The sequence below is a fragment of the Halobacteroides halobius DSM 5150 genome, from assembly GCF_000328625.1.
Lineage (GTDB): Bacteria > Bacillota > Halanaerobiia > Halobacteroidales > Halobacteroidaceae > Halobacteroides > Halobacteroides halobius.
In genome coordinates this window covers 519,044-576,597 of record NC_019978.1, presented here as the reverse complement: position 1 = coordinate 576,597, position 57,554 = coordinate 519,044, and the positions used below count along the sequence as shown (strand labels likewise).

68 protein-coding genes and 1 pseudogene (2 of these 69 running past the window's edge) are annotated in these 57,554 nt (G+C 32.5%); 3 read left to right on the top strand and 66 right to left on the bottom strand.

Annotation, left to right across the window (positions count from 1 at the left end):
• From HALHA_RS02900 to HALHA_RS02880, 6 genes are all read right to left on the bottom strand, one after another.
• Window positions 1–256: the beginning of a stage V sporulation protein AA gene (locus HALHA_RS02900; RefSeq protein ID WP_245547382.1), read on the bottom strand. It extends 389 nt beyond the left edge of the window; only the first 256 of its 645 coding nucleotides appear in the window; the start codon lies at window positions 254–256; the stop codon falls past the left edge of the window.
• Window positions 249–413: a hypothetical protein gene (locus HALHA_RS13435; protein WP_015326289.1), complete on the bottom strand. Its 165-nt coding sequence runs from the start codon at window positions 411–413 to the stop codon at window positions 249–251. The genes HALHA_RS02900 and HALHA_RS13435 overlap by 8 nt, the downstream gene beginning before the upstream one ends.
• A gap of 91 nt (window positions 414–504) precedes the next feature.
• On the bottom strand, window positions 505–1,269 hold the full coding sequence (locus HALHA_RS02895; protein ID WP_015326288.1) for a SigB/SigF/SigG family RNA polymerase sigma factor: 765 nt from the start codon (window positions 1,267–1,269) through the stop codon (window positions 505–507).
• 10 nt (window positions 1,270–1,279) lie between these two features.
• The gene (gene spoIIAB / locus HALHA_RS02890) at window positions 1,280–1,708 is read right to left on the bottom strand and encodes an anti-sigma F factor (RefSeq protein ID WP_015326287.1); all 429 of its coding nucleotides are present in this window, start codon (window positions 1,706–1,708) and stop codon (window positions 1,280–1,282) included.
• Window positions 1,709–1,720: 12 nt separating this feature from the next.
• The gene (locus tag HALHA_RS02885; RefSeq protein ID WP_015326286.1) at window positions 1,721–2,059 is read right to left on the bottom strand and encodes an STAS domain-containing protein; all 339 of its coding nucleotides are present in this window, start codon (window positions 2,057–2,059) and stop codon (window positions 1,721–1,723) included.
• An 89-nt stretch (window positions 2,060–2,148) separates the two neighbouring features.
• Window positions 2,149–3,321 carry a D-alanyl-D-alanine carboxypeptidase family protein gene (locus HALHA_RS02880; RefSeq protein WP_015326285.1) on the bottom strand — a complete coding sequence of 391 codons (1,173 nt, stop codon included), beginning with the start codon at window positions 3,319–3,321 and terminating at the stop codon, window positions 2,149–2,151.
• Window positions 3,322–3,467: 146 nt separating this feature from the next.
• Here HALHA_RS02880 and HALHA_RS02875 point away from each other — a divergent pair, with 146 nt between their 5' ends.
• Both HALHA_RS02875 and HALHA_RS02870 read left to right on the top strand, forming a co-directional pair.
• Window positions 3,468–3,929, top strand: a complete 462-nt coding sequence (locus tag HALHA_RS02875) for a chemotaxis protein CheX (protein ID WP_015326284.1) — start codon at window positions 3,468–3,470, stop codon at window positions 3,927–3,929.
• A gap of 139 nt (window positions 3,930–4,068) precedes the next feature.
• On the top strand, window positions 4,069–4,620 hold the full coding sequence (locus tag HALHA_RS02870) for a hypothetical protein (RefSeq protein WP_015326283.1): 552 nt from the start codon (window positions 4,069–4,071) through the stop codon (window positions 4,618–4,620).
• A 27-nt stretch (window positions 4,621–4,647) separates the two neighbouring features.
• Here the strand turns inward: HALHA_RS02870 and HALHA_RS02865 are convergent, their stop codons facing one another.
• The 24 genes from HALHA_RS02865 to HALHA_RS02760 form a co-directional block, all read right to left on the bottom strand.
• Window positions 4,648–5,472 carry a purine-nucleoside phosphorylase gene (locus HALHA_RS02865; RefSeq protein ID WP_015326282.1) on the bottom strand — a complete coding sequence of 275 codons (825 nt, stop codon included), beginning with the start codon at window positions 5,470–5,472 and terminating at the stop codon, window positions 4,648–4,650.
• Window positions 5,473–5,486: 14 nt separating this feature from the next.
• The gene (locus HALHA_RS02860; RefSeq protein ID WP_015326281.1) at window positions 5,487–6,665 is read right to left on the bottom strand and encodes a phosphopentomutase; all 1,179 of its coding nucleotides are present in this window, start codon (window positions 6,663–6,665) and stop codon (window positions 5,487–5,489) included.
• A gap of 77 nt (window positions 6,666–6,742) precedes the next feature.
• Complete coding sequence (gene spoIIM, locus HALHA_RS02855; protein ID WP_015326280.1) at window positions 6,743–7,396, bottom strand: stage II sporulation protein M; 654 nt, start codon at window positions 7,394–7,396, stop codon at window positions 6,743–6,745.
• A 40-nt stretch (window positions 7,397–7,436) separates the two neighbouring features.
• The gene (locus HALHA_RS02850; RefSeq protein ID WP_015326279.1) at window positions 7,437–8,159 is read right to left on the bottom strand and encodes a hypothetical protein; all 723 of its coding nucleotides are present in this window, start codon (window positions 8,157–8,159) and stop codon (window positions 7,437–7,439) included.
• 14 nt (window positions 8,160–8,173) lie between these two features.
• Complete coding sequence (locus HALHA_RS02845) at window positions 8,174–8,719, bottom strand: NUDIX hydrolase (protein ID WP_015326278.1); 546 nt, start codon at window positions 8,717–8,719, stop codon at window positions 8,174–8,176.
• Window positions 8,712–9,800 carry a DUF3866 family protein gene (locus HALHA_RS02840; RefSeq protein WP_015326277.1) on the bottom strand — a complete coding sequence of 363 codons (1,089 nt, stop codon included), beginning with the start codon at window positions 9,798–9,800 and terminating at the stop codon, window positions 8,712–8,714. Before HALHA_RS02840 ends, HALHA_RS02845 begins: the two co-directional genes overlap by 8 nt.
• Window positions 9,801–9,905: 105 nt before the next feature.
• A complete protein-coding gene (locus tag HALHA_RS13245) occupies window positions 9,906–10,079 on the bottom strand; it encodes an aspartyl-phosphate phosphatase Spo0E family protein (protein WP_015326276.1) in 174 nt (57 codons plus the stop codon).
• Window positions 10,080–10,170: 91 nt separating this feature from the next.
• Window positions 10,171–11,283: a M20/M25/M40 family metallo-hydrolase gene (locus HALHA_RS02835; RefSeq protein ID WP_015326275.1), complete on the bottom strand. Its 1,113-nt coding sequence runs from the start codon at window positions 11,281–11,283 to the stop codon at window positions 10,171–10,173.
• Window positions 11,284–11,379: 96 nt separating this feature from the next.
• Entirely contained in the window at window positions 11,380–11,475 is a 96-nt protein-coding gene (locus tag HALHA_RS13430) for a MetS family NSS transporter small subunit (protein WP_015326274.1), read from the bottom strand.
• Window positions 11,476–12,987, bottom strand: coding sequence for a sodium-dependent transporter (locus tag HALHA_RS02830; protein WP_015326273.1), 1,512 nt, complete (start codon window positions 12,985–12,987; stop codon window positions 11,476–11,478).
• Window positions 12,988–13,096: 109 nt separating this feature from the next.
• Window positions 13,097–13,912: an MraY family glycosyltransferase gene (locus HALHA_RS02825; protein WP_015326272.1), complete on the bottom strand. Its 816-nt coding sequence runs from the start codon at window positions 13,910–13,912 to the stop codon at window positions 13,097–13,099.
• Between the two features lie 4 nt (window positions 13,913–13,916).
• Window positions 13,917–14,588: a glycosyltransferase family 2 protein gene (locus tag HALHA_RS02820; protein WP_015326271.1), complete on the bottom strand. Its 672-nt coding sequence runs from the start codon at window positions 14,586–14,588 to the stop codon at window positions 13,917–13,919.
• A complete protein-coding gene (locus HALHA_RS02815) occupies window positions 14,581–15,174 on the bottom strand; it encodes a copper transporter (protein ID WP_015326270.1) in 594 nt (197 codons plus the stop codon). Before HALHA_RS02815 ends, HALHA_RS02820 begins: the two co-directional genes overlap by 8 nt.
• Before the next feature lie 10 nt (window positions 15,175–15,184).
• Window positions 15,185–16,303, bottom strand: coding sequence for a putative cytokinetic ring protein SteA (gene steA / locus HALHA_RS02810; protein ID WP_015326269.1), 1,119 nt, complete (start codon window positions 16,301–16,303; stop codon window positions 15,185–15,187).
• 151 nt (window positions 16,304–16,454) lie between these two features.
• Window positions 16,455–17,246 (bottom strand): sporulation transcription factor Spo0A, encoded by a 792-nt coding sequence (spo0A, locus tag HALHA_RS02805; RefSeq protein WP_015326268.1) that lies wholly within the window; start codon window positions 17,244–17,246, stop codon window positions 16,455–16,457.
• Between the two features lie 97 nt (window positions 17,247–17,343).
• Window positions 17,344–18,672 carry a SpoIVB peptidase gene (gene spoIVB / locus HALHA_RS02800; protein WP_015326267.1) on the bottom strand — a complete coding sequence of 443 codons (1,329 nt, stop codon included), beginning with the start codon at window positions 18,670–18,672 and terminating at the stop codon, window positions 17,344–17,346.
• 148 nt (window positions 18,673–18,820) lie between these two features.
• Complete coding sequence (gene recN / locus HALHA_RS02795; protein WP_015326266.1) at window positions 18,821–20,497, bottom strand: DNA repair protein RecN; 1,677 nt, start codon at window positions 20,495–20,497, stop codon at window positions 18,821–18,823.
• Window positions 20,498–20,513: 16 nt separating this feature from the next.
• Window positions 20,514–20,969 (bottom strand): arginine repressor, encoded by a 456-nt coding sequence (argR, locus tag HALHA_RS02790; protein ID WP_015326265.1) that lies wholly within the window; start codon window positions 20,967–20,969, stop codon window positions 20,514–20,516.
• An 11-nt stretch (window positions 20,970–20,980) separates the two neighbouring features.
• Window positions 20,981–21,838 carry an NAD(+)/NADH kinase gene (locus HALHA_RS02785; protein WP_015326264.1) on the bottom strand — a complete coding sequence of 286 codons (858 nt, stop codon included), beginning with the start codon at window positions 21,836–21,838 and terminating at the stop codon, window positions 20,981–20,983.
• Between the two features lie 14 nt (window positions 21,839–21,852).
• On the bottom strand, window positions 21,853–22,662 hold the full coding sequence (locus tag HALHA_RS02780; RefSeq protein ID WP_015326263.1) for a TlyA family RNA methyltransferase: 810 nt from the start codon (window positions 22,660–22,662) through the stop codon (window positions 21,853–21,855).
• Window positions 22,663–22,665: 3 nt separating this feature from the next.
• Window positions 22,666–24,534 (bottom strand): 1-deoxy-D-xylulose-5-phosphate synthase, encoded by a 1,869-nt coding sequence (gene dxs / locus HALHA_RS02775; protein ID WP_015326262.1) that lies wholly within the window; start codon window positions 24,532–24,534, stop codon window positions 22,666–22,668.
• Between the two features lie 33 nt (window positions 24,535–24,567).
• Window positions 24,568–25,449, bottom strand: coding sequence for a polyprenyl synthetase family protein (locus HALHA_RS02770; RefSeq protein ID WP_015326261.1), 882 nt, complete (start codon window positions 25,447–25,449; stop codon window positions 24,568–24,570).
• Window positions 25,439–25,684, bottom strand: coding sequence for an exodeoxyribonuclease VII small subunit (xseB, locus tag HALHA_RS02765; RefSeq protein ID WP_015326260.1), 246 nt, complete (start codon window positions 25,682–25,684; stop codon window positions 25,439–25,441). The genes HALHA_RS02770 and xseB overlap by 11 nt, the downstream gene beginning before the upstream one ends.
• 177 nt (window positions 25,685–25,861) lie before the next feature.
• On the bottom strand, window positions 25,862–26,137 hold the full coding sequence (locus HALHA_RS02760; RefSeq protein ID WP_015326259.1) for a hypothetical protein: 276 nt from the start codon (window positions 26,135–26,137) through the stop codon (window positions 25,862–25,864).
• 109 nt (window positions 26,138–26,246) lie between these two features.
• Between HALHA_RS02760 and HALHA_RS02755 the strand changes: the two genes are divergently transcribed.
• Window positions 26,247–26,768 (top strand): hypothetical protein, encoded by a 522-nt coding sequence (locus HALHA_RS02755; RefSeq protein ID WP_015326258.1) that lies wholly within the window; start codon window positions 26,247–26,249, stop codon window positions 26,766–26,768.
• 32 nt (window positions 26,769–26,800) lie between these two features.
• On the opposite strand, the gene HALHA_RS02750 is transcribed toward HALHA_RS02755, so the two are convergent.
• From HALHA_RS02750 to pilM, 36 genes and pseudogenes are all read right to left on the bottom strand, one after another.
• A complete protein-coding gene (locus HALHA_RS02750; protein WP_156801204.1) occupies window positions 26,801–27,160 on the bottom strand; it encodes a hypothetical protein in 360 nt (119 codons plus the stop codon).
• 12 nt (window positions 27,161–27,172) lie between these two features.
• Window positions 27,173–28,381 carry a ParM/StbA family protein gene (locus tag HALHA_RS02745; RefSeq protein ID WP_015326256.1) on the bottom strand — a complete coding sequence of 403 codons (1,209 nt, stop codon included), beginning with the start codon at window positions 28,379–28,381 and terminating at the stop codon, window positions 27,173–27,175.
• Window positions 28,371–28,676, bottom strand: coding sequence for a hypothetical protein (locus HALHA_RS02740; protein WP_015326255.1), 306 nt, complete (start codon window positions 28,674–28,676; stop codon window positions 28,371–28,373). The genes HALHA_RS02745 and HALHA_RS02740 overlap by 11 nt, the downstream gene beginning before the upstream one ends.
• Before the next feature lie 267 nt (window positions 28,677–28,943).
• A pseudogene (ltrA, locus tag HALHA_RS02735) lies at window positions 28,944–30,094 on the bottom strand (group II intron reverse transcriptase/maturase).
• An 843-nt stretch (window positions 30,095–30,937) separates the two neighbouring features.
• Window positions 30,938–31,126, bottom strand: a complete 189-nt coding sequence (locus HALHA_RS02730) for a helix-turn-helix domain-containing protein (RefSeq protein ID WP_015326253.1) — start codon at window positions 31,124–31,126, stop codon at window positions 30,938–30,940.
• A gap of 216 nt (window positions 31,127–31,342) precedes the next feature.
• A complete protein-coding gene (gene xseA / locus HALHA_RS02725; protein WP_015326252.1) occupies window positions 31,343–32,545 on the bottom strand; it encodes an exodeoxyribonuclease VII large subunit in 1,203 nt (400 codons plus the stop codon).
• Between the two features lies 1 nt (window position 32,546).
• Complete coding sequence (folD, locus tag HALHA_RS02720; protein WP_015326251.1) at window positions 32,547–33,404, bottom strand: bifunctional methylenetetrahydrofolate dehydrogenase/methenyltetrahydrofolate cyclohydrolase FolD; 858 nt, start codon at window positions 33,402–33,404, stop codon at window positions 32,547–32,549.
• A gap of 92 nt (window positions 33,405–33,496) precedes the next feature.
• Window positions 33,497–34,879 carry an NADPH-dependent glutamate synthase gene (gene gltA, locus HALHA_RS02715; protein ID WP_015326250.1) on the bottom strand — a complete coding sequence of 461 codons (1,383 nt, stop codon included), beginning with the start codon at window positions 34,877–34,879 and terminating at the stop codon, window positions 33,497–33,499.
• Window positions 34,861–35,712, bottom strand: a complete 852-nt coding sequence (locus HALHA_RS02710) for a sulfide/dihydroorotate dehydrogenase-like FAD/NAD-binding protein (protein ID WP_015326249.1) — start codon at window positions 35,710–35,712, stop codon at window positions 34,861–34,863. The genes gltA and HALHA_RS02710 overlap by 19 nt, the downstream gene beginning before the upstream one ends.
• Window positions 35,713–36,275: 563 nt before the next feature.
• A complete protein-coding gene (locus HALHA_RS02705) occupies window positions 36,276–37,433 on the bottom strand; it encodes an iron-containing alcohol dehydrogenase (protein WP_015326248.1) in 1,158 nt (385 codons plus the stop codon).
• Window positions 37,434–37,592: 159 nt separating this feature from the next.
• Window positions 37,593–38,528, bottom strand: a complete 936-nt coding sequence (locus HALHA_RS02700) for a Kae1-like domain-containing protein (protein ID WP_015326247.1) — start codon at window positions 38,526–38,528, stop codon at window positions 37,593–37,595.
• Between the two features lie 6 nt (window positions 38,529–38,534).
• A complete protein-coding gene (gene nusB / locus HALHA_RS02695; protein WP_015326246.1) occupies window positions 38,535–38,963 on the bottom strand; it encodes a transcription antitermination factor NusB in 429 nt (142 codons plus the stop codon).
• Between the two features lie 74 nt (window positions 38,964–39,037).
• Window positions 39,038–39,271: a DUF2273 domain-containing protein gene (locus HALHA_RS02690; RefSeq protein WP_015326245.1), complete on the bottom strand. Its 234-nt coding sequence runs from the start codon at window positions 39,269–39,271 to the stop codon at window positions 39,038–39,040.
• Between the two features lie 16 nt (window positions 39,272–39,287).
• Window positions 39,288–39,824 carry an alkaline shock response membrane anchor protein AmaP gene (gene amaP, locus HALHA_RS02685; protein WP_015326244.1) on the bottom strand — a complete coding sequence of 179 codons (537 nt, stop codon included), beginning with the start codon at window positions 39,822–39,824 and terminating at the stop codon, window positions 39,288–39,290.
• A gap of 155 nt (window positions 39,825–39,979) precedes the next feature.
• Window positions 39,980–40,408 carry an Asp23/Gls24 family envelope stress response protein gene (locus tag HALHA_RS02680; RefSeq protein ID WP_015326243.1) on the bottom strand — a complete coding sequence of 143 codons (429 nt, stop codon included), beginning with the start codon at window positions 40,406–40,408 and terminating at the stop codon, window positions 39,980–39,982.
• Window positions 40,409–40,430: 22 nt separating this feature from the next.
• Window positions 40,431–41,780 (bottom strand): acetyl-CoA carboxylase biotin carboxylase subunit, encoded by a 1,350-nt coding sequence (accC, locus tag HALHA_RS02675; RefSeq protein ID WP_015326242.1) that lies wholly within the window; start codon window positions 41,778–41,780, stop codon window positions 40,431–40,433.
• A gap of 58 nt (window positions 41,781–41,838) precedes the next feature.
• Window positions 41,839–43,749 (bottom strand): acetyl-CoA carboxylase biotin carboxyl carrier protein, encoded by a 1,911-nt coding sequence (gene accB, locus HALHA_RS02670; RefSeq protein WP_015326241.1) that lies wholly within the window; start codon window positions 43,747–43,749, stop codon window positions 41,839–41,841.
• 230 nt (window positions 43,750–43,979) lie between these two features.
• Window positions 43,980–44,618: a SpoIIIAH-like family protein gene (locus HALHA_RS02665; protein WP_015326240.1), complete on the bottom strand. Its 639-nt coding sequence runs from the start codon at window positions 44,616–44,618 to the stop codon at window positions 43,980–43,982.
• 8 nt (window positions 44,619–44,626) lie between these two features.
• Window positions 44,627–45,205 carry a hypothetical protein gene (locus HALHA_RS02660; RefSeq protein WP_015326239.1) on the bottom strand — a complete coding sequence of 193 codons (579 nt, stop codon included), beginning with the start codon at window positions 45,203–45,205 and terminating at the stop codon, window positions 44,627–44,629.
• A 14-nt stretch (window positions 45,206–45,219) separates the two neighbouring features.
• Window positions 45,220–45,783 (bottom strand): stage III sporulation protein AF, encoded by a 564-nt coding sequence (spoIIIAF, locus tag HALHA_RS02655; RefSeq protein ID WP_015326238.1) that lies wholly within the window; start codon window positions 45,781–45,783, stop codon window positions 45,220–45,222.
• On the bottom strand, window positions 45,780–46,955 hold the full coding sequence (spoIIIAE, locus tag HALHA_RS02650; RefSeq protein ID WP_015326237.1) for a stage III sporulation protein AE: 1,176 nt from the start codon (window positions 46,953–46,955) through the stop codon (window positions 45,780–45,782). The genes spoIIIAF and spoIIIAE overlap by 4 nt, the downstream gene beginning before the upstream one ends.
• A gap of 12 nt (window positions 46,956–46,967) precedes the next feature.
• Complete coding sequence (gene spoIIIAD, locus HALHA_RS02645) at window positions 46,968–47,357, bottom strand: stage III sporulation protein AD (protein ID WP_015326236.1); 390 nt, start codon at window positions 47,355–47,357, stop codon at window positions 46,968–46,970.
• 12 nt (window positions 47,358–47,369) lie between these two features.
• Window positions 47,370–47,564 (bottom strand): stage III sporulation protein AC, encoded by a 195-nt coding sequence (spoIIIAC, locus tag HALHA_RS02640; RefSeq protein ID WP_041607958.1) that lies wholly within the window; start codon window positions 47,562–47,564, stop codon window positions 47,370–47,372.
• Window positions 47,565–47,626: 62 nt separating this feature from the next.
• The gene (spoIIIAB, locus tag HALHA_RS02635; protein ID WP_015326234.1) at window positions 47,627–48,136 is read right to left on the bottom strand and encodes a stage III sporulation protein SpoIIIAB; all 510 of its coding nucleotides are present in this window, start codon (window positions 48,134–48,136) and stop codon (window positions 47,627–47,629) included.
• 10 nt (window positions 48,137–48,146) lie between these two features.
• Window positions 48,147–49,100 (bottom strand): stage III sporulation protein AA, encoded by a 954-nt coding sequence (gene spoIIIAA / locus HALHA_RS02630; RefSeq protein WP_015326233.1) that lies wholly within the window; start codon window positions 49,098–49,100, stop codon window positions 48,147–48,149.
• Window positions 49,101–49,200: 100 nt separating this feature from the next.
• Window positions 49,201–50,067, bottom strand: coding sequence for a sigma-70 family RNA polymerase sigma factor (locus tag HALHA_RS02625; RefSeq protein ID WP_015326232.1), 867 nt, complete (start codon window positions 50,065–50,067; stop codon window positions 49,201–49,203).
• 144 nt (window positions 50,068–50,211) lie between these two features.
• Window positions 50,212–50,769 (bottom strand): elongation factor P, encoded by a 558-nt coding sequence (gene efp, locus HALHA_RS02620; RefSeq protein WP_015326231.1) that lies wholly within the window; start codon window positions 50,767–50,769, stop codon window positions 50,212–50,214.
• 42 nt (window positions 50,770–50,811) lie between these two features.
• Entirely contained in the window at window positions 50,812–51,888 is a 1,077-nt protein-coding gene (locus tag HALHA_RS02615) for a M24 family metallopeptidase (protein ID WP_015326230.1), read from the bottom strand.
• A 45-nt stretch (window positions 51,889–51,933) separates the two neighbouring features.
• Window positions 51,934–52,365, bottom strand: coding sequence for a type II 3-dehydroquinate dehydratase (gene aroQ, locus HALHA_RS02610; protein WP_015326229.1), 432 nt, complete (start codon window positions 52,363–52,365; stop codon window positions 51,934–51,936).
• Window positions 52,366–52,367: 2 nt separating this feature from the next.
• The gene (gene aroB / locus HALHA_RS02605) at window positions 52,368–53,453 is read right to left on the bottom strand and encodes a 3-dehydroquinate synthase (RefSeq protein ID WP_015326228.1); all 1,086 of its coding nucleotides are present in this window, start codon (window positions 53,451–53,453) and stop codon (window positions 52,368–52,370) included.
• Between the two features lie 58 nt (window positions 53,454–53,511).
• The gene (locus tag HALHA_RS02600; RefSeq protein ID WP_015326227.1) at window positions 53,512–54,024 is read right to left on the bottom strand and encodes a shikimate kinase; all 513 of its coding nucleotides are present in this window, start codon (window positions 54,022–54,024) and stop codon (window positions 53,512–53,514) included.
• 5 nt (window positions 54,025–54,029) lie between these two features.
• On the bottom strand, window positions 54,030–55,226 hold the full coding sequence (gene aroC, locus HALHA_RS02595) for a chorismate synthase (RefSeq protein WP_015326226.1): 1,197 nt from the start codon (window positions 55,224–55,226) through the stop codon (window positions 54,030–54,032).
• An 81-nt stretch (window positions 55,227–55,307) separates the two neighbouring features.
• On the bottom strand, window positions 55,308–55,835 hold the full coding sequence (locus tag HALHA_RS02590; RefSeq protein WP_015326225.1) for a hypothetical protein: 528 nt from the start codon (window positions 55,833–55,835) through the stop codon (window positions 55,308–55,310).
• Window positions 55,828–56,337 (bottom strand): type 4a pilus biogenesis protein PilO, encoded by a 510-nt coding sequence (gene pilO, locus HALHA_RS02585; protein WP_015326224.1) that lies wholly within the window; start codon window positions 56,335–56,337, stop codon window positions 55,828–55,830. Before pilO ends, HALHA_RS02590 begins: the two co-directional genes overlap by 8 nt.
• The gene (locus tag HALHA_RS02580; RefSeq protein ID WP_015326223.1) at window positions 56,324–56,833 is read right to left on the bottom strand and encodes a PilN domain-containing protein; all 510 of its coding nucleotides are present in this window, start codon (window positions 56,831–56,833) and stop codon (window positions 56,324–56,326) included. Before HALHA_RS02580 ends, pilO begins: the two co-directional genes overlap by 14 nt.
• Window positions 56,805–57,554, bottom strand: partial view of a type IV pilus assembly protein PilM gene (pilM, locus tag HALHA_RS02575; RefSeq protein WP_015326222.1) — the 3' portion only. Its footprint extends 258 nt past the window's final position; the window shows 750 of its 1,008 coding nt (coding positions 259–1,008); the start codon falls outside the window, past its right edge; the stop codon is at window positions 56,805–56,807. Before pilM ends, HALHA_RS02580 begins: the two co-directional genes overlap by 29 nt.

The following is a 57,554-nucleotide window of genomic DNA, read 5'->3' as shown; positions in this document are numbered from 1 at the left end:
CTGCTTCCCCTAAATGATTTATTTTAGCCTCTGGAAACTTTCTTTTAATTGCTTGAATAATTTCCAAAGCAGTAATAATCATTGATTGTCCAGTATCTTTATTTACTTTCTTTACTTTAATTTCTTCTATTTGTTGTTGAATATCATCATCTGCTACAACATCAGCTAAATGTCTTAATAATAATTGTTGCTTTGGTTTGGCTATCACTTCTCTCTTAACTTTTAAGAATAAATCTTTTTTTATTTTATTAGTCACTTTTATCACATCTTAGCTCAACTTTAGAAGGGGAGAATACTTTCTTAGCTCTAGAAGAGATTTCATCTTCTTTAAAGAAAACATCATTCTTAACTAACCAAACACTTAATACTATTAATCCTATTGCAACTACAAGAATAATATTTTTTACTTTCATTAGATAATCCCCTTTCTTTTAGCTCTTTTAAAGCTATTATGTGTAAAAATAATCCCTTTAATACAAAAAGCACAGGTACAATACCTGTGCTCTACTCTAATTTGTTACGAATTAAATTTAATATTTTATTTTCTAATCTTGAAACATGAGCCTGTGACACTCCAATCAATTTGGCTACTTTAGTTTGGGACTTATCAGCAAAGTAACGTAACTTAATTATTCTTTGCGATCTTTGGTCTAATTCTTCTATAATTTGTTTTAAAACTAAATGATTTAAAGAAATATCATACTGCTCATCTAATCTTCCTAGTTGATCAATTAATTCCAAACCATTATCTTGGCTTTTATTAACTCTATTATAAATTGAAGTAGGATTTTGAACTGCTTCTAAAGCATTAACTATCTCTTCTCGAGATAAATTTACCCTTTCACTTAGCTCTTGAATAGTCGGTTCTCTATTAAGTTCTTTAGTTAACTTCTCTTTTATCTTTCTTATCTTTTGAGCTTTTTCCTTTAGACTTCTACTTACCTTAACGGGATGATCATCCCGTAAAAACATTTTAATCTCACCAAGAATTAATGGTACAGCATAAGTTGAAAATTTAACTTCACGTTCTATATCAAATCTTTCTATAGCCTTGATTAACCCAATAGTACCTACTTGAAAAACATCCTCTAAAGAATACTGACTATTTTTAAATCGATGGGCCATCTTTAAAACTAGCCGTAGATTACACCTGATTAATTTATCCTTAGCTTCTCCATCTCCAGCTTTAGTCTTAATTAATAGATTTTTTATTTTAGCTGGAGATAAAGTATCAGCTTTTTCAATTATTGAATGTGGTATTCCTTCCATTATCATCCACCTAATTAACCTGCTGTTGTTCTCGAGTAGGAATCTTAATCATTCTTAGCTGAGTTCCTTGGTCTACTTCTGATTCAATCTCAAATTGATCCATAAAAGAATCTATAAATGTTAATCCTAATCCCATTCTACCTTCAGTAGTATAAGAAGGTTGTAAAGCCGTGTCTATATCTTCAATCCCACTACCTTGATCTATTATAATTACTTCTAATTGGCCCCCATACACCCTCATTTTAATCTTTACTTGGCCTTCCTCTTCACCATAACCATGAATGATAGAATTAGAAACTGCTTCTGAAATAGCTACTTTGAGCTCCTCTAGTTCCGATATGGTAAAATCTAATTGAGAAGCAAAAGAAGCTACTGTCACTCTAGCTAATCCGATATTATCAGATACCCCATCAATCACCAATTCAGCTTTATTTTCCATTCTTCTACCTCCTTAAATATTATCTAGTGCTTCTTTTTGAGATGAATAAATATCTATTATACGAAGAATTCCTGATACCTCAAAAATTCGTTTTACTTGCGGTGTGACATTAGTTACTATTAATTTCCCATTCATTTTATCTAGTTTTTTATACTTGCTTAAAATAGCTCCTAAACCTGAACTATCAATAAATTCAACCCCTCCTAAGTCTAATATTATTCTTGTATTTCCAGCAGCTATTTTATTCCCTACTCTTTTTTTAAACTTTTCTGCTGTATGTAAATCAAATTCTCCATCTAAAGTAATGACTAAAGCCTTATCTAGCTTTTGAAAAGATAATTTCAACTCCATCACTCCTCCCTCTTCTAAACTATATTTTCAACATAAGTAATTTTTTTCCTTCCTATTCATAAAAAAAGATATCCCTCGAGGGATATCTTTTAAAACATCGTGCCAATAAACCTTTTTAACAGTTGAACCGTTATTTTAAATATATTTGCTTTTTCAACTCCTTCTTGTGCTACTAAATCTACCCTTTCTAATACTTGGTCTCCTTGTAAAATTACAATTTCTCCTACTTTATCCCCCTTTTTTATTGGGGCCACTATCTCCTTATTAACTCTAATCTGCTTAGTAAGATTTTCTCCTTCACCTTTTTTAATTATAACATTTACATCTTCTTTAGCTTCTATAGCTATGTTCTGTTTTTGGCCTTTAAATACATTGACTTGCTCAATCTTTTCCCCTTTTTTAGCAATTAAAAGTGACTTATGAATACTAAACGCATAAGATAATAATTTCTTTGCCTCAGCAAACCTAACTTTAGAATTAGGTGCCTTCATTACTACAGCAATAAAACGCATTCCTTCTTTTTGAGCTGTAGCAGACAAACAAAAGCCAGCCTCACTAGTATAACCAGTCTTTAAACCATCAGCTCCATTATAGAATCTAACTAAATTATTTGTGTTTCGCAAAAACGATTCTCCATCGCGTAAATGATCAATCCAAGTAGAAGTATACTTTAAAACTTGTGGGTATTGCAACAAAGCGCGTGACATCAATGCCACATCATAGGCTGTAGTATAATTCCCTTTACTTTCAGAATCTTCTATAGGTAATCCATTAGTATTATAAAAGTAAGTATTCTTCATCCCCAATTCTTTAGCTTTTTTATTCATTGCCTCTACAAATTTTTCTTCTGTACCATATAAATGCTCAGCTATTGCCACACATGCATCATTAGCTGAAACAATTGCTACTGCCTTTAATAGTTGCTCTAAAGTCATTTTTTCACCAGGTTCTAACCAAATTTGAGAGCCACCCATTTTTGAAGCATGTTCACTAGCTGTAATTTCATCAGTTAAACTAACTTCTCCTTCATCTAAAGCCTCCATAGTTAATAACATAGTCATTATTTTTGTAATACTAGCTGGAGGCAATTTCTCATTTGCATTCTTACTATAGATTATTTCACCGGATTGAGCATCCATTAAAACAGCTGACTTAGATTCAAGGTCAAACCCAGAATTTTTTTGAGCCACAGAAGGCATTAGCGAGGAAAATAAAATAATTAAAACCAGACCCATAATCATAATTATCCTAGAGTTTTTCATTTGATTCACCTCAGCTTCTAACTAATATTTATTTAATCTATTAAAAAGATATGATAAAAATATAATTATATTTTTATCATATACAGGATTTTAAATATAATTGCTGAAATACTTTAATTAAAGAAATAATAAGGAGGATACATCTAATGAAAAAAGAATATATTAATCCTATCTTAAAGAGTACTAAAAGTGTTTTAGAGAATATGATACAACTTAACCCTACAGAAGGAGAGAGAAAGACGGAAAGCAAACACTTTACTGCTCAAGGAATTAATGCTTCTATTGGCGTAACAGGTAGTCTAGAAGGATTTATTTATTTTAGTATGGAGGAAGATACTGCTTTAAATATTGTTACTAAGATGTCTGGCATGGAAATAAATGAATTTGATGATTTAAGTCGATCTGCAATTGGGGAGCTAGCCAATATTATTACGGGAAATTCAACAACTAAATTATCAGATCTGGGCTACCAGTGTGATATAACCCCTCCTTCAATTGCTATAGGAGATAATATGGAAATATCTCCAGCTAAGGGCGAATCTTTAATTATTCCTTTACATACTAAAATTGGGGATATAAAAATCAACATATCATTAAAATCAAGTTAATAAAAACAGAGGGATTTCCTTTCCCTCTGTTTTTATTGTTTAAATTCACCCTTAGTATGCTATTAACTACCATTGCATCTTTAGCTTAAAATTATATAATTAAAATATCTTCGTTTACTTTTAAGAAAGGAGTATTTTTATGAAGAATTTCCTTAAAACTTTTACTACCTTAGCAATCACTGGATTATTGATGGATACAGGAATTAAAGCATTTACACAACCTAAAGTAGTAAAAACTAATTCTAAACAATTTAACATTGCACTGTTAGGAGAAATAAATGATTTGAAATTTCCTAATTTAAATATTACAGAACAGAGTCTTTCTAAATTAAAAGAGTCTAACCCTAAAAATTATACAGCACTTTGGATTAATAAATCTAGAAAAGATATACTAAATTCATCTACAGGACTATCTATCATCAAAGACTATTTAAATAATAAAAAAGTCGTGATGTTTATTAATAATTCTTTATTAACTATGTTAAAATCAGATCAAGAAAAACCAATAACTAATAAAAGTAACCAAATCTATAAAATAGGTTATTATTTATGGCAGGATAATGAATCTAATTTTAAATTAGGTAGCATTAAAATAGATAAGAAGGCTAACTTAAACGAGGTATATGAAACATTACTTCAAAAAACTATTCAGTATTCTAATAATACTAAATTTAGACACAAAAATAAATAAAACGAAGGGCCTTGGCCCTTCGTTTTGTTATAATTCTTTAATTATTCCTCGGACTAAATTAATAAACTTAGGTTTAACTCGTTGAGTAGTTTCAATTACTTCATCATGGGATAATGGTTCTGGTAAAATACCCGCTGCCATATTAGTAATACAGGAAATTCCTAATACTTTCATACCTAAGTGATTAGCAGCAATAACTTCTGGTACAGTAGACATCCCTACTGCATCACCACCAAGCTTATTAATCATCCTTACTTCAGCTGGGGTTTCATATGTTGGGCCTGTCATACCTACATAAACCCCTTTTCTTAATCCCAAACCTTGTTCATCAGCTACTTTTTCAGCTAATTCAATTAATTCTTGATTATAAGCCTCTGACATATCAGGAAATCTCGGGCCAAGCTCCGCTTCGTTAGGGCCAACCAACGGATTTGTCCCCATAAAATTAATATGGTCATTGATCAACATTAAATCTCCTACATTAAAATTCCTATTTGCCCCTCCAGCAGAATTAGTCACCACTAATTTATTTGGCCCTAATAGATTCATTACCTGGACTGGAAAACCTATTAAAGACATGTCATATCCTTCATAGTAATGAAATCTTCCTTGCATAGCAACTACTTCTATACCTTCTAAAGTTCCTAATACTAACTGCCCAGCATGTCCTTCTACTGTGGAAACAGGAAAATTAGGAATTTCATCATAAGTAATCTCAACTTTATCTTCAATTTCGCCAGCTAAAACTCCTAACCCTGAACCTAGAATTAATGCTACTTTAGGTTTAATATCTATTTCTTCCTTAATATAGTCTGCGCTCTCCTGTAACTGCTTAATTAATTCTTGTGACATAATTTTCTCCCCCTCTACTCAAAAATTTCTTGTTTGAAACTTGTTCCATATCCTGTTTCTTCTACTTTAAAGATACTAGTAATAGTTGCTGCTAAATCACTAAAACTTTCTCTAATTCCTAAATCTACCCCGGCTTGTACATTTGCTCCATACACTAATAAAGGAACATATTCTCTAGTGTGGTCCGTTCCTTTATAAGTTGGGTCACAACCATGGTCAGCAGTAATAATCAATAAATCGTCTGCTTCTAATTGTTCAATAATTTCTGGTAGTCGATCATCAAAATTCTTTAATGCTTTAGCATAACCTTCTGGATCTCTACGATGTCCATACTTTTGATCAAAATCTACTAGATTAGTAAAGATCAATCCAGAGTTATCTTCTTTTAAATAATCAATTGTCTTATCTACCCCATCCATATTATTATCAGTATGAAGATCAGAAGTAATACCTTGACCTGAAAAGATATTTTTAATCTTTCCTACAGCCATGACTTCTTGACCTGCATCCTTTAAATGATCTAGCATAGTCTTTTTAGGCGGCTTCAAAGAAAAATCTTTTCTTCTTGCTGTTCTAGTAAAATCACCAAGTTCTCCTACAAATGGACGTGCGATTACTCTTGCCACTGCATGTTCTCCAGTTAACATCTTTCTTGCTTTCCGACACATTTTATATAGTTCTTCAACTGGTATTATTTCTTCGTGGGCAGCAATCTGGAATACACTATCAGCAGATGTATAAACTATTGGTTTCCCAGTTTCAAAATGTTCTTCACCTAACTCTTCAATAATTACAGTCCCTGAAGCAGGTTTATTACCTAAACTTCCTTTACCAATTGCCTCATGAAATTTATCCATTATCTCATCTGGAAACCCATTAGGATAAGTTGGAAAAGGATTTTGAGAGACTAAACCAGCTAACTCCCAATGGCCAGTTGTAGTATCTTTTCCATTAGACTGCTCTGCCATCTTTCCAATAGCCCCTTTGGGCTTATCTACTTTACTTAGACCTTCAACTTCTACAATATTACCTAGGCCTAGTTTTTCTAAATTTGGTAAATCTAATCCTCCAACTTCCTTAGCTAAATGAGGCAAAGTAGCTGCTCCTTCAGATTCAAATTCTTTAGCATCTGGTAAAGCACCAATGCCTACGCTATCTAATACAATTATAGTTGCTCTGTTGATTGAGTTCATAAAATCCCTCCTAGTTATTGTCAGACATCAGACGACTCTAATTTCATTATTCTAGATTCAATCCAAATCTCCTTTAACTAATTTATTAAATTGCTTGCTACTAATTCAACTAAATTAGGTGTTAAGTAGGCTTCTATCAATCCAGCTAAAAATAAACACCCTGCTAAAATTAACATTAATACAGAATATTTTAAGACTGCCTGACTAAAATTATATCTTCTTTTTTTGCGACTAAAGATCCACGCCATACCAATTCTAGTAGAATAAATTAATGAGAATAAACACCCTAATAGTAAACTAGGAATAATTATTAAATTCTGCGGTAGAATAGATACTATAGCTAATAACAAGCCTTGTAAAAATAACTCTTTAATTAAAAAAGATATTGTAAACCCAATAATAAAACCTTTTAAACAGATTATTATTGGTGCGATTATAGCTCCTACAATCGTTAATCCCAATAACCACAAAATAAAAATAAATTTCAGATTAGAAAATATTATCTTTTTCAACATTATATGTTGTTGATTATTTAACAGTTGATTTACCTGCACAATAAACTGGTCAAGATAGCTAACTAAGCTTTCTTTTTGTTGATAATCGAGTGTGTTTACAGCTATTGAACCTGCAATTAATCCTATAGCGAAAAAAACAAGTACAATTAGTACCAAAAAAATATGATTTGTGATATAGTAACTAAATTGTTTTGATCGCCACTTATGATTAAGCATTCTTCACCTCCTTAAATTCTATCCTTATAAAATTAGTATGTTAATAGTCAGATAATATATTACCATCACTACTTAAAAAACCTGTATTAATAATCATTTTAGCAATTTGTTCTGCTGCTAATATATCTTCATAAGAATTAGAACTAGCAGCTACTAAAGTAATCCCTGTATTATACTTTAGGGCCAATCTAACAGCTCTAGCTGCTGATTCTTGAGCTGGTTTAATTCCTTTTTTAGCTAATGTTCGTACGACAGTACCTGTTGTTACTGCTGGAGCACCATAATTATAAGCTGCATCAAAAGCAACTCCTCCAGTTTGCGTTACTAATAATACTACTTTTTCAGAAAAATCAGCTAACTTTACTACCTCTGTACCTAAATTAGGGATGATATCTAATACATCCACTCCAGCCCGTCTAACTCCAGACAATGCCTGTTGTATATTCTTTCTTTGTTCTTCCTTATCCTCTAACCGAGGTTCTGTTACTATTAGCAACTCACTACTATGCTTTAAAGCAGTCTTTCCAGCAAAATAACCAATTTTTTCTGGATTAACTTTAACTGGGGCCAAAATATTATCTGGGCTAGCTGCAAAAATATCTACTGCACCTGCATCCAAAGCAGCCTCAGCACTAGTTGACATATCAATAATATCAACTATTACTACTACATTACCATCTCTAGCCGCTCTCACAGCCCCTGAAGCATTAGAAGTAATATTTAAAGTTTTTATATGATCATTATTACCAATTTTATGCTCCATATTACCCCTCTTTTCTAAGCTTGATTATTCTCTAACCACTGTAATAAGTATTGTAAGCCAATAATTGTCTTAGCATCTTTAAATTTACCTGCTTTAATCCTATTCTTCACTTCGTCTATAGTTAATTTTCGTAAAGCAAGAAATTCATCTGCCTCAGTCTGTTGCTTATATTTAGATAAATTTGTAGCTAAATAGAGGGTAATCTCTTCATTACTAAAACCTGGACTGGTATAAAACTGAACTAACTTTCTAAAAGAACCAGCTCGAAAGCCTGTTTCTTCTTCTAATTCTCTTCTAGCACACTTTAGTACTTCTTCATTAATCTCTATCTTTCCAGCCGGGATCTCTAATACCACTTCTTTAGTAGCAGCTCTAAACTGCTCTACTAAGGTTACCTTATTATCTTGATAAGGAATTATAGCTACACTACCATCATGTTCAACTATCTCTCTGCTAGATTTATTACCATTTGGTAATCTTACCTCATCTAACTTTAATGTTACTATTCTACCTTCATATAACTTAGTACTTTTAATGATTTCTTCTACTAACTCATCCATCAAGCAACTCCCCCTTTATTTTTTCAGTAGCAATTATACCTGCTATTCCTGTAGTCATAAAGTATTCTTTAGCTTCATTAATTCCTCGCCCCATAGTTGTAACTTTAAAATCTAATTTCTCTAGTTCAGTTATAACTTCTTTCCCTGAGCGATAAATAACTTGATGTCGATTAGTTATACCAGAAGTTATTAATTGCTTATTAATAACCTCATTTTTATCTTTTACTAAGTTTGGAATTCCTAATAATGATTTTACTAAAGTTAACTTTCCTAAATTAGTTAAACTATGATGACTTAAACCATAATGCCTCCTTCTTGGGTCAGCAAAATTAATTCTAGGAACAGCAATAGGGATTCCTTTTAATACCTTAACTGCATGTAAAATATCAGCCTGCTCTGTACCACTAAATCCATATTTGGTTCCTGTTCCTACAATACCTGGTCCCATTGTAACTACTACCAAATCTGCTTTTGCTATTTTATAAGCTCCAATCAAGCCCGAATAAATATTAACTGCTTCTAAATCACCACCAAATGCATGACCAATTGTAATAGTAGTATCAATCAAATCCATTTGTTTTAAATAACTAACTAATTTGCTAAAATGGATGGGTAACGCTGCTCCATCAGTCATAATATATACAATATTTAAATCAGAAATAATAGTTTTTGCCATTACTGCAATAGCAGGTAACATACTATGTAGTGTACCTACCACTACTGGGGTAGAAGCTAATGACTCAAATTCTTTCACTAAGTTATGATTAGCATTTTCTTGTTCTGCTAAACTACAAGTTTGTAATTGATAAGGGCTATAGCGTAATTTCATAATATGACCTGTATCCTGCAATTCAGTCTCTTGGCCCTTAACTTTTAAAATAAAATCATATCCTCCAGTCCCTAAATTCAAACTAGTAGCTGTTGTATTAACTAATACCTTATCCCCTTCTGTAATTGGCCCAGTTAATTGATTATAATTAATCCCTCTACTTTGTTGCCCATTAATTAATAACATTACTTCAGTTACTTTAGAATCCTTTACTAAAACTTCACTAACCTCTCCTTCTTTAATCTCTATCATCAATCAGCCCCCATAAAAACCATATGTTACTGATTAAGGAATATTACTAAAATTTAACTTCTCATATGTAGTATTTGTAATTATAAATAAAAAATACCCTAGTCTTTATTGACTAGGGCCAAATTCAATCGCTATTTGCCTTTTGGTAGCTTCTACAATCAATTCATCTAACTTTTGACTTAATTCTACTAACTCCTGTTTATTATCTGGGGACAACTTATATTGATTGAGCTCTTTTTTTAGTTTACTTATTTTCTTATATAGCTTATTGTCTTTCATAATACCTGCCTCCTGATACAAAAACTATAATACGTCTGACAAATGTTTGTTATATAATTATAATATAATATTTTTTTACCAAAATCAACATTTATTTAGCAGCTTGTTGTAGCAAAGTTACAGAGTACTTCACAGCATCTACTAAATCATTAACTTTAATCTTCTCTTCTGTAGAATGAACTTTCTCCATTCCCACCCCTAGATTAATAGTTGGAATTTCTTGATTATTAAAGATATTAGCATCACTTCCTCCACCAGTAGCTTGTAATTTAGGTTTAATATTAATAGCATGAGCAGCCTTGATTGCTATATCCACAATTTTACTATTTCTTTGCAGTTCAAAAGCTGAGTACATCCGGGGGTGACTAATCTCTATTTGGGCCTGATACTTTCTCGCAGCACGTTTAAATAAATCTATCATATGTTCTGTTTGTTTTTCTAACTTTCTTTCATTCCTACTTCTAACTTCTCCTTCTAACTCAACTAAGTCTGGTACAATATTTGTTGCTTGACCACCTTTAATTACTCCAATATTAGCTGTTGTCTCCTCATCAATCTGACCTAAATTCATATTAGAAATGGCTAAACTAGCTACTTTAATAGCATTAATTCCTAAAGAAGGATTCATTCCTGCATGAGCTGACTTTCCTTCTACTTTAACTTCAAGCTTATTTTGAGCAGGAGCTTGAGTTATAATAGTCCCTACTTGACCACTTGAATCATATGTAACCCCAAAATCAGCTGACAATAAGTTATAGTCTAAATTCTTGGCCCCTAATAACCCAATCTCTTCTCCAACAGTAAATACTATCTCTAAATCCCCATGCTCCAAATCTCCTTCTTTAATAATCCGCAAAGCCTCTACAATTGCAGTAATACCAGCTTTATCATCTGCTCCTAGAATAGTTTCTCCTTGACTATAGATAACCCCATCTTTAACAACAGGTTTTACTCCTTTACCAGGAGTTACTGTATCCAGATGGGCACTTAATAATAATGTAGGTTTAGATGAATCTCCAGATAATTTAGCTATAATATTTCCCGTCTCTCCAGCTACTCTTTTATTTGTATCATCTACGGTAACATCCAAACCTAATTCAGTTAATAATTCAACTAAATAATCAGCTATAGCCCCTTCTTCTTTTGAAATACTATCTATTTGCACCAATTCCTTAAATCTTTTAACGATCTGCTCTTCATTCATTATATCTCTCTCCTTTATAATAAATATTATATCATATTATATCAATTTAATACAAAAACTCTAGCTTAGATAATTCTAAGCTAGAGTTTGCTCACCCTATTGATTTTTCATAGCAACACTTAAACAATAACTTAACCCACCAAATAGAGTAGTTACACCAAATATTAACATAATCCATGCTCCTATACTCATTTACATTTCCTCCTTCAAAACATCTACTTTAATTTCTTGATTCCAGCTTATATTTTTCGTAACATAGGCAAGAATAACTAATCCAAATACTGTTCCCCAACCTAAAGTTATAATAGCACTTAATGGATAACCATTATATAGTGATGCTAATTCATTCTTAAGTTTCATAACTGACATAACACCTAATATAATAGCAGTTACATATTTAATTGCTATAATCCACCAATTGCCAACTTTAAAATCAGAAACTTGGTTAACATGGTCTTTAATTTCAGATAAATCCCAAAAATAACCAAGGATTATACTCTCAATTAAACCAACTATAACTAGGCCATAATTAAGAATAAAATGATCTACTACATCTAAAACTACTAATCCCATACCAGTCGCAAAGATTGTACTAGCTAAAAAACCTAATCCACAGACCAAAGCAATTGCTTGCTTTCTCTTAATTTGGAATTTATCAATTACTGAAGAAGAAAATGACTCTACTAAAGACATGGTTGATGATATCCCGGCAATTGTTAAACAAAGGAAAAATAAGAAACCAAAAAATCCTTGCATACCTGGTAACATGTTAATTGCTTTTGGAAAAGCAATAAATGCTAAACCAATACCATCAGTAGCAACTTCCTTAAAAGGAATCCCTTTAGCCTGTGCCATGTAACCTAAAACACCAAAGATACCTAATCCAGCTAAAAAACTAAAACCACTATTAGCAAAAGCTGTAATAAATGCATTATTAACAACATCTTCTTTTTTGGGCAAATAACTAGCATAAGCTATCATAATTCCAAAGCCTAAACTTAAAGTAAAGAATACCTGTCCATAAGCACTAACCCATACATTAGGATTTAATAACACAGAAAAATCTGGTTTTAAAAAGTGATTTAGTCCATTAATAGCTCCAGGTAAAGTAACTCCTCTAATTGTAATTAAAACGACCAGTAAAGCTAAAATAGGCATAAATATCTTAGCAGCCTTCTCGATTCCTTCCTTAATTCCATTATATAGGATGAAACCATTTAACCCCCAGACCAAAGCTAAACCAGCCAAGATATTAAATCTAATTCCACCAATATTCCAAAAACTCGTCATCTGTAAATATTCCTTAAAAAAGAACTTATTTGGAGTAGCTCCCCAAACCTGATTAAATGAATAAGACATAAAGTTAATAGCCCAAGCAACAATTACTGAGTAATAAACTGTAACTACAAAAGTAATTAATACTGACCACCAACCAAGTGTCTCATACTTTTCTTTAATCTTCCTAAAAGATAAAGGAGCTGAACCACGCATTTTATGTCCTAATCCCATCTCTAATATTAATAGTGGAATCCCTGCTGTTAATAAAGCAAAGAAATAAGGGATTAAAAAAGCTCCTCCTCCATTCTCATAAGTCATATACGGAAACCGCCAAATATTACCTAATCCAACTGCAGACCCAATTGCTGCTAATATAAATCCAAACCTACTTCCCCACTGATCACGATTTTCTTCTGACTGCTCCATTCTTTTTTCCTCCTTAACTTCTCTAGTGCTAACTACTAAATTTAATAACCGATTTAAATAATCCTTTATTAATTATATACTCTCTTACTATTCTAGTCAACCCTGATGATTAATTTGTACGTCCTAATTGATCAAAATAATTTAAAACTTTATTATTTTTAATTAATGTTGATAGTGAATAGTTCTCTGTATATAAATGAATTAGTATTAAAAGAAACATAATTATAATTCTTAAGTATAAATCAAAACTAGAAATTAATAAAAAACCAATGATTACTCCTAACACATTGGCCCCTACATCCCCCATCATCCCTCCAGCATTAAGATCAAAGGGTAAAGAAAACAATACCGTAATAACCATAGGAATAACTAGTAAATAATCATTAGGATTAGTTAATAAAATAGTAATTAAAAAAATTAATGTGACCTTTAAAGCTCGTCCAGGTCGTAAATCTAATAAATTAATAAAATTTGTCGTTAACAAAATTACTAATGTATTAATAATTACATTATTCCAATCATCATAACTATAAAAATTTATAAAAAAAACAATAAAACAACTAAATATAGCTTTAATTGTTCCGGTTGTTAATTTACCCTTAACTAATAAAGCCTTAAAATGCCCTCCAAACCCTTGGTTATCTTTTCTTCCTATCGTATCATCTAATATACCTACAAAGGACATAACTAAGATTAAACTTATTAAACTTTGCACTTGAAAAATTGGATAATATCCCAATAATGAACCCATTACCAAAATAATAAGCATATTTAAACCAAATAATAATCCATATCCAACAGGTATCTGTTGGCCTTTATAATTTTCAGTAATTAAATCACCTTCTTTTAGTAAATTAGGAACTAGTATTAATCCTAGCTTATTTAAAATAATACTTACTATAGTTAATAATATTATTGGCATCATTTTCTCACCTTCTTATTTTAGAAGCCAAAACTTTAAGAACATCCTTAAATTGCTTACCTCTGTGCAAAAAACCTCTTATATTTCTTTTAGTTTCTCGATGTGTCATATTAACTGGTACTTCAACTACTTTAAACCCTAATTTACAAGCATCAATTGTTAAAGCAACTTCTACTCCAAACCCGTTAGCAAATTTTCTTACCTTTTTTACTAAATCCATTGTTAATGCTCGTTGACCTGAAAGAGGTGTTTTAAAATCTTGGTTAGTTATCTTTTTTAATCCCCAAGTAGCTAATCCTTTAACTAACCCAATTCCACCTTTAACCTCAGCAGGAGGAAATTGAGCAATAGTCATATCAGCCTCCTCATTTAGAACTGGCCTTAATAATTTTTTAGCCTCTCTCGCTGAATCTTCTAAATCAGCATCAATAAATAAAATAATATCTCCTGTTACTTGTTGAATACCATAATTTAGAGCTGCACCCTTACCTTGATTAGTATCTAAAGATAATACACTAGCTCCAGCTCGTTTAGCTTGCTTAAACGTATCATCTTTAGAACCATCATCAATAACTACTATTTCACTTACAAAATCTATATTGGTAATTGCTTTAATAGTAGTACCAATTGTAGTTTCCTCATTATAAGCTGGAATTAATACAGAAACTTTTTTATTCAAGGTATACACTCCTTAAGTGATCCAACTTTTTAGAAGTAATTTTAAAAACTAATTTAATTAATCCGGATATATTTTTTAATTGCTTAGCACTAGCAACTATAATTTTATCCTTCTGCTTACTTTGGTGATATTTTTTCTTTATAGTCTCATCTACTTGTCCTAGTAGTAATACCTTATTATATCCTTCTTTAGAACAAAACTCATTTACTACTATTTTCAATTTAGTTATACCAGCTAGTTGTAAAATATTCCTTAATTTTTCTTGCAAATCTAACATTATATTATCTCCAGTAACAATTAATAGACTTTCATCTATTAATTGTCCTTTAATAAGTAATGGTAACAATCTTTTTTGAAATTTATTATTATTAGCTAATTTAGTTTGTAATTGATTTATTTTAGTTTGAAAACTGGAATTTTGTTTCTTTAAATTTACTAAATTTTTTTCTAAACTATTGATTAAGTTCTGTTGCTGTTTAATAATTAGATCATTGCCTACCATAGTACTACCAATCAGAATACCAATACCTAAACTAACAAACAAAACAACTATTGTAATAATATGATATCTTAAATCAATTAGCATCTTTTACCCCCTAAAAACCTAAACTGAATTTTAATTTAATTATTAATAATTCCAACAACTGATTGATTGGGGGAGAAACAATCATAATCACTATAATTGGGATTAATGACGCTATTATCAGCTGAGCAAAATGTTTAGGTTGCAATCGAGTATTATATAATTTATTTACTCCCTTAGCATCAACTAATTTATTACCAACCTTTAATCTAACTAAAAATGTGCTCGCCATACCTGGCCTTCCTTTTTCTAAAAAATCTATCATATGGGTGTGAGTTCCTACTGCTACAATTAATTCAGCTCCTTTTTCATAGGCTAATAACATAGCAATATCCTCACTTGTACCTGGTGCTGGTATTCTTTGCGCCTGTAAATTAAGCTTTTTAATTCTTTTCATTCCTGGAGCAGTACCATCAGGATAAGCATGAACTATTAATTCTGTATCTGATTTTAAAGCTTTATCACTTACACTATCCATATCACCAATAATTATATCTGGTTGAAATCCATATTCAAGCAAAGCATCTGCTCCACCATCAACCCCTATTAAAATTGGCTTAATTTGTTTAATATAAGAACTTACCGCTTCTAAGTCTTGTCTATAATCTTTACCTCTAACTACTATTAACACATCTCTATCCTCTAAATTAGTATCTATACTAGGTATTTCTAAATCTAAAATCAATCTTTTTTCTTTCTTAGCATAATCTAAAGTATTATCAATAAATTTACTTAGTTCATTCTCTAAATTATCTCTAGTCTTGTTTAATTTTACTTGTGCTTTCTCATAAGTTAAAACCTCACCACTAGCTATTATTTGCTCTGAGTTTATAATCTTGCCATCTATAATCTTAATCTGGTCACCATTTTTTAATAATTGAAAGAGATTACCTTCAACTTGATCAATAATTGGAATTCCAGCTGCTAATATCCTTTGCGGACCTAAATTAGGGTATTTACCACTTATTGAAGCACTAACATTTATAACTGCTTTAACTCCAGCTTCAAGTAAAGATTGAGCTGCTAAATAATCTATATCCTGATGATTTATGATAGCTATTTCTCCTGGGACTAAAGACTTAACTAAATTTTTAGTTTTGACCCCTAATCTTACTTTACCACATAACTGCATAATGGTAACCTCCTATATGAGGGAAATTAACTTTTTTCATTCTACTATCATTAGTATATATTGATTAAAGACTTCTCATACTTCTAATAATAGCCAATTAATTAAAGACCAAAAAATATAAAAACCCACACTTAAGTGTGGGAAATTAAACTTAACTAGCCCGTAGTTCAATTCTTATTTTATCCGCTATTTTAGCAATAAATTGTGAATTTGTGGGTTTACCACTAGAACTAGTAATGGAATGACCAAATATCTTGTTGATAACTCGTGTATTACCATTCTTCCAAGAAACTTCAATTGCATGACGGATAGCTCTTTCTACTCTACTAGCAGTAGTATCAAATTCTTCAGCTACTGTAGGATATAATTTTTTAGTAACTGCTCCTAATAACTCTACTTTATTAATTACCATCTCAATAGCTTTTCTTAAATATAAGTATCCTTTAATATGAGCTGGAACTCCTATTTGATGCATAATCTCTGTAATTCTTTCTTCAAGATTAAATGATTTTCTTTTAGGCTCTTGGCCCTTAACTACATAGTCACTATTAGAAACAGGATTGGTTACTTGCTTAATCCTCTTACATAACTTATCTAAATCAAATGGCTTTAAAATATAATAATCTGCTCCTAAATTAACCACTCGTTGAGTTAAATTTTCTTGCCCAAAAGCAGTTAACATAATTATTTTAAATTGATTTATTAAATCTTTATTATGTAACTCTTCTAAAACTCCTACACCATCTAAATGAGGCATAATAATATCTAATACTAATACATCAAGCTCTATATCATCAATTTCCTCTAATACTTCTGTTCCATCATTTGCTATTCCTACTACTTCGAACTCATCCTGCTGAGTCAAATACTCTTGTAGTAAATTACAAAAATCATTATTATCATCAGCTAGAAAAACTTTAATCTTAGACTCATCTTTAGCCATTACTTTTTCCTCCCTATAAATACAATCTCTTTTTTTATTTATTCTATATTTTATATGAAATTCCTGGAATTTTTTTAAAATATAAAAAACCAGAGAATTACGAAGCTAATTCTCTGGTTTCATTTTCTTTTTTTAAAAAATTAGATTCCATTAGCATCCATTGGGCCAAGATCCCGTAACCTCGAGTAGAATCATTAACAAACACATGCGTTACAATTCCTACTAACTTCCCATCTTGAACAATTGGACTCCCACTCATACCTTGTACAATTCCACCAGTTGCATTTAATAATTTATTATCAACTACTTTAACTACTAAACCTTTCACAGCTGGCCTTCTTTGTCGCTTTACCTCTTCAATCCGCACATTAAATTCTTTTATTTTTCTCCCCCTAATTACTGTATACATCTTAGCCGGGCCCGTTTTTACTTCTGTAGCACTAGCTACCGGAATAGGGTCTTTAAAATAAGGATTCTTAAGATTTACTGATAACTTCCCATAAATACCAAAGCGGTTATTTTTTTTAATACTTCCTAATACTCCTTCATCACTGAAAAAAGTTCCTAATTTCTCACCTGGATGTCCTTCTTGACCAGGAGTGATACCTGAAATACTAGCTTTAACAATTTCACCTTGACCTACATCAATCTTTTGTTGCGTATTAGCCTCAGTAATCATATGCCCTAAAGCACCATAATAACCGGAGTTAGGCATATAAAATGACATAGTTCCTACTCCTGCTGCTCCATCATCTACATATAATCCAATCATATAGTAACCATCTTGATTCTTAATTGGTTTAACTTTTTTATACGATATTCTTCCTCGCGGTCCTTTTACTTTGAATTTTAGTTTTTTATCTTGCTTCCCAAATTTCTGGATTAATTTTGCTAAATGCTGTTTACTTCTTATTTCTATACCATTAACTGCTAATAAACTATCTCCTAGTTCTATTCCTGCCTTTTGAGCCGGATATTTCTTTTGGCCATTAACACCTTTAACATATGATTCTTTGATAACCATAATTCCCTTTGATTCTAATATAACCCCAATCGAATGGCCACTAGGGATAACTTTAACTTGAGGAATAACATTAACTGTCATTCTCTGTAATGGTATAACCCCAAATAATTCAAAGCGAAGATTATATTGGCCTAGAGATGAAGCTTGAATAGCAAGTGGAGAGGTTAAATTAACTCCTATTCCTTCTTGAGTTAATTTACGTCCATTAATCTTTAGATTTGTAGGGTTAGTAGAACTAACTAGAACTTCAATTGGTAGGTCGGTAGTTAAATATTGTTGGGAACCTTTTATAATTTGACAATAACTTGGCAAACCATAAAAAGAAACCAATGTAGGAAATGATAAAACTAAGACTAGTACTAGAGATAAACTAATCGTAGTAGCTTTAAAGAATTTTTTCATTTATATTTTTCACTCCTACACAGCCCCACCTGTGTAGTTTTCTCAAAAAATTATTTTGGAAAGGTAACTTGCTCTATCTTTAAAGATACCCTAACTAAACAATTACTATTCAATTATCAATTAGTAAAATCTGCTCTAGTACTTTTATCTAAGCTCCTTGCAATAATTCTGCTGCATGCTCTAAAGTAGTTTGATCTAAACTACCATCTAACATTCTAGCCAATTCTTTAATTTTTTCTTCTTTTAATAACTTGTTTATTTTTGTGTAAGTTTTTCCATGTTCTACTTGCTTGGTAATCAAATAATGGCTATCAGCTTTACAAGCTATTTGAGGTAGGTGAGTAACACACAATAATTGGTAATCTTTAGCCAATGAAACTAACTTATTAGCTACTAATTTAGCTACTCTACCACCAATTCCAGTATCAATCTCATCAAAAACTAAACTAGATAGTTGATCAGTTTGAGCCATAATTGATTTTAAAACTAACATTACTCGAGAAAGCTCTCCACCAGAAGCAATATCAGCCACTGGTTTTAATTGAGAACCAGGATTAGGAGCAAATAAAAAGTTAACTTTATCTATTCCTTGGCTACTAAATTCTTCCCTACGTTCAAATTCAACCTTAAATTTAGCTTTTGTAATTGCTAGATTTGATAATTGCTTTAGAATTTCTTCTGTTAAATTATTAGCTACTTTTTTTCGCAATTGGGATAATTCAGTAGCTAAATTTAAGTATTCTTTTTTTAATTCTTTTATTTTATTTTTTAATTTTTTCTTTTTTTGTTTATTATTTTTTAATTCAGATAGTTCCTGGCTAATTTCTGTATAATAAGCTACAATTTCTTCGATGTTATCTCCATATTTTCTTTTTAAATCATTAATCTGTTTTAATCTATCCTCTACAATAGCTAATCGCTGAGAATTAAATTCTATTCCAGCTTGGTAATCTTCGAGTTGAAAAGCAACATCTTCTAATTGATAAGTTGCTTCTTTTAATGGATTAATAATTTTTTCTAACTCCTGGTCAACTTGAACTAAAGGTTCTAAATCCTTTACTAATTGATTTAATTGATCAACTAGTGCTGACTGTGGATAATCACTATCATATAATTGCTTATAAGTTTCTTCAATAGTTTTATTTAATTCTTCTACATTACTCAATTTTTTTCTTTCGGTTAATAATTTCTTTTCTTCTCCAACTTCTAAATCAGCTTCTTTAATTTCCTGTAACTGAAACCTCAACAAATCAACTCTACGTTCCCGCTCTTTTTGATTGTAACTAATTTCAGTCAATTCCTTCTTTTTAGTTTGTAACTTATTATAAATAGCAGCTACTTTCTTCCGTAAAGATACTATTTTTTCTTCTCCTAAGCGATCTAAAATTTTAAGCTGGTCTGTTGAAGATAGGAGCATTTGATACTCATGTTGGGTATGTAAATTAATTAAATAACGACTCAATTGACGTATCGTCTCTAAAGTTACAATCCGTCCATTAACTCTAGATTTATTATTACTTTTATGACTAATCTCTCTAGTTAAGATTAAATTTTGGTCAGCTGATAATTCGATACCTAATTTCTTTATTTTTTTTACAACATTATCATTATCACTAATATCAAAACAAGCCTCAATGATAGCTTTTTCTTCTCCTTCTCTAATAAAATCAGTTGAAGCCCGCCCACCTAATAACATTTCTAAAGCATTTACAATAATTGATTTACCAGCCCCTGTCTCACCAGTTAAAATATTAAGTCCAGACGCAAACTCCAAGTCGACTTTATCAATTAAAGCAAAATTCTTTATTATTAAATTTGATAACACAACCTCTAGGCCTCCTTTAATCCCTTAATTGATTCAATTCATCCATTACTTCTGGAACAGCTTCTTCAGGCTTTACAATTAACAATACAGTATCATCTCCCGCTATAGTACCAATTACCTTATCTAATTTAATATTATCAAATAAAGCAGCAATTCCCTGAGCAGCACCAGGTAAAGTATTAACTACAATTAAATTACTACTATAATCTATTTCAACTACTGAATCTTGAAACATTCTTTTCATCCGGCCTTGCACATTAATCTTCTTTTTCTGTTGAGGAGGTAAGGAATATTTATAGCCCCCTTCTTGCATTGGAACTTTTATTAAACCTATTTGTTTAATATCCCTTGAAACAGTAGCTTGAGTAACTTCAATTCCCTCCTCCTTTAATCTTTTAGCCAATTTAGATTGAGTTTGAATCTCTTCTTCTTCAACTAATTCAATAATCTTTAGTTGACGTTTGCTTTTCATCCAAATTCCCCCTAAAACTTATTTTCATTCATTCTATTTCGTAATACCTGATAAAAACTATAACCTTTTAACTTTATTAATTTAGTAATTAATTCTGACTTGCTAACTCTAACAGTATCTTGTGGTGCTAATTCAAATGTATTTTGACCATCAACAGTGAGCATAATATCTTTATGATCAGCTTCTATCTCAATTTTAACTTTTTCATCTTTTCCAATTACTATTGAGCGAGAGTGTAAGGTATGGGGACAAATTGGGGTAATAATTAATGATTCTAATCTAGGATTAACAATTGGCCCACCTGCTGATAAAGAATAAGCAGTAGATCCAGTTGGACAAGCCACAATTAAACCATCCGCAGGATAAGTAGCTAAATATTGATCTCCAATCATTGTTTTTAAATTTATTATTCTTGCAAATGGACCTTTAGTTACTACAATATCATTAGCTGCTACTGTTTTATGAATAACCTCCCCATCTCGAATAACCTCACCTTTAAGCATCATCCGCTCTTCAATATTATAATCTTTAGCTAATAACTTTTCTAAACCTGTTTCTAATTTATTTACTTCTATATCAGTTAAAAAGCCTAATCGACCTAAGTTAATACCTAAAATGGAAACATCGCTGTTAGCAAAGGTTCGAGCTACATTTAAGAAGGTACCATCTCCTCCTAAAACAATAATCTTTGTAGCATAATTTATTATCTGCTTATAATTTACATTTTCAACCTGCTTATCTATTAACTTAGCACTTGCTTTCTCTAAAATATAATCTTGCTTGTGCTCATCTAATAAATTACAAACCCGGAGTAAAACTTGAGATATCTCTTCTTTCTTGTTATTAGCAATTATTGCTATCTTATCCACAAAGTTACCTCCCTCTATAAATCTTGGTGAGCTTTCTTAACTATCTTTACTACTTTAACTGACCAATCAATCTCTAACCTTTGTTGTTGAGAACTAAAATGGGCCAAGTACTCTATATTATGCCCTTTCCCACCAGTAATTGGAGAAAACGAAAGTCCCACAGGAGTTAATCCTATCTCTCTAGCAAAATCTAAGACCTTATGAATTACTTCTTGGTGTATTTTAGGATCTTTGACTACTCCTTTATCTCCTACTCTATCTGGCCCAGCTTCAAATTGCGGTTTAATCAAAGTCATTATTTCTCCTGTTGGTTTGATTAATTTCTTTAAAGCAGGCAATATCTTGGTTAAAGAAATAAAAGCGACATCAACAACCCCCACATCACCTAATTGTTCTATATCTTCTGGTTCTAAATAACGAGCATTCGTCTGCTCCATACAAACAACCCGATCATCATTACGTAATTTCCAGGCTAGTTGGTTATAACCTACATCAATGGCATATACTTTTTGGGCCCCATTTTGTAAAGCACAATCAGTAAAACCACCAGTTGATGCTCCTATATCTATTATTACCTTCTCTGCTAGATTAAGGTCAAATACTTCTAAGGCTTTCTCTAACTTTAAACCTCCTCGACCGACATACGGATGAACCTCACCTTTAACTCTAATATCCGCTTCTAAGTCTACTTGAGTTCCGGCTTTATCTACCTGTTGGTCATTGACATAAACTAAGCCAGCCATTATAGCACGTTTTGCTTTTGACCGGCTAGGAAATAGACCCCTATCTCTAACTAGTACATCTAACCTCTCTTTATTAGCCATTCTTTATCCCTCCTGTAACTGAGACTTTACTTTAGACTTAATTCCAGCTACATCTAATCCATATTTAGCCTTTAATTCCTGTTGTGTACCATGCTCAATAAATTTATCCGGTAAACCGATTCTTGCTACATCTAATTTTAAATTATTATCAATTAATAATTCAGTTACTGCACTACCAAATCCACCTTGTAAAACATGTTCTTCTATAGTAAAGATAGTATCAAACTGTTGGGCTAAATTTAAGATTAATTCTTGATCAAGTGGTTTAACAAACCGACTATTAACTACTGTTAAATCAATTCCTGCTCTAGTTAATTCTTCTGCTGCTTCTAAAGCTGGATAAACCATAGAACCAATCGCTAAAATAGCTGCATCTTTACCTTCACGTAAAATTTCTCCTTTACCTATCTCTAAACTTTTAGGATTCTTTAACTTGACTCCTCTACCTTTACCACGAGGATACCTAAAAGCAATTGGCCCAGCTTCATATTCAGCTGCTGTCTTAACCATAGATTGTAATTCCATTTCATCTTTAGGAGCCATTACTGTTATATTCGGTAGATGACGTAAATAAGCAAAATCAAAGACACCATGATGGGTCTCACCATCTTTACCTACTAATCCTCCCCGGTCTAAAGCTAGTTTAACTGGTGCCTGCTGTAGACAAAGATCATGAAAAATTTGGTCATAAGCACGTTGTAAAAAGGTAGAATAAATAGTAATAAAGGGCTTGGCCCCTTCTAAAGCTAGTCCAGCTCCAAAGGTTACAGCATGCTGTTCAGCAATTCCTACATCATAAAACCGATCGGGAAATTGATTTTCAAAATCTCCAGTTCCTTTAGGCATAGCAGCAGTAATAGCCACAATTTCTTCATCCGCTTTAGCTAAATCAATTAATGACTGAGTATATGCTTGAGTATAAGTTAATTGTTTCTTCTTCCTTTTAGCTTTTCCCGTTCTAACATTAAAGGGGCCAACCCCATGATAATCAGCAGGAGTATTTTCTGCTGGAGGATAACCTTTTCCTTTTTGGGTAACCGCATGAATTAAAACTGGTCCTCCAATCTCTTCTGCATTCTTAATATGTTCTTTTAATACTTTAATATTATGTCCATCAATTGGCCCTAAATAAGTAAAACCTAGTTTTTCAAATAAAATCCCAGAAACAACTAAATACTTAATCGCATCTTTAAATTTACCAGCCGTCTTTAAGACTTTATTTCCTAATGCTGGTATTTTATTTATTATATTTTCTACTTCTTCTTTAGCTCGATGCAATTGAGGATTAACCCGTAATTTATCGAGGTAATTAGAGACTGCCCCTACGTTTTTGGAGATAGACATTTCATTATCATTAAGTAAAACAATTAAATCTTTATTTAAGTGTCCTGCATGATTTAAAGCTTCAAAAGCAATTCCTCCTGTTAAAGCACCATCACCAATTACAGAAAGAACCGTTTCTTCTTTATTTTCAAGATCACAAGCTGCAGCCATTCCTAAAGCAGCAGAAATAGAAGTACTACTATGTCCTACATCTAAATGGTCATATTCACTCTCACTTCGTTTAGGAAATCCACTTAATCCACCATACTGACGTAAAGTAGAAAACTCTTCTTGCCGACCTGTAATTAACTTATGAGCATAGGACTGATGACCAACATCCCAAATGATTTTGTCTTGTGGTGTATCTAGTGCTGAATGAAGAGCCAAAGTGATCTCTACAGCTCCTAAAGATGAAGCTAAATGGCCTCCAGTCTCTGATAAAGTAATGATGATTTCATCTCTAATTTCTTCTGCTAATGAATATAACTCTTCGTATGATAAAGCTTTTAAATCTTGAGGAGAATTTATTTTTGATAACAACTCATCCATAATTTAAAATCACCTTCCGTGTACTTTCTAAAATTAATAGTCTCTACCTATAATATAATCAGCTAATTCTAATAATACTTTAGCTTCTTCACCAAATATATGTATTGCTTCCTTAGCTTCCTGACATAACTTTTGGGCCATCTTTTTCGCTTCTTCTAAACCATAAAGTGCTGGAAAAGTAGCCTTATCTCGCTCTAAATCACTTCCTACATCTTTTCCTAATTTCTCTTCGTCTCCTTCAATATCCAAAATATCATCAACAACCTGAAAAGCTAGCCCAATCTTTTGTGCATAAGTAGTTAATGCTGCTAATTCTTCTTTATTAGCTCCAGCTAAAATAGCACCTATTCTAACAGCAGCCCTCAATAAAGCCCCTGTCTTATGTGTATGAATATACTCTAACCCTTCTTTATCTATTTTCTGGCCTTCAGCTACTATATCTGCCGCTTGGCCCCCCACCATACCCTGATTACCAGCTGCTATTGCTAACTCTTGAGTAGCTAATAAAACCTTATCTTGATCAATGTTATTTATTCTAGATATCGTTTCAAAAGCCAAAGTTAGTAATGAATCCCCAGCTAATACTGCCATAGCTTCTCCATACACTTTATGATTCGTAGGCTGTCCTCTTCTATAATCATCATCATCCATACAAGGTAGATCATCATGAATTAATGAATAATTATGAATCATCTCTAAAGCACAAGCAGCAGGAAGGACCTTTTTTTCTTCTTCTCCTATTAACTTAGCTACTAGTAGTGTTAGAATTGGTCTTAATCTTTTACCACCAGCTAACACACTATATCTCATCGCTTGACTTAATTTTTTAGGTTTAGCCTCCTCCATTGGTAGTAGTTCTTCTAGAGTTTGATTGATTAATTTAGCTTTTTTAGTAATTACTTGATTAACTTTCATCTTTATCCTCTCTTTCTAACTTGTAGGGCTTAATTTTAATCCCTTTAGCATCCTGTTTAATAATTTCAATTTTCTCTTCTGCATCTTCCAATTTACTCGAACAAAATCTAACTAGTTTAACACCAGTTTCAAATTCTGATAAAGATTCTGCTAAAGATAAATTTCCACTCTCTAACTTATCAACAGTTCTTTCTAGTTTATCTATAGCTCCTTCAAAAGATAATTCTTCAGTCATAATATCCACTCCTTACCCAATATATCTATTCTAGATTGAACTTTCTATTCCCTTCATTAACACTCTATACTTATGTATTGTATCCTTAATTTGGACTTATATAATTATATCATAAAATAAATTTATTTCATAACTCTAATTAATAAAGAGCAACTATGATAGTTGCTCTTTAGACAATTATTCTAATTGTTGATTAGGAATTTGACTAGCTTGATTTAATGCTTGTAGAGTAGAGTCGGCGGTATCCAAATAAGTTTTAACTTGCTTTACTTGTTGATTTAAAAGATCAACATTTTGCGCAAAAGCATCATTTCTTTGAAAAAATATAAATAAAATAATTAATGTTAAAAGTAAATCATTATCTAAAAAGCCTTGGTTTTGATTTGATTGATCAGCTGTATCTGCTTGATTATTTGAATCGCCTTGTATTAATTCAAAGTTATCATTTGGCATTTTATTCCTCCTCCTTAAACTTAATTACATTATATTTTATGAAAAAATGAAAAAAATGTGATTTTTAAAAATACTATTAATATATTTATAACAAAGGAGGGGAAATATCGTGTATCAAGATGACTATCTTTTCTTTCCAGAAGCTCAAACGGTTGATAAATTATTAAGTATCCTTAATATTCAATCACAGGAACAATTAGAACCAAACAAGGTAATCAGTATCCTAGGATTATTAAACCTACTCAATATCGTCAGTATCTCCCAAGACCAAAATAACACTAACTTATCTGGTTTAGTCAATAATGCTAATTTAAATAACCTTAACCCCAATAACAACAATAATTCTGCACCACAAATCCAACAACTAGTTGATTCTCTAAGTAATAACAACCAAAATACTCCAAACAATAACCAAGCAGATTCACCACTTAATAATATTTTAAACCTTTTAAATTCTGGTAATAATAGTGAAAACAAACTAGACCCTACACTACTTATTAAATTAATGAATTTATTCAATCAAATGAAAAGTAATAACCAATCAAACGATAGTGAATCTACAACTAACCAGACTAATGAACCAGTTAAATCAGAACCTTATGATGAATCTCAAGATGAAACGAATGAATAACCAAAAGACTCTGCCAAAATATTTTGGCAGAGTCAAAATTGGTTTAAAAGATTAAGAGCTTGTTCAGTCTTAGCTTGTTGCTTTTTGTCATTATAGGTATCTTTACTACTGGTAGAAGCATAGGAAACTTTATTTTTATTTAACTCTTGTAACAAAGAGTGATTCTCTTCTACTAACAGCTTTAGTTCTTCTAACTTATCTGTTACGCCTGGTTCTTGATCCTCTTTTTTTGCTACTTCTTCTTGCTTAAGATAACTTTTAAGTGCTGCAATAATCAAATCGGTTTTACTACATGATTTTAATTCCTCTTTTATTAAATCAATTTCTTCAGAATCAAATTCTTCTTCTGTTATCTGGATACTTAAAAATGAATCATCTCGGATTTGCACCAAAATCATCACCCACTATTCTTCGATAGTAACTGCTACTTCATCCTGAGAAGAATCATATGGCTGTTCATCATCTGTCCTCTTAGCTTCATCTTTATTATTTTTATCTTCAGATGAGGTTGCTAATGTTTCAGTATTCTCATTCTTTTTATGCAAAGCAAATCCTAACTTTATATAACCTCGGCAATTGCTAAACTGAGGGTTGTTATGAATTTGCTCACAAGGGAATCCAGCTAGATATTCATTTATTTTATCAAATAATAATAATGATGCCCCACCTGTAATTAAAATCTTATCAATCATTAAATAAGACTCCCAACGATTTTTTATTTGTAATGCAATATCTCTAGCTAATCTATCAATGGCGTACTCCTTTATATCTGAAAAGTCGTATACTTCATTTCTAACTTTAATCTTATCTTCTTCTTTTAAAATTTGTCTTTTGATAATATCTTGTGATACATCAATCTCTAAAGAATCTTGAATTCGTTTAAATATTCTCTTACGTACCCCTTCATTAAAAGAAATTGGAGAGCCTTTAATTAATTCCCCATTATTAAAAGCAACACAATCAATTGTTAATCCTCCTAAATCAACAACTCCTAATCCACCTTCCATATTAGTTGTTACTACTCCTTCTTTATTCATAATAAAATCATAATAAGAAGCTAAACCTTGAGGAATTATAGTTGCTTGTCTAACCTCTATTTTTTTAGGTATGAATTCATTGTTGATATTCTTAAAATGTACTTTAAAGTTATTCTCTAGTTTATTTTTAAAAGATGACTTATGTTTTTCATAATATTTAATTGGCAACCCCGTTACCAAATTATTAATTACTACCTTATCAGCTTTAGGATATAACAGACAAACACCAGACAATAATTTAGCAAACTCTTCTGGTTCTTCATATTTATCATCAGATAATGAATATGCTATAGACGAAGAGCGTTGATTTAAAACATAATCCCCAACTCTATATGTAGTAAATTTTTCGTCTTCACGACTTGGGTTCCCATGAACTTGAATAATCATTTTTTCAGGGTCGAATTCCTCAACTAAATTATCTCTACTTTTAAGTACTTCAAAAGAAGCATCTGCTAGAACTCCTCTTTCCTCTTCTTCTGCTAAAGATGGAAATAATAACTCCTTATCTTTGGTCTTAATCTTAACTGAATCATAACCTAAATCAACTCCTAATACATTAGCAGTTTCAATTCTCATTCATAGTCACTCCTTTTAAAATTTGTTCTCCATTATTATTAATAGAATAAAGTTTTTGTCGACCAACAGAATCGACATTAATTAATAAAGCACCCACTAATTTGTTTAGAATAGAGTTAATACCTGATTTACTAGTTACAATCTCATTCTTTTCTCTTTTAGCCAATACTTTAACCATTCCAACAATATCTTCTTTATTCATTACTTCATTCTCTTCAATTACTTTTAAAATAAACCGATCTGAGGTAGATAGATTATCTTCTACAAATTTTAAACACTCCTCACAAAAATTCATTATTCACGCCCCCCAACTGATCCATCTATTCATTCATCTATCTATATTATAACTTGTATGGTAGTTTTTGTCAATATATAAAATAATTTTATTTTAATACATATCAAACCATTAAATAACTAATAAAGTAGGACCAGCCTCACGGCTGGGACCTCTTGTCAAACTGCACGTACGGTTCTCCCGTATACAGCTTTCGGTCATTGTTGCTCCTTAACAGAGAGTAAGTTATCGTCTTTGTGTTGCCACAAATGTATATTTTACTCTTGTCTAAAGCACATCGGTAAGCAGTGATTCTAGTCCTAAATCTCTTAATATTTTATTAGGAAGGCGATAATTCTGCCCTTTCGCCTTCTTTCCTTCTATAAAACAACGTAATCTCATTCTTATCCAACCATCTAACCTTTTATATAGTCCTTTAACATTTCCTAGTAGAAAACTATTACCCCAACCTCTAATAATTAAATTAAGCTCATCAATCATTACAGCTACTCCTATTGACCTATTCCTTTTAGTTTTCTTTCTTACTTTGTCCTTGAAACTTTTAATAGAGCTCTCTTTTGGCTTTTTGTAATCACAATTATAAAATTTAAATTCTAGAAATTTAAATCCATCATTAAAATTCGTAATTACTGTTTTCCGAGGATGTAGTCTTAAGTTTAATTCATTTTCTATAATCTGGCGAGTTACTTCCAAAGCACGTTCTGCTTTAGCTTTACTCTTAGCCATAATTATAAAGTCATCGGCAAATCTAACTATCTTATATCCTCGACACCTCATTTTCTTATCAAAATGATGTAGGTAGATATTTGCTAAAAGTGGAGAAATTACGCCTCCTTGTGGAGTTCCCTCCGTTGTTTCTTCTCTTCCTTGCTCAGTCATGACACCTATAGTAAGCCACGACCTAATAATATCTAATACCCAACCATCACTTACTTCCTCTGCTATCAGCTCCATTAAAATTTCATGATCTATTGTATCAAAGTAAGATTTGACATCTGCGTCTAATACCCAATTATAACCTTGTTCTTTATATTCTTCTACTTTCTTAATTGCATCTTCGGTTGACCTATTAGGTCTAAAACCATAAGAACAGTCGCAGAATATTTCTTCAAAGTGTATCTCTAGAATCTGTTTCACTGCTTGTTGGGCAATTCGGTCTTTAATTACTGGAATACCTAGTGGTCTTTGTTCTCCATTTCCTTTTGAGATATACGTTCTTAGAACTGGTTGTGGCTCATATCTATCTTCTGTTAACTGGCGATATAAAGCACTCATATTCTTAGTGTAATTTTCTCTAAATTCTTCAACTTCTACACCGTCAATCCCTCCACAACCACCATTATTCAAAACTTTCTGAGCTGCACAATGTAAATGTCTTTCTTAGTCACTAAATCTTTTATACTATATAGCGAACTAATTTTTTTTTCACCTATCCTACCTCACGACTTACCAGTTCTTCCTATCCTGTCTTAATATCTAAACCCCTATATTCGTAGCATTCCTAAGCACGTCTTCTAAGCTCTCGCCAATCGCACCTCTTAGTTTACTACTACTTAGGTCATGGTTTTCTTAAATTCATCACGCTTCCAGTTATGATTTTCTGTCCGCTATTTCTTTTAAGACTTATTGTCTTTAACAATGTTTAAACCATTTTGATTTAAATACCATCAACACTCAATTCTAAACTTCAATAACCTGGCTATCCTTCACTGTAATCAACTTTCATTGATTTTTTTTCACTACTATGATAGCTTCTGAACTCTAATATTTCATCGCTTTGACTTTCCCTATTCAGGTTATATCATCACTTATCTTTATAGATTTCTATAAAGACCATATTAGAGCATCCTCTGGTCACCTATGCTATATTCCAATCATTCCGACCATAATCACACTCATTAATCTAACATACTCCAATGGTCTGTAAGTCAGCTTTGGACTTCTCCATCCTTTTGGTAGATCGTCACTAATGAATGCCACCTTCAGTTCACATATTGTTCCGGACTGATTTTTCGCCTCAAACTCTTCAGATTACATCTCACGATGAACACCCTGTTACTGTTGGCTTCATATCCTGTTCTTTATTAACTTAGGTTGACGTTTGTTTTCTCCGTTTGCTCACCCATTTCGTCTGTGAGTGCCACAATATCTCAACCATATTATCCATTCTTCCAGAATAGGCAGGACTTACACCTACTATCAGCATAGACTACAGAGCACACAAAAAGACAGATGCAAGATTACATCTGTCTGCTTCTTCTTTAGTTTTGCGCTATCTGCTCTTGCATCTTCTGATCTAAAAATTTATCTAGGTCCTTCTTTCTTACAATCCATTTACCACCTAATTTAATACCTGGCAATTGACCATTATTAAGCATATTATAGATAGTTGTCTCAGAGCGATTTAAGTACTTTGCCACATCCTTTACTGTTAAGTTATCTTTTTCCATTCGTTACTCCTCCTTAATTTCTTCAGTTTAATTTCCACTTAAGTTATTTTATCAATAATATGGAAGAAAATACTTCTTATTTATATTATACTAAAAAAACATTAAATCTTTCAATAATTTTAGTAAAAAAAAGTGTTTAAACTCCTTTATATTAATTATTCGCTAGAATTTATCTAAAAAAGGCTGCTAATTAGCAGCCTATCAGTTATTAATAATTTATTTTTTTATTTCTCGTACCTTACAATCTAACTTTCCATCTTTTAAAATTACTTCTACTAATTCTTCTTCCTGTACTTGCGTAATAGAATTGACTTCTGCTTTATCACTACTCTTTCTAGTTAAACTATACCCACGTTCTAATACCTGTAATGGAGATAAAGTATTCAATTGATCCATTATAGTCTGTAGATTTTTCTGCTTTGTCTTTAATTTCTCTTTAACTGCTTGGTCTAATCTTTTACTTAATTCATCTAACTGTTGAGCTAATTGCTGCCACTCTTGCTGGGGTAACTCAAAAACTCTACGCTGAGTTAAATAATTTAACTTATCTTGAGCCTTTTGAAATTTATAGTCTATAGCTTGATAGAGATTATTCTCTAATCTTTTAAGATAGCGTTGCAATTCTTTTCTATCTGCAACTACTAGCTCTGCAGCTGCTGAAGGAGTAGGAGCTCGCAAATCAGCTACATAATCTGAAATAGTATAATCAGTTTCATGACCTACAGCAGAAATAATAGGTATTTTAGAATTGAAAATCACTCTAGCTAATTCTTCTTTATTAAAAGCCCATAAATCTTCTAAAGATCCTCCCCCACGCCCAATAATAATCACATTTAAATCATAATTATGTAACAATCTCAAAGCCCTTATTAAACTATTTTCTGCTCTTTTCCCTTGCACTGTAGCTGGTGCAATCAATAAAGAAGTATTAGAAAATCTTCGTTTAATAACACTAATAATATCACGAAAAGCTGCTCCAGTAGGAGAAGTAACAACTCCTACTCGCTTTGGAATCTGAGGAATGGACTGCTTATATTCTTCAGCAAATAATCCTTCCTGGGCCAACTTCTCCTTCAACCTCTTAAAAGCAATATGTAAGGCTCCAACTCCTGCTGGCTTAAGACTTTTTACTTGAATTTGATGTTGGCCCTGAGGAGAATAAAGACTAATTCTACCCTGGGCGACTACTTCTCTACCATCCTCTAAATCAAAATCTAAATTTTGTACCTTATCATTAAACATAACTGCTTTAAGCTTGGCCCGCTTATCCTTTAGGGTAAAATAAATATGACCAGAAGAGCTATGTTGATAATAATTTGATACTTCCCCTTTAATAACTACCTCTCTTAAGTTAGAGTCAGAGATCAGTCTTTCTTTAATATAGGCCGTTATCTGAGAAACTGATAGAATATCCTCCACTTTAACCCCTTCTTTGTTGGCAAGCTACTAATGTATTCTCCATTAAACTAGCAATTGTCAGCGGGCCAACTCCCCCTGGTACAGGAGTAATAGCAGCTACTTTTTCTTGTACTTCTTCAAAAGCTACATCACCTACTAGACCATCACCAGTTCGATGGATTCCTACATCAATCACTGTTGCTCCTTCTTTAACCATATCAGCTGTAATAAATTCCTGCTGTCCCACAGCAGCCACTAAGATATCAGCCTCTTTAGTATGTTTGGTTAAATTTTGGGTACGACTATGACAGATAGTTACTGTAGCATTTGCTTGAAGTAAAAGATTAGCGATTGGTTTACCTACAATATTACTTCTACCTACTACTACTGCTTCTTGTCCTACTAAGTCAATATTATACCTATTTAACAGCTCCATAATTCCTTTAGGAGTACAAGGGATTAGTTCGGTACTACTCGCTACTAATTTTCCTACATTAACTGGATGAAAGCCATCTACATCTTTAGCTGGGTCAATAGTTTCAATTACTTCTTCTTCATCAATCTGTTCTGGTAGTGGTAACTGAACTAAAATACCATCAACCTCATTAGCTTGATTTAATTTTTCTACCTTAGCCAATAATTCTTCCTGGCTAGTATCTGCTGGTAAATTAATTACCTCTGAATTAATACCTACTCGTTGACAAGCTTTCTCTTTATAAGAAACATAAACTTCTGATGCTGGATCATCTCCAACTAAAATAACACTTAAACCTGGGACAATATCTTGTTCTTGTAACTTTTCTGCTTTTGCTCTAACTTCTGCTTCTAAACTTTTAGCTACTTGCTTCCCATTTAAAATTTTATTTTCTCCTACCTTCATTTTTTTCCTCCTCTATTTGATCTTCTTTATTTCTAATCTGTTTTAGATAAAAAAGAACGCATCCTAACGATACGTTCTTGTAAATTTAAAATCTAACCTTGCTTTTGAATATATTGATCAATAGATTGGGCAGCCTGTTTACCTGCTCCCATAGCCTCAATTACTGTAGCAGCACCAGTTACTACATCTCCACCAGCAAAGACACCTTCTTTACTTGTTTCTTTACTCTCATCAGTTTTGATTGTACCCCAATCAGTTGTTTTTATCTCTGGAGTATCCTGTAAAAGAATTGGATTAGGATTTTGTCCAATTGCCATAATTACTGTATCAACATCTATTTCAAATTCAGATCCTTCAATTGCAATCGGACGTCTTCGACCTGATTCATCACGCTCTCCTAACTCCATCTTAACACATTCCATACCTCTTACAAATCCATCTTGATCTCCTAAAATACGAGTTGGATTATTTAGTAACTTAAACTCAACTCCTTCTTCTTGGGCATGATGAATTTCTTCTTCTCGAGCCGGCATCTCTTCTCGACCTCGACGATAAACGATCATTGATTCCTTGGCCCCTAATCTTAATGCTGTTCGAGCAGCATCCATAGCTACATTACCTGCCCCTACAACTGCTACTTTATCTCCAACATAAACTGGTGTTTTGTACTTAGGAAATTTATAGGCCTTCATTAAATTAACTCGAGTTAAAAATTCATTAGCAGAATAAACTCCATTTAAGTTTTCTCCTTCTAAGCCTAAAAACTTTGGTAAACCAGCTCCTGTTCCTACAAAGACAGCATCATAACCTTCTGCAAATAATTCATCGACTCCTTTAATCTTACCGACTACTTTATTAAGCTTAATCTCTACCCCTAAATCCTTAATCTTCTCTACTTCATCTTGAACAATCTCTTTTGGTAGTCTAAATTCAGGGATTCCATAAGTTAAAACTCCACCTGGTTTATGAAAAGATTCAAAGATAGTTACTTGATAACCCATTTTAGCTAAATCAGCCCCAGCAGTCAATCCAGCTGGTCCAGCACCAACAACTGCCACCTTACCTTTATCTTGTTTCACTGGCTTAACTTTTTCACTATCTCGAATATAATCAGCTACAAATCTCTCTAATCTACCAATTCCTACTGGTTCATTCTTAATTCCTACTATACATTCAGCCTCGCACTGCTCTTCTTGGGGACAGACCCGTCCACAGATAGCTGGCAGGTTATTCTTTTCTTTAACCTTCTTAGCTGCCTTTTTAAACTTACCTTCGGCCACTAATTCAATAAACTCTGGAATATCAACCTCTACTGGACATCCTGCTTTACACTTAGGATTAGAGCATTGCAAACAACGCTCAGCCTCTTTAATAGCAGTCTCTTCGTCATAACCTAAAGCTACTTCAGAAAAATTATTGACTCGCTTGTTTGCATCTTGCTGTGGCATTTTTTGTTTTATTGTACCTTGTGACATTGGTGCTCACCTCCTATGTGGTCACACTCTTTAACTTTTGCTTCATGTTCTTTGTAAAATTGTTGTCTTCTCAGCTGTTCATCAAAATCTACTAGATGTCCATCAAAGGCTGGCCCATCTACACAAGCAAATTTAGTTTCTCCAGCAACTGTTACTCGACAACCCCCACACATCCCTGTACCATCAATCATTAAGGAATTTAAGCTAACCATTGTCTCTAAATTATATTTTGCTGTTAATTCAGATACAGCTTTCATCATAATCATTGGCCCAATAGCAATCGCTAATTCAAATTCCTCTCCTGCTTCTAATAACTCTTCTAAAATATCTGTTACAAAACCTTCTTTACCTTTAGAGCCATCATCAGTTGCTATATATAATTTATCACTTACTTCATTAAATTCTTCTTCTAAGATCAACTTCTCAGCTGTCTGAGCCCCTAAAATACTAACTACTTCTGCTCCATGCTCTTTTAGAGACTTAGCCTTAGGATATAATGGTGCATTACCTAACCCTCCACCAATACAGACTACTTTATCATAATCTTTAGTTTCAATTGGCTCCCCTAACGGGCCAACTAAATCTAAAAAGGCATCTCCTTTATCTAAGTTACAGATCTGACGACTACTAAAACCTACCTCCTGAATAATAATCGTAATTGTTCCTTTATCTCGATTGTAATCAGCTATTGTCAATGGAATTCTTTCTGCCTGCTCATCTACTCTGACAATTAGAAAATGACCTGGCTTGGCTTTTGTAGCTACTTCTGGAGCAGCTACTTTAAAACGCACAATCTCAGGTGCTAATTTGTTCTTATCTAAAATCTTATACAACTTATGTCCCTCCTCAATACTTATTTTATAATTATTTACTATTGATATATAGTTTAACTTTTAGATTGCTGAGAGAGGATTTCTCACTAGATAAATTTCTCAAAACTCGTCTAAGCTTACTTCCATAAAAATAAGGTTAAGCTAATCAAAAACAGGTGATTAGCTAACCCAAACCTTATTTTTATTCCAGTTCACTAAGACTCATTAATGAAAAATTTATAAGTCGTTGCGAAACCCTCTCCAGCAATTATTAAAGGTATTGTGGGGCTTTTGGACTGTCTTATAGTTTTTGTTCATATACTTTGAATGAAAGGTAAAATAGATATGAATAAGCAAATCCATGATTTGGTTTATCTCATTTTACCTGGAATGAAATGAACAAAAACTATTTAAGGAAAAAGCCACACAATGCCTCAGTGAGAAGTGCCACTATATATCAATTAACCTTTAAATTCTATATAGTTACTCATAATTATATCAAGACTACTTCTAAAAGCAAGCAAAAAAACTAACAGGACCATTAAAATTGGCCCTGTCTTCTAAAACTTTATTATTTAACTTACTTAATCTAAATCTGCCTCAGCACCATAAAAAGCCTTTTTATAAATCTCCCTCATATCTTCAACTGTAGGCTCTTTTGGATTAGTTACAGTACATGGGTCATCTTTAGCATTAGCAGCCATTCTATCTAATACTCCCTCAAAATCTTCTTCAGTAAAGTCCATCCAGTCAATCTCACTAAAGGAACTAGGAATATTTAATGCCTGATTTAAATCTCTAATAGCAGCTGCTAAGTCATCTACACCTAGTGTAGCTTCCGCTATTTTAAACTTCTCCTCAGCAGCTTCATAATTAAACTCAATTACATAAGGCATTAGGATAGCATTAGCTAACCCATGTGTTATATGTAACTCTCCTCCAATCTTATGGGCCAAGCTATGTACGATCCCTAAAGAAGAATTAGAAAAAGCCATTCCTGCCATTGTAGAAGCATTATGCATCTTTTCTCTCGCCTTCATATTATCACCATCTTCAAAAGCCTTAGGTAAGTAATCAAAAACTAATTGAATAGCTTTTAAAGCTAAAGAATCAGTATAATCACTAGCTCCTGTAGAAACAAAAGCCTCAACAGCATGGGCCAATACATCCATCCCAGTATTAGCAGTAATATGAGACGGCATAGTTGCTGGTATCTCAGGGTCAACAATTGCAATATCAGGAATGATTTCAGAAGATACAATCGGATACTTAATCTTCTCATCAGTATCAGTAATCACAGAAAAAGCCGTAATTTCAGAAGCAGTACCACTAGTTGAAGGAATAGCCACAAACTTAGCTTTATTTCTAAGTTCAGGCATAGACCCTACTTCAATAATATCTTTAAACTCAAGTTCAGGATGTTCATAAAAACACCACATAATCTTAGCTGCATCTAAAGCTGATCCACCACCAATGGCAATCACCCAATCAGGCTCAAAATCAAGCATTGCTCTTTTACCTTTTAGTACTGTCTTAACTGATGGATTAGGTTCTACTCCATCAACTACTCGAGATTCAATTCCAGCTTCCTTTAAATAATCTTGGGCTTGGTCTAAGAAACCAAATCGTTTCATAGAACTACCACCTGTCACTAAAATAGCTCGTTCTCCATCTAACTCACTTAAGTAACTTAATGTCTTTTCACCAAATTCAACATCACGAGGAATCATAAATGATTTCATATTTACTAACACCTACTTGTGAATTTTTTAACGCTTTTGTTAAAATTATAACAATTATTTTAATCTTCGTCAATATGATCCTGATATAAAAATCTAATAGCAAAAAATAAAGAGAACACGGATTCCCGTGTTCTAATCTTCGTATTTAAAAATTCTTATTTATCTATCTTCCACTCCCATACCTGCTACTCCTACAGCGCTATCACTACTCCATCTAGGATCCGCAAAATATAAATTGGCTCCTACTGCTCTATGTTCTAATCTTTTTTGTAATCTAGCTCTAATATATTGATTGGCAGCTACTCCCCCAACAAGTAAAATATCTCTTAATTTTTCTTCTTGCATTGCCTTTTTTAATACCTTTTCTAAACTATTAGCAACTGCTTGTTGAACTGCCAGAGCAATATCTGATTTATCCTTTCCTTGTTCAATTAATCTCATAGCTGCTGAACTTGGCCCCGAAAAGCTAATCTGATAACCATCCACTGAGGAAGGAATAGTTACAGCTTCTAACTCTCCTTCTGTAGCTAACTCTTCTAAACTTGGCCCTGCTGGGAAAGATAGTCCTAACTTAACTCCTACCCGATCAATAAATTGGCCCGCATGTAAATCTTGACTACCGCCTAATCTTTCTATTTCAAAACTAGGTTTTCTTTGGGCCTTAGTTACCTTTAATAATTCAGTAGTACCTCCGGAAATATGTACAGCTAAAAATTCGTCTACATCTAAATTAGAAGACCAAATACCAGCCATTAAGTGACCTTCTTGATGAGAAACCTCAACTAATGGAATATCTAACACTTTAGCTAAAGTTTTGGCCTGTCCTTCTCCTACTCTAAAAACAGGCATATAAGAGTCTTTTTTCGGACGTGGTCGAGTACTAACTACTATTTTAGTTAGCTTATTTTGACCTATTACTTCCTCTAATATTTCAGGTAACTGATTAACATGCTGAAAAACTGCTTCCGCTTGACGCAAACCTCGTTGACCTTCTTTTACCGTAAGTAATTTTCTAGTTTGAGTTATTAACTTCCCAGAAGAATCCATAATAGCAGCAGCAGTAGTATAATTACTAGTATCAATCCCTAGAATCAATATCTCTTACTCCTCCTCTTTTAAGTCTAACTTCTTAGCTAATTTTCCTAATATTCCATTAACAAATTTAGCTGCTTTTTGATCACTAAAACTTTTAGCTAACTCAATTGCTTCATCAATTGATACTGCTGTTGGGATCTCTTCTTCGTATAACATTTCATATAAAGCCAACCTAATAATATTGCGCTCTACCTTACCCATTCTTTCCATCTTCCAATTAGATATATTATCATCAACTAGTTGATCTAATTCATGCTTTTTATGGTATGTCCCTTCAATTATATCCGATAAAAAACTACCTCGTAGATCTAATTCGGGACGTTCTTCATGTAGTGTATCTAAATTACTCACTAATCCTGCCTTATTGATATCTACTTGATATAGAAACTGAACTGCAACCTCTCTGGCTTGACGTCTAGTTATAGCTTGTACCATATTAACCCCTCCTCGTATAAAATGATTACTACTATTTATTATTTAATAATTATTCTTTATTAATTACTTTATATCTATTCTTGGGGTGGAAATATCTTATCTATTACATCCTTAAAATCCTTACGATTATCATAGCGAGCACCAAAATAATAACCAATTGCCATACACATCATAATAAAAATTGCTGGGATTACGCCCAAACTAATAATTAATAGAGCAGCAAATAACCCTATTAGCATCCCTAAAGTTCTTCCTTTATAATCATCCAACAAGGCCAATAACTGATCTAAATCATCAAATTTGGCCATCTTTAACACCTCTTTTTTAATCTAATCCTTTATTTGGCTTTTCTTGTCGACTAACTTTATTAATTAAAATCTCTACTTGGTCTACTTCTGCCCCTGTAGAAGCAGTAACTTGTTCTCTAATCTGCTCTTGTAGTTTCTCACCTAACTCTGCAATATTAGCTCTAGAAACAATAGCCAAATCTAGCAATATATCTACTCCTTGTTCTGTAACCTCTACCTTAGATTTAATCTCTGTTACTTTTACTTCCTGCCTAACTATTTCTTCAGCTAATTTCTTAATAGCTCCTAAGCTAACTTTTATAGTACCTAACTTACCCTGAGCAACAACAGTTTGAGTAACCTTTTCTTTCCCTGGTAAAAATAATTGTAATATACGCAAGGAAATTAAAAAAAGAATTCCTCCTATTATACCTACCAACTGTAAATCTTGATTGATTAAATCAACTAAATATAAACTATCAATCCACCCAATAGAAATTCCCATCATTAGCAAAGACACTATAGTCCATAATAAAGTAAACACTAATACAAAAAAACGATCTAAATATTGCATCTATATTCTCCTTTCTCTTCCAGAGAATTAATTTAAATCTAGCATTAAGAGTATGTTTTACCAATACAGAAAAGTTATTACAAGTAATTTGAAGTCAATTTTTTTAAAAAGAAGAAAAGCTAACTCTAAAAGAGTTAGCTTTTCAACTAATATAGTTATCTTACTCTAGGTAGCTCAGTAGCCTCTGGTTGTTGCTCTTCTTGAGGCTCTTCTATTACTTCTTCTTCCTCTTCTTCATCTTGAAAGCTAACCCCTTGTACATGAACATTAACCTCTACAACATCTAAACCTGTCATAGTCTCAATCCCCTGCTTGACATTATCCTGAATCTGCCATGCTACTTCAGGAATTTCAACTCCATATTGCATAATCACATACAAATCTATAGCTGTCTCAGTTTCTCCAACTTCGACTTCAACACCTTTAGATAAATTCTTTCGTCCTAACATTTCAGCAATTCCACCAGCTAAACCACTGCTCATTCCAGCTACTCCTTCAACTTCAGTAGCTGCTAAACCAGCAATAATACTTACAACCTCATTAGCAATTCTAATAGCACCAATTCCATTTTCATCTTCTTTCATCTTGGTACCTCCTTATTTAGACTTACTCATCATTAGAAAAATGTTTAGGAATAAAGCCAGTATCAAATTTACCAGCAGCAAACTCTTCATTCTTTAGCACTTTTTGGTGAAAAGGAATTGTAGTCTTAATTCCACTAATTTCAAATTCCTTTAGCGAACGTAACATTCTTTCAAGTGATGCCTCTCTATCTTCGCCCCAGACAATCAATTTTGCTACCATAGAATCATAATGTGGTGGTATCATGTACTTAGGAAAAGCAGCACTATCTATCCTAACCCCAAAACCACCAGGTATAATATAATTTTCAATTCTTCCTGGAGAAGGTCTAAAGTCTTTTTCTGGATCTTCAGCATTAATTCTACACTCAATTGCAGAACCATTAAACTCAATATCTTCTTGAGTATATCCTAATTCTTCCCCAGCTGCAATTCTAATTTGTTCACTAACTATATCTATTCCTGTTATCCACTCAGTAACTGGATGTTCTACCTGAATTCTAGTATTCATCTCAATGAAATAAAAATTATCATCTTTATCTAATAACATTTCTACTGTACCAGCATTAAAATAGTCAACACCTTCAGCAGCTTTAATTGCAGCTTGGCCCATCTCTTCTCTTAATTTAGCATCAATTGCTGGAGAAGGAGCCTCTTCAATTAATTTCTGATGTCTTCTTTGAATAGAGCAATCACGCTCACCTAAATGAACAACATTACCATGTTCATCAGCTAAAATCTGAAACTCAATATGTCTTGGATTCTCTACATACTTTTCTAAGTAGACTTCAGCATTACCGAAAGCTGCTTCTGCTTCTGAACTAGCAGTTTGAACTGCACTCTCTACTTCTTCTTTATTGTGAGCAATTCTCATTCCTCTTCCGCCTCCACCAAAGGAAGCTTTTACAATAACTGGATAACCCATCTCTTCAGCTAACTCAACAGCTTCTTCGGTTCCACTTAGTGTTCCTTCAGTTCCTGGTACTACAGGAACCCCAGCCTCAATCATTGTTTCTCGCGCAACTGCTTTATCACCCATCTTCTCAATTGCTTCAGCTCTTGGGCCAATAAACTTAAAGCCACAATCTTCACATACTTCTGCAAAATGAGCATTTTCAGATAAAAAACCATACCCTGGATGAATAGCATCTACATTAGCTATCTCTGCTACACTAATTAAGCTAGGAATGTCAAGATAACTTTCGTTAGAAGGAGCTGGGCCAATACAATAAGCCTCATCAGCATATCTAACGTGCAAAGCATCCTCATCAGCTTCTGAATAAACAGCAACTGACTTAATACCTAAATCTCTACAAGCCCTAATAATTCGTACTGCAATCTCACCTCGATTAGCTACCAACACCTTATTGAACATTCTATCACTACACCTTTCAGAGTCTTCTTTATAAACGCTATTTTATATTTTTTAGTTATTACAATCTTTCTACTAAGAATAATGGTTGACCATACTCAATTGCTGCTGCATCATCAACTAAAATATCAACAATCTTGCATTTGTATTCTGCTTCAATCTCATTCATTAACTTCATTGCTTCAATAATACAAATCGTATCTCCTTCTTCTACAACATCCCCTACTTCAACAAATGCATCAGCATCTGGAGATGGACAACGATAAAAAGTTCCCACCATTGGAGCTTCAATCTCTTCTCCGTCTACTTGTTTTTCAGTTGTAACTTCTGCCTTAGCTTCATCTTCTGAAGTTGCTGGCTTAGATTTAACTACTTCTTTTTTAGCAGGTGCTTGAGCCTTTGTCACTTCTTTAACCTCAGCAGTCTGAGTTACAACTTGCCCTCCTTTTTTAATACTTACCTTTGTTCCATCACTCTCTAAATTGATTTCAGAAATCTCAGTTTCATCTAACATCCCTACTAATTCTTTAATGTCTTTAAGATCCATATCTTCTTGTGCCTCCCTAGAAATAATTTCTTGATTAGTTATTTCCTCATTTACTTCAGGTTCTTCTTCCCCAAAGATATCTCTATTTTTCTTTCTTTGCTTTAAAAACTTCAATCCTACTTGAGGAAATAAAGCATATGATAAATAATCTTCCTCTTTTTCTACATATTGTTCCACTTCATCTTTTATATTATCCAAAGTCGACTCTAATAAATCAGCAGGTCGACAAGTAATTGGCTCTTCCTCTCCAATTGCCTTCTTTTGTATCTCTGGATTTATCTCAGCTGGAGGTTGGCCATAGTAACCTTTAATATAAGATTTAACTTCGTCAGGAATAACTTTATATCTTTCACCTAATAATACATTAAATACTGCCTGAGTTCCTACAATCTGACTAGTTGGCGTTACTAATGGTGGGTAACCTAAATCTTTTCTTACCCGGGGAATCTCTTTTAATACATCATGGATCTGATCTAAAGCTTCTTGCTTTTCAAGTTGTGAAACTAAATTAGAAATCATTCCTCCGGGTACCTGATGGGCAAAAGTCTGCATATCAGTAATTTTAGTAACACCACGACTAAATCCTCTCTTTCTCCTTACTCTTTCAAAATAACTATCTATATCAAATAATAAATCAAAATCTAAATTAACATGAAAATCTGTATCTTGCCAGATAGCATTCATAGTCTCTACTGGAGGTTGAGATGAACCAAAAGCTAAAGAAGCTGTTGCTGTATCAATTACATCAGCCCCTGCCTCAACTCCCTTAAGGTAAGTTGAAATAGCCATTCCACCAATATAATGACTGTGTAACTCAATTGGAATATCAATCTTCTCTTTAAGAGCAGATACTAATTCATAAGCTCGATATGGTTTTAATAACCCTGCCATATCTTTAATACATAGTGAATGAGCTCCCATCTCTTGTAAAGTCACAGCAGTCTCTATATAATGCTCTATAGTATGCACTGGACTAATAGTATATACAACTGTAGCTTGAATATGCTTTCCAGTTTCTTTAACTGCTTCAATTGCTGTCTTCATATTTCTAACATCATTTAAAGCATCAAAAATTCTAAATCTATCTATTCCATTCTCAGCTGCTTTATGAACAAATTTTCTCACTACATCATCTGGATAGTGTTTATATCCAACTACATTCTGTGCTCTTAATAACATCTGTAATGGAGTATTAGTAATATAACTATCTAATAACTGCAACCTTTCCCAAGGATCTTCATCTAAATAACGCATACAAACATCAAAGGTTGCTCCTCCCCATACCTCCATAGCATGGTAGCCTACTTGATCCATTTTTCCAACTATTGGTAACATATCTTCAGTTCTCATCCTGGTAGCCCACAAAGATTGGTGAGCATCCCTTAAAGTTGTATCTGTAATTCCTACCTTCTTATTATTACTCATACTGCTCCCTCCTACGCTCCTCTTTTATTATTCTATGCCTAATCATAAATTCCTTTACTAAAAATAATTCCTTTTTTATTTTTTATCATATTTTTGACCATATATAAAGCTTTTATTTGAATTTTTTTAACTTTTAACCGTTAATAAAAAAACTCAGGTTACGAATATTTTAACCTGAGTAGTAAGTAATGTACTTTATAATTATATCTTTTTATTAATATTTTGTCAATTCATTCAGGTTTCTTCTCAATAATAGTAATATTTCTTAAGTCAATCCCTGTACTATTTGCTACTATATTCCCAATTTTAGCCACATCATCTCTTTTTAAACCTGTAGTAGCTATAATTATCTCCACAGAATTTTCATGAATAAAGGCAATCCCATCTTTATATCCTCTAGCTCGAATTAAACTTTCAATCTCCATCTCTTGTTCCATATTATTAGTTATTTCTAATAATAGTTTCTGAGCTTTATTTTTTAATTCCTTGCTAGAATTAGGATTATTAATCATCTCTCTTAATAAACTAATTTGTTCACTACGTGATTGATCACGTTTAACTCTATAATCTACAAAGAAATTTTTATCACTTTTTTTAGCCTCTTTTTTTGCTTTAGCTACATCTATAGATTTCATCTGAATATCTTGTAATTTTTTTTCTACTTTTAAAGAGTTATCTTTTTGTTTATTTACACTTTCAGTCTCTATTTTTACATACCCCTCTTGAGATGAAACTTTAGCTATATGATCACTAACATCTGGGGTGCGATTGACAATTACTGAAGTAACCATCCCTACCCAAACCATTAAGACTAAAAACCATCCGATTCTCTTTTTGAAGTTTCTTTTGCTCCAAATATTAATTTCCATTTTTCTCCCTACCTTTCTTTTGGTAATACAGCGATTTTGTGACTTGGTATTCCTAATCCCACTTCAACAGCTCTAATCAACTTGGCCCTGACATAAGAATTTTTAGCTCCCTCAGCCACAACTAATACTCCTCTTATTTTAGGTTTTATTTTTTTCTTAATTACAGGTTCTTCACTCCCTCCTTGATTTACAACTACTACTTTATCCTCATTCTCAGTCTGTAAAGTCTTTCTTTGGCCCCCATTATTATCTGTTTCAACTACTTCCTCTTTAGAATGAATATTATTTCGAATATAAATATATTCAGAACTAGTATCTAAAGTTAAATTAACTTTTACTTTTCCTACACCAGCAATTAAAGACAATGTTTCTTGCAACTGGTTTTCAATTTTTTCTTTAAATGAAGGAGCATCTACTACTTGTTTCTGAACTGGTTGCTGTCTATTAGCTGTTTTATTAGAGGTAAAACTACCAGTAAAATCACCTAAAAAAATTAGAAATATCCCTGCTAAACCAAGCAATAATAAAATTTTTGTATTAAAAGAATTTTCTTCTTCAGTAAATATATTAAATATTTTATTTAACATGCACTTCCTCCTTTCTACTTCATTTTAACTCTAATTTGATTGGCATTGAGCCCATATAAAGTAGAGATTAAGTCTTTTAATTCTTCTCCCTTCATTTGAGAGGTAGAAGCTTTCTTAGTTTGATTAGATAAATCAACCTGTACTGGTACAATCTTATCTCTAACTCCTGTTATTGATATAGTTTCTAAATTATTAGCTGCATCTAATGTAACTCCTACTTTAATATTATCTAGATTAGAGTTTAATTTAACCATCGCCCGTATATGTTGAGATAACCTTCTTTTATAATCACCTCTTACTTTATCTTTTTTAATTTCTCTTAGCCTCTCTCCTTGATCTACTATTTTACGCCAAGAAGTTTTCTTATTTTCAATTATTTCAAAACCAAATTGACTAACCCCTTGATTAACTATCTCTAAAAAAGGAGTTAAAATCATTAAAATTACAAAAAAACCAACTACTACCTTAACATATCTTTTCATTTTACTGCTAGGTAATAACATTTCAATAAAATGGGCCAATAAAATTATCAAGACTAAATTTCTAATCCACTCTCTTAAGAAATCAATTATAATCACCTCATCATAACTGTAAAGTTAGCAGTACCTACTACAATAATAATTACTACAAAAAACATCACCCCTACTACAACAACTGAACCAAAGATTCGTAGTAAATTACCAGCCAAAATATTCAAGCAGTTTACTGTTTGATCATCACTAACTGGTTGAATAATAGCAGCAGCAAAACGATAAATAAAAACTAAAGCTAGAATCTTAATTACTGAGAATGAACAAAAAACTAAAATTATTAATACACTAAATAATCCTAAAGCATTCTTGATCAATAATGATCCACCAATCATAACATCTAACGCACTAGATAAAAAACCACCTACAACAGGTATAAAATTACTTGTTAAATATTTAGCAGTTCTTATAGTTACACCATCACTAACTGTAGCTACTGTCCCCTGGGTAATAATTGCAGCTAAAAAAATAGTGGTTACTACCCCTAAAGCCCCCATAGCTAACTGTCTTAAAAGACTAACTAACCCACTTACTTTGAAATCATTAGATATGTTATCAACAATTTCCAGCACAGTGGATAAAAAAATTATCGGAAAAACAAAGTTTTTAACAATTGTACTTAATGTATTGACAATTAAAAATGTAATTGGATGAAATAACGAAGCTGAAGCTAAATTCCCCATACTAATTAGTAGCGATAACAACAGAGGAATGATGGCATACATAACCCCCACCATATCCTGAATTGTTCCTTGACCAACAGTTATAGCTACTTTAAATGAATTTAAAGCTACAATAGCTAAGACTAAATAAGTAATTCCATTAGCTAATTGACTAACTTGTGAAACAGCAAAATTAGCCTGAAAATTCTTTAGCACAGCTACAACCATAGCTAAAACAATTAATTGTCCTAATAATTTACTATTAATAACTATCTCATCAAAAAAATAATGTAATAAACCTCTTACTATCTCCTGAAATTTATTTTCTAATCCCTGTTTACTAAATAAATTAATAATATCTGTTACCTGTAAAGCTGGTAGATACTCTCCAGTCTCTTTATTAAGCTTGTCAACCTCTTTTTCTAATTTATTCAAATCAAAATTCTCTAATTGATTTTCAATTATTTCTTCAGGTTTAATTTGTTCTAATTTATCTTCTGCCTGCACAGGAATAGTCATTAAGACTACTATAGTTAACATTATAAATAATTTCTTCATATCACCACACCTTTATGGTAATAGTTGTAATACTGACTCTAAAATTGCCATCATAATTGGAATGCCTAAAATCATGATTAATACTTTTCCTGCAAATTCTATCTTAGATGCTATAATACCTTCTCCTGCATCACGACATATTTGAGCTCCAAACTCTGCTACATAAGCAATTCCAACTGCTTTTAATATAGTACTTAAATAAATTTTATCAACATTAGCTTTATCAGCTAGACTCTCTAAGGCATTGATCACTATCATTATCTTACTTAACATAAAAATAAAGACCATTAATCCTACAACCAAGCTTAATTGTAAAGCTAGCTCTGGTCTAGACTGCTTTAAGACAACAGCAAAAATAGTACCAATAACTCCTAAGCCAACAATCTGAATTATTGTTTCCATTGCTTACACTCCTTAAAATCCAAAAATACTACGAACATTAGTAAATAATTGATTAATCAATTGAATAACTACCATTAACACAATAATTACACCTACTAAAGTTAACATCTGTGCTTGCTCTTCTTTTTCAGCCTGTTTTAATACCATATTAAAAACTGAAATCAAAATTCCTAACCCTGCAATCTTAAAGACTAAATCTATATTCATCATCTAATTTTTTGCCCCCTTCATTACTTTACATATTAATTAGAATTAACAACTATGATTAACTAAAAGATCAAAATTACTATAAATAATCCTCCTAAAACACCTAAGTAACGCCATAGTTTAACTTTCTCTTTTTGATCTGTTATTGCTTCTTGATGTAGATTATTTATATGATCTTGGGCCAAGTTTAAATACCTTAGTTGGTCATCACTAGTTGATTGGCCTAGATTACAACCAAAATCTAACAAAACATCCTCTTCAGTTTGGCCCAAAGCAGTCTGGCTAATTACTTTTTTAACTGCTTGTTGCCAAGCATCTTTAGCTGTTTGACCTGCCTTTAATCCTTCTCTAGCTTCAACAAAAAAATTATCTACTGGGGCATCTAATTCAGAAGCTATCTTTTCAAAAGCTTGAGGCAAAGGGGTTATGCCATAACTTATCTCAGTTTGCAATAATTCTAAAGCTAGTTTTATTTGTTTTAACTGTTTAGAGCGTAAAATAAATTGTCGAGCTACTACAAAACCTAATCCAGTACTACTGATGATAATTAATATAGTACCGACTAACTTCATCTTATCACCTCTAGTATTTAATAATTTTTTCTATTGTTCCTGGCCCTTTAGCACGACTTAAAATAATAATCCTTTTAAAAATATTATCTTTAAATAATTTAGCTAGACTAGGACGAGATTTTACTTCTGCTAAATTACTACCATGAACAGTGGTAATCACTCTTACTCCTGCGTTTAATGCTTCTAGTAAAATATCAACATCTTCTTTAGTACCAATTTCATCAGTTACTATTACATTTGGTGACATAGATCTGATCAATAGCAAAATTCCTTCTGGCTTAGGAGCTCTATCTAATAAATCTGTTCTAATCCCTATTTGATTCTGAGCTACACCTTGATAAGCACCACCAATTTCAGATCGTTCATCTACTACTCCTACTTTTAAACCATTAAATTGCTTAGGAATACCATTACTAATCTGGCGAACTAAATCCCTAAGTAAGGTTGTCTTCCCACATCTAGGTGGTGAAATAATTAAAGTATTATAAATATCATTTGAACCATTAATTATCTGGTTAATAACCCCATTTGCTGCTCCAATAACCTCTTGACAAAACCGAATATTTAAAGCTGCAATATGTTTAATTCTTTTAATTTTTGCTCTATCTCTAATCACTTGTCCTACTAGCCCAACTCTATGCCCCCCTGATAAAGTCAAATAACCAGACCTTAATTCCTCTTCTAAAGTATATAAAGAACTATTAGTCATTAAATTAAGAGTATCTTGAACTTCTTGTTTACTAACTGTATGGGCCTGTCTACTATTTTTAGTTACCTCACCTTTACTAGTAATCATTAATTCTCCTTTAGGCTCTTCTAACAATAAAGGATTATTACTACGTAGTCTAATTTCTAATATCTTCTTTAATTTTCTATCAGCTACTTGCCCAATAATTTGTCTTAGGCTAGGGGCCAAAACGGGCAAAATATCTTGCTTTAAAAGCTTATAATTTTTAGTACCCATAATTATCACCTCGACTACTTAATCATATTAGTCATCTGGTAAAAATATGAATATAAAATAAAAAAATCCAGATGCTATTTAGCATCTGGATCAACTTATACTATATTGCTTTCCAATAATCTTTTAATATCTCAACCTTCCTCGAGCTTCTTAGTTTAGATAAAGCCCTAATCTGAAGTTGCCTAATTCTCTCTCTACTTAAATCAAAGACTTTAGCAATTTCTTTAAGGGTTCTAGCCCGATCATCTACAAGGCCATACCTTAATTTCAAAATTTTCTTCTCTCTCTCAGATAATACATTCATTACATTATCTAAATCTTCTTCCAAAAAAGAATTGGATACAGCACTTAGTGGCGTTAAACTTTCTTTATCTTCAACAAAATCAATTAATGAATCATCTCGTTCTTCATTAAAGGGGCTATCTAAAGATATTGTTTTTTCAGCAATTTTCTTTAGTTTTATTACTTTCTCTTTATCTACTCCCATTTTAGTAGCAATCTCTGCTTCTTGTGGTTGACGGTTTAATTCTTTTTTTAACTGGTTATAAATCCTAATCATCCGTTTAATTTCTTGATTAATATGAACTGGTGTTCGAATTGTTCGTGATTTATTAGCAATAGCTCTCGTAATGCTTTGTTTAATCCACCAAGTAGCATAAGTACTAAATTTATTACCTCTCTTATAATCGAACTTTTCCACTGCTTTATGCAAGCCAATATTGCCTTCTTGAATTAAATCTAAAAATGGTAATCCGTTACTAGTATAGTCTTTAGCAATACTTATTACCAACCTTAAGTTAGAAACTATTAACTTTCGTCTTGCAGCTTCATCCCCTTCTTCTATTCTTTTAGCTAACTTTTGTTCCTCTTCTTTTGTTAATAAAGAAATCTCTTTTAGTTCCTTAAAATAACTACTAACTAAATTTAATTGCTGATCAGATCTCATATTTATATTTTCTGTAATCATTTAAAATCCTCCTTAATGTTAAAAAACTCTTTATTATCTAGTAGTTATTATAACATTTAATCTTTACGAAAGTATGACCAAAGTGATATAAAATTTAAACTAATTAAATAAAAAAGAGCAACTAATAAAAGTTGCTCATAAAGATTAAACGCGCTCGATATACTCACAGCTTCTTGTATCAAGTTTAAGTATATCTCCTTCTTCAATAAATAAAGGAACCTTAACTTCAGCTCCAGTTTCTACAGTTACCTTTTTAGAACCACCTGAAACTGTATTCCCTTTGACAGCAGGTGGAGCATGAGTAACTTCTAATTCTACAAAAGTAGGTAACTTAACTCCAATTGGTTCATTTTGATACATCTTTACCTTAATTTCAGAGTTTTCTTTGATAAATTTAGCAGCATCACCAATCTGTTCCTGACTGAGATTAATCTGTTCATAAGATTCTTGATCCATAAAAACATAATCTTCTCCACTTTGGTATAAGTATTGAAATGGTCTAGTATCTATATAAGCCTCCTGTACCTTCTCACCAGCTTTAAACCTTTTGTTGACTGTTCTTCCTGATTCTAAATGCTTTAGCTCAGTTTGTAAATATGCTCCACCCTTACCAGGCTTAGTATGGTCATAATTAACGATTGTATATAATTCACCATCTAATTCAATTGTTAGTCCTGTCTTAAAATCTCTAGTTGTAATCATTCCTTAACCTCCTTGTATATATTGACATCTGTTCATTTTATCTTATTTAGTTCCCACTGTCAACAACTCCTTAGGAGTTTGGGTTAATATCTGACAGCCATCTTCTTGGACTACAACTATATCTTCTATTCTAACTCCACCCCAGTCAGGTAGATACACACCAGGTTCTACTGTCACTACCATTCCTGGCTTTAGTACTTTATCATCCTGCCATGATAATCTTGGCCCTTCATGAATCTCTAGACCTACTCCATGACCTAATCCATGACCAAAATAATCACCATAACCGGCCTCTGCAATTATATCTCTAGCTACTTTATCTACCTCAGAAGCTTTCATTCCGGCTTTAATAGCCTTAATAGCTTCCTGTTGAGCCTTAAGTACTAATTGATAAATCTCCCTTTGCTTATCTGTTGGCCCTTCTTCTATAACTACAGTTCTCGTCATATCAGAGTGATAGCCTTGATAAACACAACCAAAATCAATAGTCACAAAGTCACCTGCTTCAATTTCTTTTTCACTTGCTACACCATGGGGTAAAGCAGAACGTTCTCCAGAAGCAACAATAAAATCAAAAGCATTCTTACTAGCACCATGCTCCTTCATCCAAAACTCTAATTGTAAAGCTATATCTCGTTCTTTAACACCTGGCTTTAGTTGATCTTTGATTGCTGCAAAAGCCTGATCAGCTAATTTAATTGCCTCTTTTAATTTACTAATCTCTGCCTTATCCTTAGTCAATCTCAATTTCTTAACTAAATTTTGAGTAGCCTGTAATTTTACTGGTAACTTATCTTTATACTTAAGATATGTACTATAAGTTTCATGTTTAGACTCAAAACCTAATTTTTGAATTTCTAAATCAGATAGTAAGTCAGCTACTAGCTTAAGTTTATTCTTTTTAAATTCTACCACTTTATAATCTGGTGCTTCTGCTTTAGCTTGAGAGGTATAACGGAAATCTGTAATTAAAATTGCTTCTTTGTGAGTAATTAATACCATTCCTGCTGTACCAGTAAAACCAGTCATATAACGTCTATTCTCTGGGGTACTAATTAATAATGCTTCAATCTCCTTTTCAGTTAATAACTCTCTTAATTGATCAATTCTATCTTGCATTACCATCACTCCTATTTTATTAATGACTTGGTCAACAGCTAGCTATTATTCAATAAGTCTAATTGCCTGCTCTAAAGCTAAAGTATAGCTATCAACTCCAAAGCCAGATATCTGACCAGTTACTACAGGTGCAATTACTGACTTATGTCTAAATTCTTCCCGCTTATAAATATTACTTAAATGAACCTCTAATATTGGCACTTCTATAGCTGCTAAAGCATCCCGAATAGCAATACTGTAATGTGTAAATGCTCCAGGATTAATAATAATTGCTTCTATATTCTGTTCTAATGACTGATGAATAATATCTATTATTTTTCCTTCACTATTTGATTGCACAATCTTTAATTCTATATTATTACCAGAAGCCAATTCCCTTAAACATTGATTTATATCATCTAGTGTTTTAACTCCATAAACGTCTGGTTCTCTCATCCCTAATAAATTCAAATTTGGCCCGTGAATTACTAAGATCATCTTTAGCCTCCTAACTCCTCTAATGTTTCTCTAATATTTTCTTCTGTTAAATCAGAAGTGATAATTACTTTTCCAATTTGATTAGCCAAAATAAATCTTATAACTCCATTTTTAACCTTTTTATCCTTACTTAAAGCCTTAATAATCTGCTCCTTCTCTAAATTATGATAAGCTACTGGTAATCCAAAATTAGAAATTAACTCTTTTTGTCTCTCTAGAGCAGCAGAATCCAACAGTCCCCTTTTATAAGCTAATTTAGCTGCTGCGACCATACCAATAGCTACTGCTTCTCCATGCCGGTATTTTTTATAATTTGTTACTGCTTCTAGTGCATGCCCAATAGTGTGGCCATAATTTAAAATAGCACGCAAACCTTCTTCTTTCTCATCTTCTGCTACTACTGCAGCCTTAATCTCACAAGACCTTGTTACTAATTTGATTATGGCATCAGTCTCTAAATTTAATATTTCATCTATCCTCTTCTCTAAAAACGCAAAGAATTGTTGATCCCAAATTACACCATACTTAATAACTTCAGCCAAACCAGCTTTTAATTCTCTTTCTTCTAAAGTAGATAATACTTTCTTATCTGCTACAACTAATTTAGGTTGATAAAAGTCTCCAATTAAATTCTTACCTTGAGGATGATTAACAGCTACTTTCCCACCTACACTACTATCAACTTGGGCCAAGACCGTAGTAGGCACTTGAACAAAATTAATCCCTCTCATAAAGCTAGCAGCAATAAAACCAGCTATATCCCCTACTACTCCTCCGCCTAAAGCTACAATAGTAGAAGTCCTATCTAAACCAACTCCAACTGCCTTATCATATAAATCTTGAGCAGTCTCTAAAGATTTATATTCCTCTCCATCAGAAATTAAAGCTTTAGATACATCAAAGCCAACTTTAGCAATTGCCTCTTTAACCTCAGAACCATATAGACTATTAACTAACGGATTAGTAATAATTAGTACTTTTGATCCTATATCCAACTCTTGTAGATAAGCACCTAAGTTAGCTAGGATATCTTCTCCAATCTTAATTTGATAACTTCTCACTCCTAAATCGACTTTAACTGTCTCCATGCTTACTCCTCCCTGCTACTATTCAATCTAGAGTTTACAATTTACTTAAATATTTTTTCTAATTGTCACTTGTTAATTCTTCATTGTTAATTATTTCTGCCACCACTTCATTAATTGTTAGCCCTGTTGTATTTATTTGATAAGGAGTACAATTATATTTTTCTGCTCTTTCTTCCAACATCTTTTTTATTTTAGCTAAGGGCTCTTCTACATCTAATAAAGGACGATCATCATCACTTTTAGTTCGTTCTAATATTTCTTCTGGCGTAGCCTGAAGTAGAACCAAAAACCCATTCTTCTTTAAGTTTTTAATATTCTCTTCTCTTAAAACTACTCCCCCTCCAGTAGCGATTACTTGCTTGTCTTTTTGAGCTATTTTTGCAGTTACCCTCGTTTCTAAATCCCTAAAATAATCCTCTCCAGCTTGGGCAAAAATCTCACAAATTTCCCTACCATCCTCTGCTACAATTTCTTGGTCTAAATCGACAAATTTATAATTTAATCTTGAGGCCAATTTTTTACCAACTGTCGTTTTTCCCGTTCCCATAAAACCAATTAAAGCTATATTCATTTTATCTACCTCTGCTCTAACATTTCTAAGTAATTATTATAATTATCCTTTATTTCTTCTATACTATCTCCACCAAACTTCTCTAAGCAAGCCTTAGCTAACTCAAAAGCTACTACAGACTCTCCAACTACACTAGCAGCCGGAACAGCAGTTACATCTGATCGTTCTACACTAGCTTTGAATTCTTCTTTTGTCTCTAAGTCAACTGAAGATAGGGGTTGATACAAAGTAGGTATTGGCTTCATAGCAGCTTTAATAACTACTGGTTCACCATTACTCATTCCACCTTCAATCCCTCCTGCATTATTAGACTCTCTAAAGAATTGTTCATCATAAAAGATCGGATCATGAACTTGAGAACCAGGTTGCTTAGCCGCTTCAAAACCTAAACCTACTTCGACCCCTTTAATGGCCTGGATACTCATTAAAACTTGGGCCAACTGCCCGTCTAATTTTCGATCCCACTGTACATGACCACCTAATCCTACAGGAAGTTTAGTTGTTCTTATCTCAAAAATACCACCTAACGAATCTCCTTTTTCTTTACAATCATCTATTTCAGCTATCATCTTTTTAGTTACATCCTCATCTACACAACGGACTTGAGATTGGGCACTCTTAGTTTTGATCTTATCAAAATCAGTCTGATAGCCTTCTAATGCTACACTACCTAGTTGGATAACATGACTAGTTACTTCAATCCCCAATTCTTTTAATAACACCTTAGCTATCGCTCCAATAGCTACTCTAATTGCCGTCTCCCGAGCACTAGCCCGCTCTAAAATATTACGTAAATCATCTTGATTATACTTTAAGGCTCCTGCTAAATCAGCATGACCTGGTCGAGGTTTAGTAACTTTAGGTTCCACCCTCTTAATCTTATCTTCTTTTTTTATCTTTACCTCATCTTGATCATAACCACAATCGCCAAAAGGAGCTAAAACTTCTCTCCAATTCTCCCAATCATCATTTTTAATCTGTAATGTAATTGGACTCCCTAAAGTCTTGCCACCTCTAATACCAGATAAAATATCTATTAGATCATTCTCAATCTTCATTCTTCCTCCACGACCATATCCACCTTGTCGTCTAGTCAACTCTCGATTAATATCTTTAGGGTTGATCTCTAAATTAGCTGGAACTCCCTCTAAAATACCTGTAATTGCTTCTCCGTGTGATTCTCCTGCAGTTAAATATCGCATATTTTTCCTCCTCTACTCATTCTACTATTCTACTGTTGCTTCTTTAATTTCTTGATTTAGTAAGTAAAGTCCTGTTTAAAATTAATAATTAGCTAAATTAAACTTAAGCAAGTAACTTCTTCCGTCTTTTTTTAACTTAACTTCTTTATTAGTTATCTTTACTACCTGATATCCTTTAATTATATCTTTGGGAGCTAATAAATAACTTCTATTTTTATCTTGTACTACAGCTAAATAATGATTCTTTCGTTTTAGTAATCCAGTTACCTCTAAATCAATCGTTAAAATTAAGACTTTAGGTTGCTTTTTTGATTCCTTATTCAATGACTTCGGGGACTGATTACTAACAGGAGACTGATAATTAAACTCGGCTTGATTTTGCTGGCCACTTAAAAAAGGAGAATTTCTAACTGGAATACGCTTATATAACTTAGTCACAACAAAACTTATTGGTTCTTTAGGCTTAGATTGCTCTACTTGCTTTACAGTCTTTTTTACTTGCTTTACACTTCTCTTTTGCTTTTGATTAAAAAATAAGAGCTTGGCCCATAAACCAATAGCTATTAATACTAAAGTTATCGCAATCCATTCTTTTCTTTTCTTAATCATTTCTCTCACCACTCATAGCATAAATAAAAAGTCTTAGGTGAGTCTGCAATTTATTCTGTTTGACAATTAATTTAAGATTTTTTATTTTAACAAATTGCTTTAAGTTCTTTAATTGAGTCAGAAACTGAACTAAATTAGAATATTTGCCTTCTAAAATTAGATCGATTGGTAATTTAACAACCTGCTTTTCTTCTTTTTTAGCTTGGGGAGCTAAACTTTTTAACTTAACTTTAGTATTAGTTACTAACTTTTCTATTTTAACTAAAAAGGTTGATAGTTTTATTTTTGCATTCAATTCCACTTTAGAATCAACTGGCAGATCAGCCTTTAATTTAGCTTTTATATTAGAGTTTAACCTTTGTAAACGAGCTCTTTCTTTGATCCTTTCTTCCATTTTCTCCTGTAAAGCCACTACCTTTGTTAACTTAGGGCCCAGCAATAAGAAATAGATAATTATTATAATTATGATAGGAGTTAATACTACTAGTCTATTGCGCCCCATACCCTAGCCTCCCTGAAACTTGAAATTGAAATCCTTCCTCTTCTTCTTTAGTTGAAACTAAATTTACTTGTTTAAAATAAGGATACTTAGCTAATCGTTCGATAGTATTTATTATCTGTTGATTAGTGCCTTCTCCAATCACTAATAATTTCCCCTGATTGATAATAAATCCAGTTAACCATACTCCAGGAGGAATAATAATATTTAAATCCTTAACTACTCTAGTATAGCTTAGTTTATTACTTAATTGACTTATGATCTGTTGCTGCTTTAATACTTGCACCTTAGCCTCTAACTTATCTGCTTTAAACTTTAACTTTCTAACTTGCTCTTCTACTTTAACTAAATCATCTTGAGTATCTATTATGAGTGCTTGTAAATAAAAATTAATCCCGGTTAGTAAACTAATTAATATAACAGCTAATAAAATGAGATATCTTTTTAACTTCAACCTTTTTCTCTTTCTTTTAAGCTCTGCGGGCAATAAATTTATCATCTGTTTGCACCTCTCTTAAAGCTAAACCTAAACTAACAGATAGCTTAGGTAATTTCTTATGTAATAAATGAGGACTAAACTCTTGAGGAGAAAATTGAATCTGACCTAAAGAATTAAAACTTCCTATATTCAAATCCAGCTCCTTAGCTAAAAGGTTGACTAAAATTTTTAGGTTAGCTCCTCCTCCTGTAACTAATAGCTGCTCTGTAGTTGTTAAGATGCCCCTATATTTTAATGAGCGCTTTACATCTGAAATTAATTTAGATAGAGAATTAGAAATTAAGGCCTTATCTTTTAACTTAAACTTATAACTTTCAGCTTCTCTAAAGCTTAATTCCTTCTTTTCTCTAATCTCAGAGGTAAAATCAGTTCCACCAAAATTAAAACTCCTTCTAAAATGAAATTTACCTTCTTCTAAGGCAATTAACTCTGTAGTCTTGGCCCCCAGATTGATCAAAACTAAACTCTTTTGCTCTACTAATTTCGCTGTAGGTAAGATCCTTCTTAAGACCAGGGGGTTAGCAGCTATAGAATGGACCTTAAATCCTGCTTGCTCTACTGCTTTTATTCTTTCTTGAATGACCTCTTTGGGGGCAGCTACTAAAATTAATTCTAACTCTCCATCTTCTCTATTTATTACTTGATAATCAAATACTGTCTTATCTATCGGCAATGGTAAGTAATCATCAACCTGCCAGCTAATAGCTTCTGCTAATTCATC

Excerpts from the sequence above, each read along its gene's own strand:
- HALHA_RS02835 (WP_015326275.1), bottom strand. The coding sequence starts at position 11,283 with ATGAATGAAGAGCAGATCGTTAAAAGATTTAAGGAATTGGTGCAAATA.
- HALHA_RS02680 (WP_015326243.1), bottom strand. The coding sequence starts at position 40,408 with ATGAAAGAAGATGAAAATGGAATTGGTGCTATTAGAATTGCTAATGAG.
- aroQ (WP_015326229.1), bottom strand. The coding sequence starts at position 52,365 with ATGATCTTAGTAATTCACGGGCCAAATTTGAATTTATTAGGGATGAGA.
- HALHA_RS02895 (WP_015326288.1), bottom strand. The coding sequence starts at position 1,269 with ATGGAAGGAATACCACATTCAATAATTGAAAAAGCTGATACTTTATCT.
- pilO (WP_015326224.1), bottom strand. The coding sequence starts at position 56,337 with ATGGGGCGCAATAGACTAGTAGTATTAACTCCTATCATAATTATAATA.
- spoIIIAD (WP_015326236.1), bottom strand. The coding sequence starts at position 47,357 with ATGGAAACAATAATTCAGATTGTTGGCTTAGGAGTTATTGGTACTATT.
- HALHA_RS02840 (WP_015326277.1), bottom strand. The coding sequence starts at position 9,800 with ATGATAGAGATTAAAGAAGGAGAGGTTAGTGAAGTTTTAGTAAAGGAT.
- HALHA_RS02625 (WP_015326232.1), bottom strand. The coding sequence starts at position 50,067 with ATGATTACAGAAAATATAAATATGAGATCTGATCAGCAATTAAATTTA.
- HALHA_RS02740 (WP_015326255.1), bottom strand. The coding sequence starts at position 28,676 with ATGAATTTTTGTGAGGAGTGTTTAAAATTTGTAGAAGATAATCTATCT.
- HALHA_RS02770 (WP_015326261.1), bottom strand. The coding sequence starts at position 25,449 with ATGAAAGTTAATCAAGTAATTACTAAAAAAGCTAAATTAATCAATCAA.
- HALHA_RS02830 (WP_015326273.1), bottom strand. The coding sequence starts at position 12,987 with ATGGAGCAGTCAGAAGAAAATCGTGATCAGTGGGGAAGTAGGTTTGGA.
- dxs (WP_015326262.1), bottom strand. The coding sequence starts at position 24,534 with ATGGATGAGTTGTTATCAAAAATAAATTCTCCTCAAGATTTAAAAGCT.
- HALHA_RS02760 (WP_015326259.1), bottom strand. The coding sequence starts at position 26,137 with ATGCCAAATGATAACTTTGAATTAATACAAGGCGATTCAAATAATCAA.
- spoIIIAE (WP_015326237.1), bottom strand. The coding sequence starts at position 46,955 with ATGAAGAAATTATTTATAATGTTAACTATAGTAGTCTTAATGACTATT.
- HALHA_RS02615 (WP_015326230.1), bottom strand. The coding sequence starts at position 51,888 with ATGCAAGATAGAATTGATCAATTAAGAGAGTTATTAACTGAAAAGGAG.
- spoIIM (WP_015326280.1), bottom strand. The coding sequence starts at position 7,396 with ATGCTTAATCATAAGTGGCGATCAAAACAATTTAGTTACTATATCACA.
- HALHA_RS02860 (WP_015326281.1), bottom strand. The coding sequence starts at position 6,665 with ATGAACTCAATCAACAGAGCAACTATAATTGTATTAGATAGCGTAGGC.
- HALHA_RS02825 (WP_015326272.1), bottom strand. The coding sequence starts at position 13,912 with ATGATGCCAATAATATTATTAACTATAGTAAGTATTATTTTAAATAAG.
- HALHA_RS02865 (WP_015326282.1), bottom strand. The coding sequence starts at position 5,472 with ATGTCACAAGAATTAATTAAGCAGTTACAGGAGAGCGCAGACTATATT.
- HALHA_RS02780 (WP_015326263.1), bottom strand. The coding sequence starts at position 22,662 with ATGGCTAATAAAGAGAGGTTAGATGTACTAGTTAGAGATAGGGGTCTA.
- HALHA_RS02815 (WP_015326270.1), bottom strand. The coding sequence starts at position 15,174 with ATGCTAATTGATTTAAGATATCATATTATTACAATAGTTGTTTTGTTT.
- spo0A (WP_015326268.1), bottom strand. The coding sequence starts at position 17,246 with ATGGCTAAAGATGAGTCTAAGATTAAAGTTTTTCTAGCTGATGATAAT.
- xseB (WP_015326260.1), bottom strand. The coding sequence starts at position 25,684 with ATGACTGAAGAATTATCTTTTGAAGGAGCTATAGATAAACTAGAAAGA.
- HALHA_RS02875 (WP_015326284.1), top strand. The coding sequence starts at position 3,468 with ATGAAAAAAGAATATATTAATCCTATCTTAAAGAGTACTAAAAGTGTT.
- HALHA_RS02730 (WP_015326253.1), bottom strand. The coding sequence starts at position 31,126 with ATGGAAAAAGATAACTTAACAGTAAAGGATGTGGCAAAGTACTTAAAT.
- aroB (WP_015326228.1), bottom strand. The coding sequence starts at position 53,453 with ATGGAGACAGTTAAAGTCGATTTAGGAGTGAGAAGTTATCAAATTAAG.
- spoIIIAC (WP_041607958.1), bottom strand. The coding sequence starts at position 47,564 with ATGAATATAGATTTAGTCTTTAAGATTGCAGGGTTAGGAATTTTGATT.
- HALHA_RS02600 (WP_015326227.1), bottom strand. The coding sequence starts at position 54,024 with ATGAATATAGCTTTAATTGGTTTTATGGGAACGGGAAAAACGACAGTT.
- spoIIAB (WP_015326287.1), bottom strand. The coding sequence starts at position 1,708 with ATGGAAAATAAAGCTGAATTGGTGATTGATGGGGTATCTGATAATATC.
- HALHA_RS02580 (WP_015326223.1), bottom strand. The coding sequence starts at position 56,833 with ATGATAAATTTATTGCCCGCAGAGCTTAAAAGAAAGAGAAAAAGGTTG.
- steA (WP_015326269.1), bottom strand. The coding sequence starts at position 16,303 with ATGCAGTTATGTGGTAAAGTAAGATTAGGGGTCAAAACTAAAAATTTA.
- HALHA_RS02885 (WP_015326286.1), bottom strand. The coding sequence starts at position 2,059 with ATGGAGTTGAAATTATCTTTTCAAAAGCTAGATAAGGCTTTAGTCATT.
- gltA (WP_015326250.1), bottom strand. The coding sequence starts at position 34,879 with ATGTCACAAGGTACAATAAAACAAAAAATGCCACAGCAAGATGCAAAC.
- HALHA_RS02690 (WP_015326245.1), bottom strand. The coding sequence starts at position 39,271 with ATGGCCAAATTTGATGATTTAGATCAGTTATTGGCCTTGTTGGATGAT.
- spoIIIAB (WP_015326234.1), bottom strand. The coding sequence starts at position 48,136 with ATGAAGTTAGTCGGTACTATATTAATTATCATCAGTAGTACTGGATTA.
- spoIVB (WP_015326267.1), bottom strand. The coding sequence starts at position 18,672 with ATGAAAAAATTCTTTAAAGCTACTACGATTAGTTTATCTCTAGTACTA.
- accB (WP_015326241.1), bottom strand. The coding sequence starts at position 43,749 with ATGAGTAATAATAAGAAGGTAGGAATTACAGATACAACTTTAAGGGAT.
- HALHA_RS02845 (WP_015326278.1), bottom strand. The coding sequence starts at position 8,719 with ATGGATGAGTTAGTAGAAGAAATCATTAAAAGTACTAAGTTATATGAA.
- HALHA_RS02665 (WP_015326240.1), bottom strand. The coding sequence starts at position 44,618 with ATGGAAATTAATATTTGGAGCAAAAGAAACTTCAAAAAGAGAATCGGA.
- accC (WP_015326242.1), bottom strand. The coding sequence starts at position 41,780 with ATGTTCAATAAGGTGTTGGTAGCTAATCGAGGTGAGATTGCAGTACGA.
- aroC (WP_015326226.1), bottom strand. The coding sequence starts at position 55,226 with ATGCGATATTTAACTGCAGGAGAATCACACGGAGAAGCAATTACAGGT.
- argR (WP_015326265.1), bottom strand. The coding sequence starts at position 20,969 with ATGAAAAGCAAACGTCAACTAAAGATTATTGAATTAGTTGAAGAAGAA.
- amaP (WP_015326244.1), bottom strand. The coding sequence starts at position 39,824 with ATGCAATATTTAGATCGTTTTTTTGTATTAGTGTTTACTTTATTATGG.
- HALHA_RS02660 (WP_015326239.1), bottom strand. The coding sequence starts at position 45,205 with ATGTTAAATAAAATATTTAATATATTTACTGAAGAAGAAAATTCTTTT.
- HALHA_RS02870 (WP_015326283.1), top strand. The coding sequence starts at position 4,069 with ATGAAGAATTTCCTTAAAACTTTTACTACCTTAGCAATCACTGGATTA.
- HALHA_RS13435 (WP_015326289.1), bottom strand. The coding sequence starts at position 413 with ATGAAAGTAAAAAATATTATTCTTGTAGTTGCAATAGGATTAATAGTA.
- nusB (WP_015326246.1), bottom strand. The coding sequence starts at position 38,963 with ATGGTACAAGCTATAACTAGACGTCAAGCCAGAGAGGTTGCAGTTCAG.
- HALHA_RS02850 (WP_015326279.1), bottom strand. The coding sequence starts at position 8,159 with ATGGAGCATAAAATTGGTAATAATGATCATATAAAAACTTTAAATATT.
- efp (WP_015326231.1), bottom strand. The coding sequence starts at position 50,769 with ATGATTACAACTAGAGATTTTAAGACAGGACTAACAATTGAATTAGAT.
- HALHA_RS02590 (WP_015326225.1), bottom strand. The coding sequence starts at position 55,835 with ATGATTAAGAAAAGAAAAGAATGGATTGCGATAACTTTAGTATTAATA.
- spoIIIAA (WP_015326233.1), bottom strand. The coding sequence starts at position 49,100 with ATGGGTACTAAAAATTATAAGCTTTTAAAGCAAGATATTTTGCCCGTT.
- HALHA_RS02745 (WP_015326256.1), bottom strand. The coding sequence starts at position 28,381 with ATGAGAATTGAAACTGCTAATGTATTAGGAGTTGATTTAGGTTATGAT.
- HALHA_RS13430 (WP_015326274.1), bottom strand. The coding sequence starts at position 11,475 with ATGAGTATAGGAGCATGGATTATGTTAATATTTGGTGTAACTACTCTA.
- folD (WP_015326251.1), bottom strand. The coding sequence starts at position 33,404 with ATGAAGGTAGGAGAAAATAAAATTTTAAATGGGAAGCAAGTAGCTAAA.
- HALHA_RS02705 (WP_015326248.1), bottom strand. The coding sequence starts at position 37,433 with ATGAAATCATTTATGATTCCTCGTGATGTTGAATTTGGTGAAAAGACA.
- HALHA_RS13245 (WP_015326276.1), bottom strand. The coding sequence starts at position 10,079 with ATGAAAGACAATAAGCTATATAAGAAAATAAGTAAACTAAAAAAAGAG.
- HALHA_RS02880 (WP_015326285.1), bottom strand. The coding sequence starts at position 3,321 with ATGAAAAACTCTAGGATAATTATGATTATGGGTCTGGTTTTAATTATT.